This is a genomic window from Burkholderia reimsis (assembly GCF_003294055.1).
GTDB classification, from domain to species: Bacteria; Pseudomonadota; Gammaproteobacteria; order Burkholderiales; family Burkholderiaceae; genus Burkholderia; species Burkholderia cepacia.
Genome location: NZ_QMFZ01000015.1, coordinates 1 through 55,894, shown reverse-complemented (window position 1 = coordinate 55,894; position 55,894 = coordinate 1). Strand labels below are relative to the sequence as shown.

Sequence of the window (55,894 nt, the reverse complement as noted above, 5' to 3'; positions counted from 1 at the left end):
CGCGTCGTCCTTCATCCGCAGCGACGATGCCGCATCGATCCAGTAGCCGTTCCAGCCCGCCGCGCGCAGCTTCGGGAACACGTCGTTCGTGTAGTCGCCGCCCTGGCACGTGATGATCACGTCGCACTTCTTCAGCTCGTCGACGTTGGTCGCGTCCTTGAGCGTAGTCTCGTTTTTCGCGAACGACGGCGCTTTGCCGCCCGTGTTGCTGGTGCTGAAAAACACCGGTTCGATCAGGTCGAAATCGCCCTCTTCCTGCATGCGCTGCATCAGGACGCTGCCGACCATGCCGCGCCAACCTACGAGACCTACGTTCATGACTAACCCTTTGATGGAGCTTCCCCGCCATTTCCGTCCCCGGTGTGACCGCGCGGGGAAATAGGCGGGCACGACGGACGATCAGCGTTTAATGATCGTTTTCGTGGTAATGGTTTTCGTGATGACGATGGCGCGCGCACCCGCACGGGCAATGTTGCCGTGGAGTTTCAAGACCGGGGAGATCAGGGAAATTTGCGCCATCGTTCGAGTCTACACAAAGCCGGTTGCCCGCACAACGGCCAACCGCGCGCGAACCGGCCGATTTCGCGGCCCGTTCGCGCCCTTTCTACTTGCTTGCGTTACAGCGCCGCGACCACCGCGTCGCCCATCGCCGTCGTGCCGACCTGCTTGCCACCCGGCGTCGCGATATCGCCCGTGCGGTAGCCCTGTTCGAGCACCGTTTTCACCGCGCGCTCGATGCGATCGGCCTGCTCCGCACGATTCAGCGAGTAACGCAGCATCATCGCGGCCGACAGGATCGTCGCGAGCGGGTTCGCGATGCCCTTGCCCGCGATGTCCGGCGCCGAACCGTGCGACGGTTCGTACAGGCCCTTGTTGTTCTTGTCGAGCGACGCCGACGGCAGCATGCCGATCGAGCCCGTCAGCATCGACGCTTCATCCGACAGGATGTCGCCGAACATGTTGCCGGTGACGATCACGTCGAACTGCTTCGGCGCCTTCGCGAGCTGCATCGCCGCGTTGTCGACGTACATGTGCGACAGCTCGACGTCCGCGTACTCCTTCGACACGTCGATCATGATGTCGCGCCAGAACTGCGACGTTTCGAGCACGTTCGCCTTGTCGACCGACAGCAGCTTCTTCGCGCGCTTGCGGGCCGCCTGGAACGCGACGTGCGCGATACGGCGCACTTCCGGTTCCGAATAACGCATCGTGTCGAAGCCTTCGCGTTCGCCCGCGAACAGGCCGTCCGGTGCGGCACGCACGCCGCGCGGCTGGCCGAAGTAGATGTCGCCGTTCAGTTCGCGCACGATCAGGATGTCGAGGCCCGCGACCAGCTCCGGCTTCAGCGGCGACGCATCGACGAGCTGCGGGTAGCAGATCGCCGGGCGGAAGTTCGCGAACAGCTCGAGATGCTTGCGCAGCCCGAGGATCGCCTGCTCGGGGCGCAGCGCGCGCTCGAGCGAGTCGTACTTCCAGTCGCCCACGGCGCCGAACAGGATCGCGTCGGCCTCCTTCGCGAGCGCCAGCGTCGCGTCCGGCAGCGGATGACCGCTTGCCTCGTAGCCCGCGCCGCCGACCGGCGCCTGTTCGAGTTCGAACTTCTCGTCGAGTGCGTTCAGCACCTTCACCGCTTCATTGACGATTTCCGGACCGATGCCGTCGCCGGGCAGCACTGCAATCTTCATGCGAAATTCCTGACTGGATAGGTTTTATGAGGCAGGCCGGCGAGCGCGCCGCCGGCGCGCCCGCCCGAAAGGCACGTCAGCCGACCAGCTTGGTATTGAGCCACGGCTGCTTCACGAGGCGCTCGGCCTCGAACTGGCGAATCTTGTCCGCGTGGCGCAGCGTGAGGCCGATGTCGTCGAAGCCGTTCAGCAGGCAATACTTGCGGAACGCGGCGATCTCGAACGGATATTCGCGGCCGTCGCCCGCACGCACGACCTGTGCGTCGAGGTCGATCGTCAGTTGAAAACCGTTGAACGCCGCCGTCTCGTTGAACAGGTGATCGACCTGCTGCTCGGTCAGCACGATCGGCAGCAGCCCGTTCTTGTAGCAGTTGTTGAAGAAGATGTCCGCGAAGCTCGGCGCGATGATCGCGCGGAAGCCGTACTGCTGCAGCGCCCACGGCGCGTGCTCGCGCGAGCTGCCGCAGCCGAAGTTCTTGCGCGCGAGCAGCACGGATGCACCCTGGTAGCGCGGCTGGTTCAGCACGAAGTCGGGATTCAGCGGGCGCTTCGAGTTGTCCTGGCCCGGCTCGCCGTGATCGAGGTAACGCCATTCGTCGAACGCGTTCGGACCGAAGCCCGTGCGCTTGATCGACTTCAGGAACTGCTTCGGGATGATCGCGTCGGTGTCGACGTTCTCGCGATCGAGCGGCGCCACGACGCCGGTATGCACAATGAATTTTTCCATGATCCGTCTATCCGGTTGAAGGGCCAGCGTTCAGCCGGCGCACATCGACAAATTCTCGGCGGGACTCGTCACTCCGCGGCGCGCTTCAGCGCATTGCCGGCGGCGTTGACGTCCTGCCCGAAGCCCTGGACGGTATTGCAGCCCGCAAGGCCGAAACCCAGCCCCGCCAGCGCCAGCGCGGCAACCAGCCGCGCGATGACCTTCGATGCCGTCACGCGTCACCCCAGCTTGCGAATGTCGACGAAGTGACCTTCGATGGCCGCGGCCGCCGCCATCGCGGGGCTCACGAGGTGCGTGCGACCGCCCGCGCCCTGCCGGCCTTCGAAGTTGCGGTTCGACGTCGACGCGCAGCGCTCGCCCGGATCCAGCCGGTCGGCGTTCATCGCGAGGCACATCGAGCAGCCCGGCTCGCGCCATTCGAAACCGGCATCCGTGAACACCTTGTCGAGCCCTTCGCGCTCGGCCTGCGCCTTCACGAGGCCCGAGCCCGGCACGACCATCGCGAGCCGCACGTTCGACGCGACGCGACGGTTCAGCTTCTTCACGACGTACGCCGCTGCGCGGATGTCCTCGATGCGCGCGTTCGTGCACGAACCGATGAAGATCTTGTCGACCTTGATCGACTCGATCGGCGTGTTCGGCTCGAGCGCCATGTAGGCCAGCGCACGCTCCATCGCGTCGCGCTTGACCGGATCCTTCTCGCGTTCGGGATCGGGCACGCGACCGTCGATCGACGTGACCATTTCCGGCGACGTGCCCCACGTGACCTGCGGCACGATCTCGGCCGCGTTCAGCTCGACCACGCGATCGAACTGCGCGCCTTCGTCCGACTTGAACTGACGCCAGTATTCGACGGCCTGATCCCATTCCGCGCCGGTCGGCACGAACGGACGGCCCTTCAGGTAATCGATGGTCGTGTCGTCCACCGCGACCATGCCCGCGCGCGCGCCGGCTTCGATCGCCATGTTGCAGACGGTCATGCGGCCTTCCATCGTCAGCGCGCGGATCGTCGAGCCGCCGAATTCGATCGCGTAGCCCGTGCCGCCGGCCGTGCCGATCTTGCCGATGATCGCGAGCACGATGTCCTTCGCGGTACATCCGCGCGGCAGCGCACCCTCGACCTTCACGAGCATGTTCTTGCTCTTCTTCTGCAGCAGGGTCTGCGTGGCGAGCACGTGCTCGACTTCCGACGTGCCGATGCCGTGTGCGAGCGCGCCGAACGCGCCGTGCGTCGACGTATGCGAATCGCCGCACACGATCGTCATGCCCGGCAGCGTCGCGCCCTGCTCCGGCCCGATGATGTGGACGATGCCCTGGCGCACGTCGTTCATCTTGAACTGCGTGATGCCGAACGCATCGCAGTTCGCGTCGAGCGTGTCGACCTGCAGCTTCGAGACGGGATCGGCGATGCCGTGGCTGCGATCGGTGGTCGGCACGTTGTGGTCCGACACGGCCAGGTTCGCGCTGATGCGCCACACCGGACGCTGCGCGATCTTCAGCCCTTCGAATGCCTGCGGGCTCGTGACTTCATGCAGCAGCTGACGGTCGATATAGAGCAAAGTCGTGCCGTCTTCCTCGGTGTGGACCACGTGGGTGTTCCACAGTTTGTCGTAGAGAGTCTGTGCCATGGGTATGCGGGGTCGTTGTGACTACAAGCCTTGCGGATGCGGTCGATTATGCCACGCAGAACGCGTCACGGCGCGGGCCGCACGCGAAAAAACCCATTAAAAACAGTGGTTTGGCTGGTAGTGCCAATACCTGTATCGGCATTACCCGGCAAATGCGGGCGCGAATGGCGCGACGGCGGTTGCAGCCGTCGCACGGGATGCGTGCCACGGCGACACGCACCGGCTGGCCGCCTTCGCGGGGTCGGTATCGCGCTGCACGCAGAAGCGCTGCGCGTCCTCCGGCGAGTGGAAGCGGCCGTTGCAGAACAACGCCCTTCGCTGCGACGTGTCGTGCGGCGAAGGCGTCTTGAACGGCCCGTAGCTCGCGATTGCGCCGCACACCGGGCGCCCGGGACGTGAAGTCGTTCGGCAGCGGATACCGCGAGTGCCCCGCAGCGTCAGCCGTTCGGGTATTCGCGGTTGATCAGCTCGAGCCGCAGCATCCCGAGTTGCACCCCGACGTTGCTCAGCAGGTAAAGATCGCGGCGCCGCAAGGCCGGCATCTGCGCGGACGCGTCGTAGAGCGACGGCAGCGTCAGGCCCGCCGGCACCGCGGCCTGCATCCCCGCGGCATTCGACACGCGCACGGCAATCGACGCCTGATCCGAATGCGTGACGACACCGACGTTGCCGAGTGCCGACGCCGAGCCGGCCTGCCTGACGATCGCGGTTACGACGCCGTCGGGCGTCGGTATCGGGCTGCCGGCGGCCGGCGCCGGTGTCGCGATCGACGTCACGCCGGCCGTCAGCCCGTATTTCGACGCGAGCACGCTCGCGACTTCCTGCTGCGCAAAGATCCGCGCGGCAACCTTCTGGCGCAGCACGAACACGGCGTCGGCAATCGCCTCGTTCACGGGGCCCGGCACGGGCGCGGCGCCGGACGACGGCGCGGCGCGACTGCCGAAAGCGAATGCGGCAATCGTGTTGATGGCCGTGGCCGGGACGGTCGGCGGCGTCCACGAGAAAAACGTCTCGAACAGGTAACCGGCCTCGTCGGCGGCGGCTGCGCGGTCGTTCAGTTCGTTCGTCAGCTTGCCGAGCATCTGGCGTTGCAGTTCGGCGTCTGAAACGGGAGCGTCGCCGGCGAAGCCCGGCGTGCTGGCGGTACCGGTCGCGGCAAGCGCGGCAGCGGAAGCGAGGAAATGGCGGCGGGTCTGCATGGTCATCGGAATCGGGAGAAAGAAAGTGCGTCAGCCCTTCGGGAACGCCTGCATCGTCGCGCCGACCGCGCGGGCGAGCATCTGCGCATACATGTCGTGCACGAGGTACAGGCTGCGGTTGCGCGTCCACGGCTGGCCCGACTGCGGGTCGTAGCGCGTCGGCAACGGCACCTCGGCAACCGCGGCCGCCTTCATGCCCGCCTGCTGCGAGGTCTGGATGCAGCGCTTCGCATGATCCCGATGGCCGACCACCGCGACGCTGCCCATCGCGGCCGCGCCGCCCGCACGCGACACGGCCTCGGCGGCCACGCCGGCCGTGCTGAGGTACACGATCGTGCCGTCGCTCGAGATCACGGGCTCGATCGACGACAGCACGTCGGCGCCCATCCCGTATTTCGACACGAGAAAACGGGCGATCTCCCACTGCGCGTAGACCTTGACCGGCTTCAGTTGCCGAATGCGATAGACGGCATCCGCGAGCGCTTCGTTGACGGGCCCCGGATCGGGCAGCGCGGACTGGTTGCCGCCCGTGCTCGACGTATTGCCGCTTGCCGCGTTCGGGCGATTGCCGAAGCTGTACGCGACGATCGCGCCGGCCTGGGCCGCCGGCATCGTCGGCAGGTCCCACGCAAACCCGACGTCGGTCAGCGCCGGCTGGATCGCGCCGACCGTCGCGGCATCGCCGAGCTGCGCATTCAGCTTCGCGGACATCTGCGCGGCCAGCGCGGCGTCGGTAACGGGCATCGACGTGACGTCGTCGCCGCCGCATGCGCTCAGCAGCGGCACCGCCGCGACGGCCGGCGCGGCGGCCAGGAATTTTCTGCGTGAAGAAGCCAGCGGATTCAGTTTCATGAGAAATACGAAATGATGCGAATGACGTCGACGCGATACCCCGGCGTCGCATTCACGGTCACGGGAAATCGCAGTCGGGCGAGTCGCACAGGTGGCGACGGACGGCAGTACCGCAGCGCGGGCCTAATCGCCGCGCTTCCGTCGATTGACGAGCCCGGATCGTAGTCGGCGTTTGTTAAATTGCGGTGAAGCTTGCGAGCCAATACGCGCAATCGCGTCTTCGTTTCACGGATGGATGCCCGCGTTTCACATAGGGTGAGCGCCTGCGCGATTCGTTCCACGGATGGCGATCATGCGCCCCGCACGCCGCGCGACTTCCCCGCATGACGCGCTACGATGGCGCAACGCACATGGGCAATCCCCACGCCCCGGACCCGGAGTACACGACGATGAAACTCGGCCTGAACGAATCGCTCGCCCGTCTCGACGAAGCAGGCACGCTGTTCACGACGCTGTTTCGCCACGGCACGCTCGACGTCGAGCTGTACCGGCCGCGCGTCGAGGACAAGCAGAAGCCGCATACGCGCGACGAGGTCTACGTGATCGCCACCGGCACGTCGCACTTCGTCGTCGACGGACGCGAATGCGCGGTCGCGGCCGGTGACGTGCTGTTCGTCCCGGCACACGCCGACCACCGCTTCACCGGCTTCTCCGGCGACTTCTCGACCTGGGTGTTCTTCTACGGCCCCGAAGGCGGCGAACGCGGCGCGTAGCGCGCGATGGCGACGCGCGGCACTTTTCCCGCGATCGCCTAGACTGTCTATTCGCAGCGCGCGACGCGCGGCCGCCCGATCGTCACGATGCCGGTGGCGGCCGCTTCAACGAACGGGAAAACAGCATGCGATACGAACTGTATTACTGGCCCGAGATCCAGGGCCGAGGCGAATATGTGCGGCTCGCGCTCGAAGCGGCGAAAGCCGACTACGTCGACGTCGCGCGCGAATCGGGGCGCGGCATGGGAGTGCCGGCGATGATGCGCATGATGGACAGCGCGAAGGCGGAATGCGTGCCGTTTGCACCGCCGTTCCTGAAAGCCGGCGATCTGGTGATCGGGCAGACCGCGAACATCCTGCTGTTTCTCGGCGCGCGGCTCGGGCTCGCGCCGGACGACGAAGCCGGCCGGCTGTGGGTGCACCAGCTTCAGTTGACCGTGGCCGATTTCGTCACCGAGATCCACGACACGCACCATCCGATCGCAAGCGGCCTCTACTACGAGGACCAGCAGGCGGAAGCCGCCGAGCGCGCAGCCGATTTCCTCGAGAACCGGCTGCCGAAATTCCTCGGTTATTTCGAGCGCGTACTCGACCAGAACCCGCACAAGAGCGGCTACATCGCCGGCCACGCACTCAGCTATGCGGACCTGTCGATGTTCCAGTTGATCGAGGGGCTGCGTTACGCGTTTCCGAAGGCGATGAAGCGCGCGGAGCGGAAAATCGCGGCGCTGGTCGCGCTGCACGACCGCGTCGCGGAGCATCCGCCGGTGGCGCGTTATCTCGCGTCGGAACGCCGCATCCCGTTCAACGACATGGGCATCTTCCGGCACTATCCGGAGCTGGACAAGTAACGCCGGCACCGCATCCGCGCCGCTTCAGGCGGGGCGCGGATGCCCCGCTCACGCGACGACCGGCGTCTCGTGCAAATGGCGCCACACGATCAGCCCGTCCGCCTCGCGCCGGAACACGACCGTCGAGCGCCGCACCGTGCGCTGCCCTTGCGCGTCGGTCTGCGTCTCGCGATAGCCGATCGTCGCGCCATCGGACCACACGGCAAGCCCGCGCAACTCGTCGATGTCGATCACCAGCCCGGGGCGCGCGCCGTGCCCGTGTGAAAACAGCGCATCGATGCCCGCGTAATCGAGCACCGTGCCCGACATCGTGATCATCGAAAATCCCGGCGAAAAACGCGCCATCAGCGTCGCGAGCCGCTCGGGGCCGGCACGGCCGGACAACCAGCACGCGATGTCGGCAACGGTGTCGACGACTTCCTTGAAATACGGGTTCGGCAAATTCATAAGGCTCTCAGGTTCTCACGAGTGGGATGAAACGGGTTGCGCGACCGGCGCACGGTATGCGGGAAGCCGTGCAATCAGGCCCAGAGGCAGCAACGTCAGCAGGACCGCCAGCCCGAAGCACCAGCGGTACGGCGCGAGCGACGGCCCGTTCGCGTCGAACGCCAGCAACGCATTGAGTGCGCTGCCGAGCACGGCCACGCCGACGCAGAAGCTCAACTGGCGGTTGATGTTCCACAGCGCGCTCGCGTCGCCCATCCGGTCGGCAGGCACATCGACGAACGCCGCGCTTTGCGACGTGCTCGTGCACAGGCTCGCGCCGAACCCCATCGCCGCGAATGCCGCGATGCGCACGGCTTCGACGTCGGCCCAGGGCGTCGCGAGCAGTGCGATGCCGACGCAATCGATCGCGATGCCGCTCGCGAACAAGGGTTTCGCGCCGTGGCGCGCGAAGCAGCGGCGCGTGGTCGCGATCGCGAAGCACGCCGCGATCGCCCACGGCAGCATCAGCGCGCCGGCATGCGCGGCGCTCAACCCGAGCGCGTTCTGCAGATAGAGCGACGCGACGAGGTTGACGCCCGTGAAGATGCCCGGCACGCACAGATAGACCACCACGCCGGTTCGCAGCAGCGGCTGGGCGAGCAGGCGCATGTCGACGACCGGCGACAGGGCGCGACGCGCATGCGCCGCATAGCCCGCGCCCGCCGCGCTCGCGACGGCCAGCATCGCGAGCGGGAATGCCGCGCCGCCGGGCTGCCCCGCGGCGGTCAGCCCGAGCAGCAGCGCGACGAGCGTGACCGCACTCAGGCCGAGCCCCGGCCAGTCGAGCCGCGGCGGCCGGTCGCGCGCGCCGTCGCGCGGCAGCCATGCGAACGCGAGCGCGCAGGTCGCGGCCGCGATCGGCAACATCGCGAAGAAGATCGCGCGCCACGAACCGCGATCGACGATCGCCCCGCCGATCGCCGGCGACAACGCCGGCACGAGCAGTGCGACCATCATCACGACCGACGTGAGCCGTGCCCGTGCCTGCGGCGGATACGCGCGATAGGCCATCGTCTGCCCGACCGGTATCAGCAGCCCGCCGCCGAGCCCCTGGACCAGCCGCCACGCGAGTAGCGTCTCGATCGACGGCGATGCGCCGACGCCGGCACTGCCGAGCCCGAACAGCAGCAGCGATGCCGCGAACACGCGCCGCTCGCCGCAACGGCGCGCGAGCCACGTGCCGAACGGAATCACGACGGTCAGGCCGAGCACGTACATGTTGCCGACCCACGCAAGCTGCGCAACCGACGCGTGCAGTTCGCGCTGCAGCGCCGGATACGCGGCGTTCAGCATGAACATGTTCGCGAGGTCGATCGCGAAGCCGAGCAGGTAGACAGCGGCGATTCTGGAACGGTCTGACATGGCGGCGGGAACATCACGAAACGCCGCAGTGTAGAAGCCGGCACGCGTATCGGTAAGCGGCAGGATGCGACGAGTCCCGTCGCAATTTTTTGACAATCGGATCGCGCCGCCACGATGCCACGACGACGCAACGCCGCACGGCCGCACATTCGGGTACCCTTCGAGCGATCCAACACCCAGACAGGACCCACGCCCCAACCATGGTGAGCCTCGATCGTTTCGCCGTTTTCCGTGCCGTGGTCGAAGCCGGTTCGTTCACGGCCGCCGCCACCGCACTGAACCAGGCGCGGGCGGCCGTCAGTTTCAACGTGAAGCAGCTCGAAGCCGAGCTCGGCGTCACGCTGCTCACGCGCACGACCCGGCGTGTCGAGCTGACCGACGCCGGCGAGCGCTTCTACCAGCGCTGCCTGCGCGTGCTCGACGAAGCCGAAGGGGCGATCGACGAAGTGCGCGGCGAGCATGGCGGGATGCAGGGCATGCTGCGCGTGACGTCGACGGTCGAGTATGCGGCGCGCGTCCTCGCACCGATGCTGCATGCGTTCACCGCGCAGCATCCCGCGTTACGCGTGCGGCTCGAAACGCATACGTCGCAGGCCGATCTCGTGCGCGACCGCTTCGACGTCGCGATCCGGCTCGGACGCCACGAGCACTTCCGCGACCTGCCCTATCGCGGCGTCTGCCTCGCCACCTACGACGTCCTCGCCGTGATGGCGCCCGACCTGCCGGCGAAGGCCGGGCGCCCGAAACCGGCGTCGCCCGACGACCTCGCCCGCCTGCCGCAGCTCGGCCACAGCCGGCTCGAGCGGATCGCCGAATGGACGCTCACCGATCGCGCGGGCAACGAGCATGCGTTTCGACCGGCCGCGAAGCCTCGCGTCGTCGTCGACAACGCATCGGTGTTGAGTGAACTCGCGCGCCGGGGCAGCGGCGTCGCGCTGCTGCCCGAATGGCTCGTGCGCGACGATCTCGAGAGCGGCACGCTGGTCGATGCGCTGCCCGCGTACCGGTTTCCGCAGCAGAACGTCTACGCGCTGTACGTCGCGACGCGGCACGTGCCGCAGAAAGTGCGCGCGTGGGTGGACTTCATGAAGGCGCGGTTGCAGCACGCGCACTGAGCGCGGTTTGCGTGCGCCGCCGCGCGCGGGCCGTCGTTGCGGAGCCGGCCGTCCGATACGACCGGCTTCCGTTGCCGCGCTTTCGGTGCCGCGCCTTCAATACCGACAAGTCAGTGCGGGTGCCCGTGCTGCGTGGCCGCCGCATCGACGGCCTCGACCGAGCGCGTCAGCCACGGCCCGATGTCCATCTCCTCGTAGCGCACGAGCCGGCTCTTGCGCGCCCGGCGATATGCCCACCAGATCGCGACGAACAGCGGAATCCACACGTAGATCGACAGCACTTCCATCCAGTCGATGCGGGCCGCGAAGAACGCCTGGTAATCCTGCCCGAGCGAGATCACGATGCAGATCGCGATCGCGAACAGCGGCCCGAACGGGAACCATTTCGCGCGGTACGGCAGCTGATCGAGCCGGTAGCCCTGCTTCAGGAACCCCTTGCGGAACCGGTAATGGCAGACCGCGATGCCGAGCCACGCGATGAAGCCCGTGATGCCGACCGTGTTCAGCAGCCACAGATAGATGCTCTGGTTGTTGGTCAACGACGTGAGGAAGCACAGCCCGCCGACGGCCATCGTCGCGTACAGCGCGTTGCGCGGCACGCCGCCCGGCGACAGCGTCGCGAACATCGCCGGCGCGCGCCCTTCCGAAGCGAGGTTGTACAGCATCCGCGTCGCCGCGTAGGTGCCGGAGTTGCCGGCCGACAGCACGGCCGTCAGGATCACGAGATTCATGGCGCCGGCGGCGAGCCGGAAACCCGCATGGCTGAACACCAGCGTGAACGGGCTCACGCCGATGTCGGTCACGTCGCTCTTCAGCAGGTTCGGGTCCGTGTACGGCACCAGCAGGCCGATCACGAAGATCGCGAGCACGTAGAACAGCATGATCCGCCAGAAAATCTGCTTCACCGCACGCGGGATCGTCTTGCGCGGATTCTCCGATTCGCCGGCGGTGATCCCGACCAGCTCGGTGCCGAGAAACGAGAATCCCGCGATCAACGCGACGCTCATCATCGCGTGCACGCCGCCGACAAACGGCGCGTCGCCGGTCGTGAAGTTGCGCAAGCCGACCGGATGCCCGTTCCCGATCAGGCCGGCGGCGATCAGCAGCCCGGCCGCGATGAACGCGACCACGGTCACGACCTTGATCAGCGAAAACCAGTATTCCGATTCCCCGAAGCCGCGCACCGACAGCGTATTCAGCAGGAAGATCAGCACGAGGAAGCCCGCGCCCCACCAGATGCCGGGTATGGTCGGAAACCAGTAGCGCATCACGATCTGCGCGGCGACCAGCTCGATCGCGATCGTCACGGCCCAGCTGTACCAGTAGGTCCAGCCGAGCGCGACGCCGAAGCCTTCGTCGACGTACTTCTCGCCGTAGATCGCAAACGACCCCGATACCGGCATCAGTGCGGCCATCTCGCCGAGGCCCGTGACGACGAAGTACACCATCAGCCCGATCGCGATATACGCGGCGATCGCACCGCCCGGCCCCGCCTGCGCGACCGACGCACCCGACGCGACGAACAGCCCCGTGCCGATCGAGCCGCCGATCGCGATCATCGCGATGTGGCGGCCCTGCAGACGGCGCTTCAGCGTCGTTCCCGACGGCGCAGCCGTCTCCACTGCCGCTTGCATAGCATCCATAGTGTTCACCCTGATTGGATTCGGGCCCGACAATTTGATTCGGAATACAAATCGTCAGGCCCGGTCATTCGCGTCGAAACCGGCCGTTCCCGGCCGGACGCATCACACGACGCTGCGCTTGATCGCCTGCAGTTCGGCCGTCGTCACGATCTTCTCGATCCGGAATCGCGGGCTTTCCAGCCACACGTTCGCGATCCGCCGGTACTCGTCGAGATCCTCGCACGCGAGCCGCACGAGAAAATCGAACGTGCCGCTCACGAGCCAGCAATCGAGCACGGCCGGATTCGCACGCATCTCGTCCTCGAACGGCGCCTGCGAACGCCCGTGGTCGGCCAGCACGATCTGCGCGATCACGACGATCGGCTTGGTCGCGCGCGGCGCCTTGATCACCGCACGGTAGCCCTCGATCACGCCGAGGGCCTCCAGCCGCTCCACGCGCGCCTGGCAGGGCCGCGGCGTGAGGTTCACGAGCTCCGACAGCTTCCGGTAGGAAATGCGCCCGTCGGTACGCAGGATGTCGAGGATCCGGAGATCGATCTTGTCGAGCTGCATTTTCTTGTCGGTCATCCGCGTTCGCTCCGGTCGGGTCGTGGCTGGTGCGCGGAACGTCTCCTGTTCCGCGCGGGGGCCACATTATCCGGCCGAAGCGGCCGCGCGCCAATCGGCTAGAACCGCAGCGACAGGCAGGTCAGGCCGCCGTCCATCTTGCGGAACTCGCTCGTGTCGATCACGTGCAGCGGCAGCCCGAGCGACGCGATCGCGTCGTGCACGCGCGGGTAGCCGGCCGGCGTGATCAGCGTGCCGTTCACGCGCAGCGTGTTGCCCGAGTATTCGTCGGCGGCCGAGATCGCGATCCGGCGATAGTCGGCGAATGCCGGATGCGCGGCCAGCGCTTCGGTCACGAGCAGCGTGTCGTCGCCGAGTGCGTTGACGACCGACTTCAGATGCAGGCCGGCACCCACCGGCACTGCGACGACCGAATAGCCGTAGCGCGACACGAGCGATTCGAACGCGGCGATGCCTTCGGCGTCGGTACGGCCTGTCAGGCCGATGTAGAAGCGCTTGCCGACCAGCATCACGTCGCCGCCGTCGAGACGGCCGTCCTGCATCGGCAGCAGGTCGCGATGCGCGGCGAGCGCCGCTTCGATGTGCGCCGTCTCGCCGCGCCGGGCGGGTGCACCGGGTCGCGTGATCACCGCGAATTCCGGCGTCACGACCGCGACGTCCTCGACGAAGTGCGAATCGGGAAACGCGTCCAGCGGCGGCAGTTCGGTCAGCTCGACGCCCAGCGTACGCAGCGCGTCGCAGTATGCGTGGAACTGCGTGAGCGTCTTGTCGTAGTCGGGCGCGCCGAGCGCGGCAGTGGTAAGGCCCGCGCCACAGGACGGCGCGGGACGGCGAACGATCGCTTGCGTGAATTGCATCGACTCCTCCATGGTCAGCGCCACACCCGTGCGGCACACGGGGCGGCTGCGTTGTGTCCGGACCATTATCGGAAGCCAAATTGCGCAATTCGCGTCGATTTCGGCTGCGCCGACAGCCGATTGCGTCGAATTGCACGCTGCCCGCAGCGGATTCGGCAGACGGCCGTTCACTCATGTTGCGCAACGCGCAACCGCGTGGCGAACGGCCGCTTTCCCGTGCGACGCGGGCTAAGCGCCCGGCCCGAACCCCATCTGCGAACGGCCGAGCGCCGAGAGATCGCCCTCCCCGCCGCGTCCGTCGAATTCGACCTCGAAATGGTCGGCCGGGAAATCGGGCGGGCTCTCGCCGCGCAGGAACGCGGCCCGCTGGCGCAGCAGGTACGCGTCGTTCTTCGCGCAACCGGGCGCGGCCGCGATGTACATCACGTTGCTGTCGCCGCTGCCGCGGTGCGCATCCTCGACCGCGTGCACGACGTCGCCATGCCAGAACACCGCGTCGCCCGGCTCCATGTGCGGGATCGGCACCAGCGCATCGAGCAACAGTGCGTGCCATTCAGGCCGGATCGACAGCGCGCGACCCGGACGCGCGCCGCACAGGTCGTCGTCGGCGACATCGTCCTGCAGCGCGCGCAGCACGACATAGGCCATCGCGTTCGCAACCGGGATCAACTGCAGCGTGCCGTCGCCCGGCCCCTGCGGCGTGAGCGCGGTCCAGCCCTGGAACGTGCGGAACATCGAGCACACGGCCGGCGACGGAATCTCCTCGACGTCCGGACGGAACGCCGCATCGAACGGGTCGTAATCACGCCAGCGGCCGGCCAGCACGTGACGGTAGACCTGGCGGAAGTTCGCGCCGAGCCAGCGTTCGACGGAACCGCCGTCGACATGCGGCGACAGCCCGAGCGACGTCGAACCGGGCGGGCGGCGGCGAATCCGGTCCGCATAGGCCGGCACCTGGTCGGGATCGAAGTGCGTACGCCCGCCGTCGGCGTGCCGCCACAGGCGGTTCAGGAACACGCGCGCCTGCGTCAGCGCCGGCGACTGGCGCGCAGCCACCTGCGGCTTCGACCAATAAACACCGTAGATCTGCGGCTTGCCCGACGCAAGGTTGCCGAAATAGCGGTCCTCGGCGCGCGCATCGAGCCGCTCGGTGAAGCGGTTCGCGCCAAGGTACGCGCCGATCTCGTCGTTCCAGTCGCGCGCCTGCCGCGCATCGAATACGCGACGGATCACGACCGCGCCATGCGTGCGGATCGCTGCGACCACGCGCGGATCGACGGTCCCGCCCGCGATGTCCGCGAAAGGCACCACCGGAATCACGTCGTGGCCATGCGCATGCGCGCGGCGGATCGCGTCGACCTGCCGCGCGATGTCGCCCTCCAGCTCGCGGAACGTGGCCGCATAACCGGGCAGGTCGGCGCGCAGCCGCTTTTTCGCGTCGCGAATCGCGGCAGGCAAATCGTCAATCGTCAGTTGCATCGTGGTCTCCTCGCTGACAGGTGTCGTGATGTGCCGTCAGCGTACGGCCGGTGTGCAGCCGAGATCACCGTTATCCGGCCAACTATCGATACAATCCTGACAACCCTGGATCACTCGGGACGATGACAGACCACGCACAGCTTGTTGCCGTCCGGATCGCGGAAATAGGCGCCGTAGTAATCGCGGTGATAGTCCGGCCGCAGGCCCGGCGGCCCTTCGCAGGTGCCGCCGTGGCGCAGCGCGAGCGCGTGGCAGCGATCGACATGCGCGCGCGTCGGCGCAACGAACGCGATCGTGTGGCCGTTGCCCGGTTCGGGCGCGCGGCCGTCGAGCGGCTGGCCGAAGAAGAACAGCGGCCGGTCGGCGTCGGCCGGCATCCAGCCCGACCAGCCGTCCGGCTCGCGGAATTTCAGGCGCAGCCCGAGTTCCGCGAACAGCGGCGCGTAGAAATCGTAGGCGCGCGCTGTGTCGCTGACGCCCACGCAAACATGTGAAAACATGGCATTGCTCCGTCGTGACGATCGCCCTCGATCATGCCATGGCGCGATGCCCGCCCTCTCCCGGAGGCCGCGATGAAACCGCAGTACGAGCACGTGACGTTCGCCCCCGGCTGTTCGATCCGTGTCTATCACCGCCAGCTCGCGCGCATTCCGTTCGAATGGCATCGCCATCCCGAGTACGAACTGACGCTGACGCTCAACAGCCGCGGCCGGCGCTTCATCGGCGATCACGTCGCGCACTATGCGGACGACGACCTGGTGCTCGTGCCGCCCAACCTGCCGCATACCTGGTCGTCGAACGCACGCATCGATCGCGATGCGCCCGAGGTCGCGGTCGTCATCTGGTTCGACGGCGACTGGGCGCGGCGGCTGGCCGACTGTTGCCCCGAATACGCGCCGCTGCGTTCGCTGCTGCGGCGTGCCGCACCGGGCCTGCGCTTCGACACGGACACAGCCCGCGCGATGCGGGCGCGGCTGCCGCACCTGCTCGATCCGTCGCCGCGCACCAGGCTCGCGGCCGCGCTCGACACGCTCGCCGATCTCGCGGAAGCCGGCGGCGAGCCGCTCGCCACAGCGCACGCATACGAACGGACCAAACGCACGACACCGCACGCCGATACGGCCGCCCCCGAAGCCGAGCGCCTCGACCGCGTGCTCGACGCGATCGACCGGCACTTCCACGAACCGCTGCGCATCGACGCGCTCGCCGCCGCTGCGCACATGTCCGAACGCACGCTGCAGCGCCTGTTCGTCCGGCATCTCGGCGAAAGCGTCGGGCGCTACGTGCAGCGGCTGCGGCTCGCGCACGCATGCCGCCATCTCGTCGGCACCGACTGGCCGATCGCGACCGTGGCCGCGCGCTGCGGCATTCCGAATGCCGCGAACTTCAACCGCCAGTTCCTTGCCGCACGCGGGATGACGCCCGGCGCCTACCGGCAGTTCTTCGTGCGGCACGGCCACGCGCCCGATGACGACGCGCCCGCACTCGACACCCGCCCGCCGTCGCTGGAGCATCGCGCCGATCCGGCGCGCAAATGAAAACACCCCGACGGGATGACCCGTCGGGGTGTCGTGGCGTTGCGATTGCCCGACGCGAGCGGCCTGCCGGCCGTTCGCGCCACACACGGCTTAACGTGCGTTGAGCGGCTTCGCTTCGCGCGGCGTGTCGCCGATGAACAGCTGACGCGGACGGCCGATCTTCTGCTCCGGATCGCCGATCATTTCGTTCCACTGTGCGATCCAGCCGACCGTACGTGCCATCGCGAAGATACACGTGAACATCGACGTCGGGATGCCCAGCGCGCGCTGAACGATGCCCGAGTAGAAGTCGACGTTCGGGTACAGCTTGCGCGACACGAAGTATTCGTCTTCCAGCGCGATCTTCTCGAGCTGCATCGCGAGCTTGAACAGCGGGTCGTCGTGCAGGCCCAGTTCGTTCAGCACTTCGTAGCACGTTTCGCGCATCAGCTTCGCACGCGGGTCGTAGTTCTTGTACACGCGGTGACCGAAGCCCATCAGCTTCACGCCCGAATTCTTGTCCTTCACCTGCTTGATGAATTCGGGGATGTTGTCCGGCGAACCGATCTGCTCGAGCATGTTCAGCGCGGCTTCGTTCGCACCACCGTGCGCCGGGCCCCACAGACACGCGATACCGGCCGCGATACATGCGAACGGGTTCGCGCCCGACGAGCCGGCCAGGCGGACCGTCGACGTCGATGCGTTCTGCTCGTGGTCGGCGTGCAGGATCAGGATGCGGTCGAGTGCGCGGACGAGCACGTCGTTGACCTTGTACTCTTCGCACGGGTTCGAGAACATCATGTGCATGAAGTTCGCGCTGTACGACAGCGAGTTCTTCGGATACACGAACGGCTGGCCGATGCTGTACTTGTAAGCCATCGCGACGAGCGTCGGCAGCTTCGCGATCATGCGGATCGCCGACACTTCACGGTGACGCGGATCGTTGATGTCGAGCGAGTCGTGGTAGAACGCCGACAGCGCGCCGACTGCGGCGACCAGGATCGCCATCGGGTGCGCGTCGCGGCGGAAGCCACGGAAGAAGAAGTGCATCTGCTCGTGCACCATCGTGTGCTTCGTGACGGTGTCGACGAATTCCTTCTTCTGCGCTGCGTTCGGCAGTTCACCCTTCAGCAGCAGGTAGCAGCTTTCGAGGAAGTCCGCGTTTTGCGCGAGGTTGTCGATCGGGTAGCCGCGGTACAGCAGCTCGCCCTTGTCGCCGTCGATGTACGTGATCGCCGAATTACAAGCTGCCGTCGACATGAAGCCCGGGTCGTACGTGAACTTGCCGGTCTGGCCGTACAGCTTGCGGATGTCGATCACGTCCGGGCCCATCGTGCCCTTGTAGATCGGCAGTTCGACGCTCGGCGAGTTGTCGCTGAACGATAGCGTGGCTTTAACATCAGACGGAGTCATGGCACATCCTCAATCGAAATAAAGAAACGGGATTCGATAACGGGCACAACGTGTCACACCTTGGCGTTACACGTTGCGCAGCATCTCCAACAGCCGGTGAATGTCCGGGCTGTCTAGGTCGCCTTCTGGTTCCTTGCGCGCGAGGAGCAAGTCCATCAGGTCGTTGTCGCTCAGATCGAGCAGGCGCGACAACGCGCCTACGTCTGCATCGGTGAGGTCATGCTCGTATCTGCCGAAGAAACGCTCGAATACGATGTCGTTTTCCAGCAGACCCCGCCGCGCGCGCCAGCGAAGGCGCGCGCGACGGTGCGGGTCGGATTGATGCGAATCGTCGCTCATTGCAGCCCGGCCTTAAACCGCGCGGCGAACCATCAGTTCCTTGATCTTGCCGATCGCCTTCGTCGGGTTCAGGCCCTTCGGGCAAACGTCGACGCAGTTCATGATCGTGTGGCAACGGAACAGACGGTACGGGTCTTCCAGGTTGTCGAGACGCTCGCCGGTAGCGGTGTCGCGGCTGTCCGCGATGAAGCGGTAAGCCTGCAGCAGGCCGGCCGGGCCGACGAACTTGTCCGGGTTCCACCAGAAGCTCGGGCACGACGTCGAGCAGCTCGCGCACAGAATGCACTCGTACACGCCGTCGAGCTCGTCGCGTTCTTCCGGCGACTGGAGGCGTTCCTTCTCCGGCGGCGGCGCGTCGTTGATCAGGTACGGCTTGATCGAGTGGTACTGGTTGAAGAAGTGCGTCATGTCGACGATCAGGTCGCGCACGACGGGCAGGCCCGGCAGCGGGCGCAGCACGATCTTCTGCGGCAGGTCGTTCAGGTTCGTCAGGCACGCGAGACCGTTCTTGCCGTTGATGTTCATCGCGTCCGAACCGCACACGCCTTCACGGCACGAACGGCGGAACGACAGCGTCTCGTCCAGTGCCTTCAGCTTCACCAGTGCGTCGAGCAGCATGCGCTCATGCTGGATCTCGAGCTCGTACGTCTGCATGCGCGGCGCTGCGTCCTTGTCCGGATCGTAGCGGTAGACTTCAAAAATGCGTTTTGCCATTTCGGATTCCTTTGACTCGGCTTAGAACGTGCGCGGCTTCGGCGGCACGGAGTCGACCGTCAGCGGCTTCATTTGAACCGGCTTGTAGTCGAGGCGATCGCCTTCGCTGTACCACAGCGTGTGGCGCAGCCAGTTCTCGTCGTCGCGGTGTTCGTAGTCGCTGTGTGCGTGCGCGCCACGGCTTTCCTTGCGCGCTTCCGCCGACACCATCGTGGCGCGGGCCACTTCGATCAGGTTCTCCAGCTCGAGCGCTTCGACGCGCGCGGTGTTGAACACCTTCGACTTGTCCTTCAGGTGGATGTTTTCCACGCGCGCCTTCAGGCCGGCCATCTGGTCGACGCCTTCCTTCAGCAGCTCCGACGTGCGGAACACACCTGCGTGCTTCTGCATCGTCGAACGGATGTCGTTCGCGACGTCCTGCGTGTATTCGCCCGAGGTCGACTTGTCCAGCTTCGCCAGGCGCGCCAGCGAGAATTCGCCTGCATCGGCCGGCAGCGGCTTGTGTTCCTTCTGGTTCTTCACGTGCTCGACGATGTGGTTGCCGGCCGCACGGCCGAACACCACGAGGTCCAGCAGCGAGTTCGTGCCGAGGCGGTTCGCGCCGTGCACGGACACGCACGAGCATTCGCCCACTGCGTAGAAGCCGTTGACCGGATCCTTGTGACCGCGCGACGTGCCGACGACCTGGCCGTGGATGTTGGTCGGGATGCCGCCCATCTGGTAGTGGATCGTCGGGACGACCGGGATCGGTTCCTTGATCGCGTCGACGTTCGCGAACTTCAGCGCGATTTCGCGGATCGACGGCAGACGCTTCATGATCGTCTCGGCGCCGATGTGCGACAGGTCGAGCAGCACGTGATCCTTGTTCGGACCCACGCCGCGGCCTTCCTTGATTTCCTGGTCCATCGAACGCGACACGAAGTCACGCGGCGCCAGGTCCTTCAGCGTCGGTGCATAGCGTTCCATGAAGCGCTCGCCGTTCGCGTTGCGCAGGATACCGCCTTCGCCGCGCACGCCTTCGGTGATCAGCACGCCCGCGCCGGCCACGCCGGTCGGGTGGAACTGCCAGAACTCCATGTCCTGCAGCGCGATGCCCGAGCGCGCAGCCATGCCGAGGCCGTCGCCGGTGTTGATGAACGCGTTGGTCGATGCCGCGAAGATCCGGCCTGCGCCGCCCGTCGCGAACAGCGTCGTCTTGCCTTCCATGATGTAGACGTCGCCCGTCTCCATCTCGAGGGCCGTCACGCCGAGCACGTCGCCGTCCGCGTCGCGGATCAGGTCGAGCGCCATCCATTCGACGAAGAACTGCGTCTTCGCTTCGACGTTCTGCTGGTACAGCGTGTGCAGCAGCGCGTGACCGGTACGGTCGGCGGCCGCGCATGCGCGCTGGACCGGCTTCTCGCCGTAGTTCGCGGTATGGCCGCCGAACGGGCGCTGGTAGATCGTGCCGTCCGCGTTGCGGTCGAACGGCATGCCGAAGTGTTCGAGTTCGTACACGACGTTCGGCGCTTCACGGCACATGAACTCGATCGCGTCCTGGTCGCCGAGCCAGTCGGAGCCCTTGATCGTGTCGTAGAAGTGGAAGTGCCAGTTGTCTTCGCTCATGTTGCCGAGCGACGCACCGATACCGCCCTGCGCGGCCACCGTGTGCGAACGCGTCGGGAACACCTTCGACAGCACGCCGACCGACAGGCCCGCGCGCGACAGTTGCAGCGCTGCGCGCAAGCCGGAGCCGCCCGCGCCGACGATCACGACGTCAAACTTGCGGCGCGGGAGATTAGTTTTGATTGCAGCCATTCTTTACACTCTCCAGAGAATCTGCGCGGCGTAGCCCGCACATGCGAGCAGCCAGACGATGGTCAGCGATTGCAGCAGCAGGCGCACACCGACGGGCTTCACGTAGTCCATCCAGATGTCGCGCACGCCGACCCATGCGTGGTAGAAGAGGGAAAGCAGCATCACGAAGGTCGCGAGCTTCATCCATTGCGCGGCGAAGATCGATGCCCAGCCTTCGTACGAGAAATCGTGCGCGCCGAAGAACAGGACGAGCAGAATGACCGTGTAGACCGCCATGATCGTGGCGGTGATGCGCTGCGCAAGCCAGTCGCGCAGGCCGTAATGTGCGCCGACGACGAGGCGCTTCGAGCCGATTCGGTTATTGGCTGCCATTTTCTTAGAATGCTCCGAACAGTTTGAGTGCCATGGCGATCGTCAGGGCGATCGAGACGACAAAGACGACGACTGCCGTCCGCTTGCCGCCTTCCTTCGTGACGGCGTCGTGGTTGACGTCCATCAGCAGGTGGCGAATGCCGGCGCAGAAATGGTGGAAGAAGGCCCACGACAGAGCGAGGACGATCAGCTTGACGATGATGTTGGAGAGGAAAGCCTTGAAGACTTCGAAGCTGAGCTCGGACGTGAGGCTCTGGTCGAAGAGGAACAGCAGGAACGGCAGGAACAAGAACAGCAGCGCGCCGCTGACTCGATGGAGAATCGACAATATCGCTGCCAGCGGCATGCGATATTTCATCGTGATATCGGCGAATCCGATGTTCCGGTATTCCGGCCTCGGCTTTCTTACTGCATCAGTCATGCTAGACCCCTACTATGTTGTCACACTAATCCGCGATTTTAGCGCCTTTTTATATCGCGCTGCAGCGAAAGTCTGCTCTGGATAGTTGCGCGAACTAGAACAAAAGGCGGCCCGAAACGTGCTTCGCGAGCGTGGGAAACGCGAACGCACTCGGCTTGAGCCGAAACTCCGTCAACTCAAGTCATTCTGATAGTAGTACCCGGTTGTGACATACCAGCCGCGACGCACCTCCACCGGCCGGTCACCATATGTATAGGACACGCGCTCGACCGACAGCAACGGAAAACCCGCCGGCACGTGCAGCAGGTCGGCCACCGCCGGCTCCGCCGCCACCGCGCGGATCTTCTCCGTCGCGCGAATCATCCGCGTGCCGAACTCCGTCTCGAACATCGCGTAGAGCGGCCCCTTGTACTCGCTCAGCCGCTCGAACGTGAGCCCGCGGAACATCGCGCCCGGCAGCCAGATCTCGTCGAGCACCGTCACTTCGTTCTCGAACTCCAGCAGGCGGCGCACCTGCACGACCGGATCGGCCGGCTTCAGGTCGAGCTGCCGCGCGATCTCGGCCGGCGCGCGCAGGCGCCGGCATTCGAGCAGGCGGCTCACGTGCGGATGCTCGGCACCGTCGTCGGCCAGCAGGCGCAGGAAGCGGAACTGCGCGCGATCTTCATTGTGCGTCGCAACAAAAGTGCCCTTGCCCTGCCGCCGGACCACGAGGTTTTCCGCGGCCAGTTCGTCGATCGCCTTGCGGACGGTGCCCTGGCTGACCTTGTAGCGGGCCGCGAGCTCCACCTCGCTCGGGATGATCTCGCCCGGCTTCCATTCACCGGATTCGAGACTTTGCGTGATCAATGACTTAATCTGCTGGTATAACGGGCTAAACGTCGGCGACGGCGGCGCCGCAGGCGAAGGCGCGGGATCGCTCGCGCCCGGCTGCCCTGGGCCGCCTGCGCCGGTCTGATTCGCGGTATTCGCCTGGTTCGATGTCATGGCGCGCATTTCATCACAAACCGCACTTTTTCGTCCACTCAATTTCCGCAAAACATCTGTCTTATATAAGACATATGATACCGTTTGACTTTGCGCGTGACGGCTCCTACACTCCCGGTCGAGCAAGGGTTCGCGGGTGCAAAAGCGCGTCCCCGGCTACGTGCCACGGCCGTCTCCAGGTTCACCGCGTCTGCCATCGCGAGTCCTCCGCCCTGCTTCAATGCAACGCTTCGCACAACGCGCATAGAATGGCGTTTTCGCTAGCGTCCAACGCTTCACCCGTCCTGGAGATTTTCAATGGCTAAGCCCGCAAAGCGCGTTGCCGTCACCGGCGCCGCAGGTCAAATCGCTTACTCCCTGCTGTTCCGCATCGCGAACGGCGACTTGCTCGGCAAGGACCAGCCGGTCATCCTGCAACTGCTCGACCTCCCGCAAGCCCAAGCCGCCGTCAAAGGCGTCGTGATGGAACTCGACGATTGCGCGTTCCCGCTGCTGGCGGGCGTCGTGATCACCGACGATCCGAAGGTCGCATTCAAGGATGCCGACGTCGCACTGCTGGTCGGCGCACGTCCGCGCTCGAAGGGCATGGAGCGCAAGGACCTGCTGTCGGCGAACGCCGAAATCTTCACGGTTCAGGGCGCTGCGCTGAACGAAGTCGCCAGCCGTGACGTGAAGGTGCTGGTCGTCGGCAACCCGGCGAACACGAACGCCTACATCGCGATGAAGTCGGCGCCGGATCTGCCGAAGAAGAACTTCACGGCGATGCTGCGCCTCGACCACAACCGCGCGCTGTCGCAGCTCGCAGCGAAGTCGGGCAAGCCGGTCGCCTCGATCGAGAAGCTCGCCGTGTGGGGCAACCACTCGCCGACGATGTACCCCGACTTCCGCTTCGCGACCGCCGAAGGCGAATCGCTGCTGAAGCTGATCAACGACGACGTGTGGAACCGCGACACGTTCATCCCGACCGTCGGCAAGCGCGGCGCGGCGATCATCGAAGCGCGCGGCCTGTCGTCGGCAGCATCGGCAGCGAACGCAGCGATCGACCACGTGCGTGACTGGGTCCTCGGCACGAACGGCAAGTGGGTCACGATGGGCATCCCGTCGGACGGCTCGTACGGCATCCCCGAAGACATCATCTACGGCGTGCCGGTCACCTGCGAAAACGGCGAATACAAGCGCGTCGAAGGCCTGGAAATCGACGCGTTCTCGCGCGAGAAGATGGACGGCACGCTGGCCGAGCTGCTCGAAGAGCGCGATGGCGTCGCCCACCTGCTGAAGAACTAAGCATTTCGCACCTCGCCGGGCGGCCCTCGGGCAGCCCGGTTTCGGCCCGGGCCGGCATGCTGACGGCCCGGCCGACCGATCCGATCCGCGCTCGTTTTGCCGCCCCCGCGCCTGCCGCGCACCGGCCCAGAACGCGCCCGAATCCGATTTTCTCCACGTGACCCGCTTCCCTGACGTAGACGAGATGGCCGCGCTCACTCCCGCACAAGTGCTGTACGACGGGGCGTCCCCGCCCGCGATCCTGCCCTGCTGTGATCACTACGCGGGCAGCGAAAAGCTGATGCGCAAGTCACTCGCGCTGCAGGCCGAGCTGGGCCCCGTGTTCGACCTCACGCTCGACTGCGAAGACGGCGCCGCCGTCGGCCAGGAAGCCGCGCACGCGGCACTCGTCACCGAACTGCTCGGCAGCGACGAGAACCGCTTCGGCCGCGTCGGCGTCCGCATCCACGATTTTTCCCATCCGCACTGGCGCGACGACGTGCGCATCGTGCTGCGCGCATCGCGTGCCCCCGCCTACATCACGCTCCCGAAGATCGCGAGCGCCGCCGATGCCGCCGAAATGACCGCGTTCATCGAAGGCACGCGCCGCGAGCTCGGCATCGCGCAGCCGATCCCGGTCGACGTACTGGTCGAGACGCACGGCGCGCTCGCGCAGGCGGCCGCCCTCGCCGCGCTGCCGACGGTCGGCACGTTGAGCTTCGGGCTGATGGATTTCGTCTCCGCGCACCATGGCGCGATTCCCGATGCCGCGATGCGCTCGCCCGGCCAGTTCGAGCACCCGCTCGTGCGCCGCGCGAAGCTGGAAATCGCCGCGGCCTGCCACGCGCACGGCAAGACGCCATCGCACAACGTGACGACCGAGGTGCGCGACATGAGCATCGTCGCCGCCGATGCACGCCGCGCGCGCGACGAATTCGCCTTCACGCGGATGTGGAGCATCCACCCCGCGCAGATCCGCCCGATCGTCGACGCATTCGCGCCGCGTACCGACGAGGTCGCGCTGGCCGCCGAGATCCTGCTGGCCGCGCAGGCCGCCGACTGGGGGCCGACGCGCCACGGTGATACGCTGCACGATCGCGCGAGCTACCGGTATTACTGGTCGGTGCTGCGCCGCGCGCGGGCCACCGGCCAGCCCGTACCGACCGAGGCCGCGCCGCTGTTCGGCCCGGCCGCCGCGGGCGGCGCGCCGTAAGCGCGCGGCGCCGGCCGATACACGAGTTTCATGCATTCGACGACACGCGAACCGGATAGAGGTTTGCGAAACGACAAAAAACGTAACGGAGCCCGAAAACCTGATATGTACGCGGCCAAATAGGTGAAAATAGCGGCCGCTGCGCGCTTTCGGGGCGCGTGCAGTTTCAAACCGGCCGGCAATTCGATTGCCGGCCCTTGTCAACTGATTATCGAAAGGTTCTGACTCCATGAAGAAACTCCTGATCGCTACCGCCATCGGCGCCTTGTCCGCCACGATGCTGGTGTCGGCTCCGAGCGCGTTTGCCCAGGGTACGACCACGACGACCGCGAAGAAGGCAACGGCCAAGCGCCCGGCGCCGGCCAAGCGCATCATCCCGCGCAGCAAGAAGGCACAGGCACGCGCCGCAGCCAAGGTCGATCCGGTACCGGACGGCGCGGTCAAGTGGTCCTGCAAGGAAGGTCTGTCGTTCGACCTCGCCGGTGACATGAAGCGCGACCAGGTGGTCACGGTTCACTGGGCGAAGAAGAACTACAAGCTGCCGCGTCAGGCCACGACGACGGGCGCGGACACGTTCTACGATCCGGCAGCAGGCTTCAAGCTGATCGTGATCCCGACCAAGGCGATGCTGTTCTCCGACGCAAACGGTGGCGAGCGCCTCGCGGACGAATGCGTGACGCCGGAAATGGCACAAGGCACGCCGGCACCGACGCAGTCGAACGAGCTGAAGCCGGCAACGAACTAAGCGCGTTCCCATCGGCCCCTCGATGTCCGCCCCGGTCTCCAACGTCCGCCCTGCTCCGGATACGGTACTCGTCGATATCGTCGACTACGTGCTGAATGCCGGCATCGACAGCGCGCTCGCGCTGGAGACGGCGCGTCATTGCCTGATCGACACGCTCGGATGCGGACTCGAGGCGCTGTCCTACCCTGCCTGCACCAAGCTGCTCGGCCCCGTCGTGCCCGGCACGATCGTGCCGAACGGCGCGAAGGTGCCCGGCACGTCCTTCCAGCTCGACCCCGTCCAGGCCGCGTTCGGCATCGGCGCGATGATCCGCTGGCTGGACTTCAACGACACCTGGCTCGCCGCCGAATGGGGCCATCCGTCCGACAATCTCGGCGGCATCCTGGCGACGGCCGACTGGCTCTCCCGCACGGCCGTCGCGGCCGGCAGGAAGCCGCTCACGATGCGCGACGTGCTGGTCGCGATGATCCAGGCCCACGAGATCCAGGGCTGCCTCGCACTCGAGAATTCGTTCAATGCGGTCGGGCTCGACCACGTGCTGCTCGTGAAGGTCGCATCGACGGCCGTCGTCGGCCGGCTGCTCGGGCTCACGCGCGACGAGCTGATCAACGCGGTGTCCAACGCGTTCGTCGACGGCCAGGCGCTGCGCACCTACCGCCACGCGCCGAACACGGGCTCGCGCAAATCATGGGCGGCCGGCGACGCGACCTCCCGCGCGGTGCGCCTCGCGCTGATCGCGAAAACGGGTGAAATGGGCTACCCGTCGGCACTCACCGCAAAGACCTGGGGCTTCTACGACGTGCTGTTCGACGGCAAGCCGTTCCGCTTCCAGCGCCCGTACGGCACGTACGTGATGGAAAACGTGCTGTTCAAGATCGCCTTCCCTGCCGAGTTCCACGCGCAAACGGCCGCCGAGGCCGCGCTGCAGCTGCATGCGCAGCTCGCCGCCGCGGGCCGCACGACCGACGACATCAGCCGGATCACGATCCGCACGCATGCGGCCGCGATCCGCATCATCGACAAGCAGGGTCCGCTCGCCAATCCGGCCGACCGCGACCACTGCATCCAGTACATGGTCGCCGTGCCGCTGCTGTTCGGCCGGCTGACCGCGGCCGATTACGAAGACTCGGCCGCCGCCGATCCCCGCATCGACGCGCTGCGCGCGAAAACCGTGTGCGTCGAGGATCCGCAGTTCACGAAGGATTACCACGACCCGGACAAGCGCTCGATCGCGAATGCACTGACGATCGAGTTCACGGACGGGTCGAAGCTTGCCGAGGTGGCGGTCGAGTACCCGCTCGGCCATCGGCGGCGGCGTGCGGAAGGCATCCCGCTCCTGGTCGAGAAGTTCAGGACCAACCTTGCCCGCCGCTTCCCGGCAAAGCAGCAACAAGCGATTCTCGACGTGTCGCTGGACCAGGCAAAGCTCGAAGCGATGCCGGTCGATGAGTACGTCGACTTGTATGTGATATAGCCGTCATTTACAGGACACGTAGTTTCCTAGCCTTAAACCCAGGAAAATCACCATGGCCCACAATCTCCACAAGACCCTCAAGGAATTCGACAGCGGTTCCGGCAAAGGCAAGTTCTACTCGCTGCCGCAGCTCGGCAAGGAACTGAAGACGAAGATCGAACGCCTGCCGGTGTCGATCCGTATCGTGCTCGAGTCCGTGCTGCGCAACTACGACGGCAAGAAGATCACCGAAGAGCACATCGAGCAGCTCGCGAACTGGAAGCCGACCGCGAAGCGCGTCGACGAGATTCCGTTCGTGGTGTCGCGCGTCGTGCTGCAGGACTTCACGGGCGTGCCGCTGCTCGCCGACATCGCGGCCATGCGCGGCGTCGCGGAGCGTACGGGCAAGAACCCGAAGAAGATCGAGCCGCTGGTCCCGGTCGATCTCGTCGTCGACCACTCGGTCCAGATCGACTACTTCCGCCAGAAGGACGCGCTCGACCTGAACATGAAACTGGAATTCCAGCGCAACAACGAGCGCTACCAGTTCATGAAGTGGGGCATGCAGGCATTCGACACGTTCAAGGTCGTGCCGCCGGGCGTCGGCATCGTCCACCAGGTGAACCTCGAATACCTCGCACGCGGCGTGCACAAGAAGGCCGACGGCGCGGACACCGTGTACTACCCGGACACCCTCGTCGGCACGGACAGCCACACGACGATGATCAACGGCATCGGCGTGGTCGGCTGGGGCGTGGGCGGCATCGAGGCGGAAGCCGGCATGCTCGGCCAGCCGGTGTACTTCCTGACGCCGGACGTCGTCGGCGTCGAGCTGAAGGGCAAGCTGCGCGAAGGCGTGACGGCCACCGACCTGGTGCTGACGATCACCGAAATGCTGCGCAAGGAGAAGGTCGTCGGCAAGTTCGTCGAGTTCTTTGGCGAAGGCACGAAGTCGCTGTCGCTGCCGGATCGCGCAACGATCGGCAACATGGCGCCGGAATACGGCGCGACGATGGGCTTCTTCCCGGTCGACGAAAAGACGATCGAATACTTCGAAGGCACGGGCCGCACGAAGGCGGAAATCGCCGCGTTCGAAAACTACTTCAAGGCGCAGAAGCTGTTCGGCATCCCGAAGGCCGGCGACATCGACTACACGAAGGTCGTGACGCTGGACCTGACGACGGTCGCCCCGTCGCTGGCCGGCCCGAAGCGCCCGCAGGACCGCATCGAGATCGGCAACGTCAAGTCGACGTTCACCGACCTGTTCTCGAAGCCGGTCGCGGAAAACGGCTTCGCGAAGAAGGCGGACGACCTCGGCACGCAGTACACGACGAGCAACGGCGTCGACGTGAAGAACGGCGACATCCTGATCGCCGCGATCACGTCGTGCACGAACACGTCGAACCCGAGCGTGCTGCTGGCCGCCGGCCTGCTCGCGAAGAAGGCGGTCGAGGCCGGCCTCACGGTCGATCCGAAGATCAAGACCTCGCTCGCGCCGGGATCGCGCATCGTCACCGAGTACCTGACGAAGACGGGCCTGCTGCCCTACCTGTCGAAGCTCGGTTTCGAAGTCGCGGCGTATGGCTGCACGACCTGTATCGGCAACGCGGGCGACCTGACGCCGGAGCTGAACGAAGCGATCACGAAGAACGACATCGTCGCGGCAGCCGTGCTGTCGGGCAACCGTAACTTCGAAGCGCGTATCCACCCGAACATCCGCGCGAACTTCCTCGCGTCGCCGCCGCTCGTCGTCGCGTACGCGATCGCCGGCAACATCACGCGCGACCTGATGACCGAGCCGGTCGGCAAGGGCAAGGGCGGCCGTGACATCTACCTCGGCGACATCTGGCCGACGAGCGACGAAATCCACGCGCTGCTCAAGTTCGCACTCGATCCGAAGAAGTTCGAGGACAACTACTCGAAGCTGACCAAGAAGGGCGACCTCTGGAGCAAGATCGAGGGCGAATCGGGCCAGGTCTACGACTGGCCGAAGTCGACCTACATCGCCGAGCCGCCGTTCTTCGGCAGCGACTTCTCGATGGAGCCGGCTGCATCGATCCCGACGGTCAAGGGCGCACGCGCACTGGGCATCTTCGGCGACTCGGTCACGACCGACCATATCAGCCCGGCAGGCTCGATCAAGGAAGACTCGCCGGCGGGCAAGTGGCTGAAGGAAAACGGCGTGCAGAAGGCCGACTTCAACAGCTACGGCTCGCGCCGCGGCAACCACGACGTGATGATGCGCGGTACGTTCGCGAACGTCCGGATCAAGAACCTGATGATCCCGGCGAAGGCGGACGGCACGCGCGTCGAAGGCGGCCTGACGATCCACCAGCCGAGCGGCGAACAGCAGTCGATCTACGACGCGGCAATGCAGTACGTCGCAGCCGATACGCCGACCGTCGTGTTCGCGGGCGAAGAATACGGCACGGGCTCGTCGCGCGACTGGGCCGCGAAGGGCACGCAGCTGCTCGGCGTGAAGGCCGTGATCGCACGCAGCTTCGAGCGTATCCACCGCTCGAACCTGGTCGGCATGGGCGTGCTGCCGCTGCAGTTCAAGGGCTCGGACAGCGTCCAGTCGCTCGGCATCACCGGCGACGAGACGTTCGACATCGAAGGCCTCGGCGACGACTTCAAGCCGCAGCAGGACGTCACGCTCGTGATCAACCGCAAGAACGGCGAAACGCAGCGCGTGCAGGTCCTGCTGCGCATCGATACGCCGATCGAAGTCGACTACTACAAGCACGGCGGTATCCTGCCGTTCGTGCTGCGTTCGCTGCTCGCAGCGTAAGCGCCCTGCTTTTGCAGGTGCCGCAGCCGCCTCGCGGGCGGTTGCGGCCGATTTGAATGCCCGACCTCGTGTCGGGCTTTTTTTTGCCTGTTCGCGTCACGCAATGTTGCCGATTGTCAGGCTCGTCACGCCGCCTTGTCGCCGCGCGCCTTCGCGCCCGCTCCCCGTGCGTTCTTCTTCAAGTGGGTGCGGTTGTATTCGATCGCCGCGCGCACGAGGGTCTTCAGCGCTCGCTTGTCGAGCCGGTCGCCTTCGAAGAAGTCGATCGCGCGCCGCGCGTTGCCGTCCAGGCCGTCATTGAACAGCCCGCCGGGATCGGGCAGATGCGCGCCATGCATGAAGGTCAGCTTCACCTTGCCCTTGTGCGCGTTCGCCACCGCGATCATCCCGTCGCACGACCACACGGGGCTGCCCATCCACTTCCATTCCTCGACGATGCTGTCGTCGGCGGCGAGGATCGTCTGACGGAGGTCGGCAAAGAGCGGGCCGCGCCAGTCGGCAATGCCGGCGATCAGCGCGTCGATGCGCTCCGACGGCGTGAGGTCCGTTGCGTTCATGCGCGGGCCTCCGTGCCTTCGTCGGGACGCGCCAGCACCTGTTCGAGCGACTCGAGGAACCGCACCCAGCCGTGCTGCGCGCCGCGGTACGCCTGCTCCTGGTCCGTGCGGAAGCCGACCTGCTCCATCCGCAGGTGCGTGCCGGCCGGCGTCGGCGTGAGCGTCCACGTGACGACGCTTTCGAGGCCGTACGCGGCCCACGTGTAGGACAGCACGCGCGGCGGCTCGATCGTCAGCACCGTGCAGTCGACCGAACCCCAGTCGGCGCGGAAGCTGAAGGCGCGGCCCGCGACGGGTTCGAAATCGCTCTTCATCAGCCACGCCTCGATCAGGTGCGGTTGCGTGAGCGCGCGCCAGATCTTCTCCGGCGGATGCGGCAGCTCGCGGTCGACGACGACGGAACGCGTTTCGGTGGTTGTCTGGTTCATTACTGGTCGATCCTTTTCAGAAGATCTTCGAGGGCGTCGAACCGGTTCTGCCAGAAACCTGCCATCTGGCTCGTCCAGTCGATCAGCGGGGCCAGCGCTTGCGGCTGTGCGCTGTAGTGCGTCTGCCGGCCTTCGTGACGGTCGTTCACGAGCCCGGCCTGCTTCAGGACACCGAGATGCTTCGACACGGCCGGCTGCGAGACACCCGCATGGGCCGTCAGCGCGGCAACCGTCAGCTCGCCGTCCGCGCACAGCCGCTCGAACAGCGCGCGGCGGGTGGGATCGGCAAGGGTTCTGAAAAGCATGTCGTGTGTGTTCTGCATGTCGTCCAAAATTCATAACTCGCTGGTTATGGATTGAAGGATAGCCGCCGATCGATGCGCGTCAAGGCGGAATTTCACGAGCCGCGTCGTGCAATCCGGTGCGGGTCTGCTGCTCACCCATCGGCGCGCACCCGCGCCCGGATTCGAGCGTTTCCTCTAATCCGCATGGGCGACACGCGATCCGAAAGCCGCCTGCAAGACTGCCCGACGCGCTGTTCCACAGTTCGGGAAACGTTTGCGTTCGACCGGCCCCTTTCTTGTGCACGCGCGAATCCGTTCCTGCCGCATCGCTTGGTTTGACCACATAGTGCGACGCGACATGCGGCAACGACCGGTCGCGTGCCACGCGTTCACGCGTCGATCCACTCCGCGATCGCGCACGTTCCGGCGCGGCGACGAGCGACTCGTGCGTGCGAACGTCGCGCATTGCCGCGCCGTCGTGCCGCGAACCGGTTCCGTTCGCCACGCCCACGATCGCCTGCGCATACGACGCTGCGCGTGCACGCCCACACCCCGATGTCAGAACTGACAGCTATGGAAACTGGCAGCTACCTGAACGGTAGCGACGCCCTACGCTCGTCACCGCTCGCGACCCCACAAGGGTCGAGGGCTCCAGCAACGTCGTCTCTCCTAAAAAGGACTCCCGATGAAAAGGAACGCCTGGTTTGCCCTGCCCCTGCCGTCGCCCCGCCGCCTTGCATGCGTGGCACCCCTCGTGTTCGCTGCCGCTGCGGCGCATGCGGCGACGGACTGGGTCGATACCCATACGAAGGCCTTTCTGACCGGCCCGCAGTTGATGGCGCGCAGTGCGGCGCCGTCGCTCGAACTCGCGGCCGGCGAAACGACCGACGTCGTCGTCAGCCTGAAGCTGCGCAATGCCGCGCAGCTCAAGCAACTGGCGCGCGACGTGAACCGGCCCGGCAGCGCGCATTACCGCCAGTACCTCACGCACGAGCAGTTCCTCGCCAGCTACGCGCCGACCGATGCGCAGGTGAAGTCGGTCGTCGACTATCTGCACAAGAGCGGCTTCGTGAACGTCGAGGTCGCACCGAACCGGTTGCTGGTGTCCGCACGCGGCACGGCCGGCACCGTGAAGACCGCATTCAACACGTCGCTCGTGCACTTCGAATACGCGGGCCGCTCGGGCTTCGCCAACACGTCGACCGCGCAGGTGCCGCGCGCGCTCGGCGACGTCGTCGGCTCGGTGCTCGGGCTGCAGAGCGTCGCACACGCGCGGCCGCTGCTGCGCATCGGCAACGTGTCGAAGCCCCAGGCGCTCGCGGCCGGCACGGCGACCGGCCATTATCCGAAGGAATTCCCGGGCCTCTACAACGCGACCGGCGTACCGACCGCAGCCGGTGTCACCGTCGGCATCATCACGATCGGCGGCGTGTCGCAGACGCTGCAGGACCTGAAGCAGTTCACGTCGAGCAACGGTTACGGCACCGTCTCGACGCAGACCGTCAAGACCAACGGCTCCGGCGGCAGCTACACCGACGACCAGGACGGCCAGGGCGAATGGGATCTCGACAGCCAGTCGATCGTCGGCTCGGCCGGCGGCCAGGTCGGCAAGCTCGTGTTCTACATGGCGGACCTCAACGCCAGCGGCAACACGGGGCTCACGCAGGCGTTCAACCGCGCGGTGTCGGACAACACCGCGAAGGTGATCAACGTGTCGCTCGGCTGGTGCGAAACCGACGCAAACGCGGACGGCACGCTCGACGCCGAGGAACAGATCTTCACGACGGCAGCGGCGCAAGGCCAGACCTTCTCGGTGTCGTCGGGCGACGAAGGCGTGTACGAGTGCAACAACCGCGGCTATCCGGACGGCTCGAACTACACGGTGTCGTGGCCGGCTTCGTCGCCGCACGTGCTCGCGATCGGCGGCACGACGCTCTATACGACGTCGTCGGGTGCGTTCTCGAACGAGACGGTGTGGAACGAAGGGCTCGACGGCAACGGCAAGCTGTGGGCGACGGGCGGCGGCGTCAGCACGATCCTGCCCGCACCGTCGTGGCAGTCGGGCAGCAACCGCCAGTTGCCGGACGTGTCGTTCGACGCCGCGCAAAGCACCGGCGCGTACATCTACAACTACGGCCAGTTGCAGCAGATCGGCGGCACGAGCCTCGCCGCGCCGATCTTCACGGGCCTCTGGGCACGCCTGCTGGCAGCGAACGGCACGGGCCTCGGCTTCCCGGCCGGCAATTTCTATGCGGACATTCCGTCGCGTCCGTCGCTCGTGCGCTACGACGTCGTGTCGGGGAACAACGGCTATCAGGGGTATGGCTACAACGCAGGCACCGGCTGGGATTACACGACCGGTTTCGGCAGCCTGAACATCGCGAACCTCAACCAGCTGATCAAGTCGGGCGGGTTCTGAGCGAAGCCTGAAGGCCGGTGCGCGGCGGCAGGTTGCCGCGCACCGGCTCGTGACTTGCCCTTGCCTATTCCGCCGCGCGCTCGCTCACGCGCTCGGTGGTCGCCGCCGCCACGCCGGCCCGATGCGACGGCGCAAAGAGCCGCAACCCGCTCGCGACACTCGCCGCCCCGGCGAACCCCGCACCGAGCATCAAAGCAAGCGTCGGCCCGTGGCGCCCCGCGATCCCGAACGACAACGCGACGAGCGCCGCGCCCGTCGCCTGCCCGATCAGCCGCGCGGTCGCGATGATCCCGCTCGCGCCGCCGCTGCGCTCGGGCGGCGCGCTCGACATCAGCGCCTTCAGGTTCGGCGACTGGAAAAAACCGAAGCCCGCGCCGCACAGCATCATCCGCCAGCCGATGTCGATCACGCCCGGCGCCGCCGGCAACGCGGCGAGCGACACCATGCCCGCGCTCAGCAACGCAAGACCGATCGCGCCGAGCAGCCCCGGCGGATAACGGTCCGACAAGCGCCCCGCGATCGGCGCGGCGAGCGCGACGATCGCCGACCACGGTGTCATCAGGAACCCCGTCTCGACCGCGTTGCGATGCAGGACGGTTTCGAAATAGAACGGCAGCGACACGAACGCGAGCCCCTGCGCGGCGAACGCGCACACGGCGGTCAGCGCGGACAGCGTGAACACCGGCCGGCGAAACAGGTCGACCGGCAGCATCGGCGCCGGGTGCCCGGCCTGACGGCGAATCAGCAGCCAGCCGAATGCGAGCGCGACCGCGGCCGACGCGAACACGATCGAAAGCGGCCCGCGCTGCGCGAATTCGCCGAGCGCGAAGATCAGCGACGCGAACGTGATCACGTTGAACAATGCGGCGACCGGATCGAATACGTGCTTGCCGCGCGCCGTCTGCGGCAGCGACGGAATCGCCACGGCCAGCGCGAACACGCCGAGCGGCACGTTCACCGCGAACAGCCACGGCCACGCGGCCACCGACAGGATCAGCGACGCGATGGTCGGCCCCACCGCGAACGACACGCCAACGACGAGCGCGTTGAAGCCGACGCCGCGCCCGAGCCGGTGCGCGGGGAACAGGCCGCGGATCAGCGCGACGTTGACGCTCATGATCGCGCTCGCGCCGAAGCCCTGCACGATCCGCGCGGCCGTCAGCATCGGCAGCGTCGACGCGAGCGAGCAGCCGAGCGACGCGAGCGTGAACACCGCGAGCCCGGCGATATACACGCGCTTGTGGCCGACGATGTCGCCGAGCGACGCGAACGGCAGCAGCGTCGCGACCATCGCGAGCTGGTATGCGTTGATGATCCATACGGATGCGGCCGGCGATGCATGCAGGTCGGCGGCGATCGCGGGCAGCGCGGTGTTCGCGATCGCGGTGTCGAGCGTCGCGAGCGCGACGGCCAGCAGCACGGCGGACATCGCGCGCCAGTTGACGGCCGGCTCATGCGCGCCGGCGGGGGTAGCGAATTCGGACAAGATGACGGCTCGGCTGACGAGCGACGCGTTGCGCCGCGTCGCGGATTGGACTCGCGGCGGCGTTCCGGTCGCACCGCACGGAACGCGCGCCGCCGCGCCCCGTATTGTTGCAGAGCCGCATCGAACGTGCAGGCGGCCGCCTCGTCAGTCAGCGAAATGAAAGCAATGCGCGACCACGCATGACGCGTGGCGACTCGGGTGCCGGGGGCAAGCCCGCCCGCTCAGCTCACCGCGCGCCGCGCATTGCGTCCGCGCAGCCATTCGAGCGCAATCAGCAGGCTCGTCGAGAAGATGATCAGGATCGTGGCAAGCGCGGCGATCGTCGGGCTGATGTTCTCACGGATGCCCGTGAACATCTGGCGCGGCAGCGTGGTCTGGTCCGCACCGGCGAGGAACAGCGTGACGACGACTTCGTCGAACGACGTCGCGAACGCGAACAGCGCGCCCGACATCACGCCCGGTGCGATCACCGGCAGCGTCACGCGGAAGAAGGTCGACACGGGATTCGCGCCGAGCGACAGGCTCGCGCGCACGAGGTTCTGGTTGAAGCCCTGCAGCGTCGCCGCGACCGTCGTCACGACGAACGGCACGCCAAGCGCCGCGTGCGCGGCGATCAGCCCCGTGTAGGTGTTCGCGAGCCCGAGCGGCGCGAAGAACAGGTACATGCCGACGCCGACCACGACAACCGGCACGATCATCGGCGACAGCAGCACGGCCATCAGCAGCCCCTTGCCGCGGAAGTCGGCCTTCGTGAGACCGATCGCGGCGAGCGTGCCGAGCACCGTCGCGACTACGGTGGCCGACGGCGCGACGATGAAGCTGTTCTTCGCGGCCATCCGCCACTCGTCCGACGCGATCAGGTTCTCGTACCAGCGCATCGAGAAGCCCGGAATCGGATAGACGAGGAACGTGCTCGACGAAAACGACAGCGGCACGATCGCGAGCACCGGCAGGATCAGGTACAGCAGCGTCAGCACGACGAGCACGCGCAGCGCGACGTACCACGCGCGCTCGACGAACGACATGTGCGGCGCGAACAGCGGCCTGGCGAGTTTCATGGTCGGATTCCCCTTCCCGTTTCGTTGTGCGCGGCGCTCAGCCGAGGCTCACGTTCGTGCGCGTGAAGCGCCCGTACACCGCGTACAGCACGAGCGTCGCCGCGAGCAGCAGCCCGCCGAGCGCGCACGCCATGCCCCAGTTGATCGTCACGTTCGTGAAGTACGCGACGTAGTAGCTGACCATCTGGTCGTTCGGCCCGCCGAGCAGCGCGGGCGTGATGTAGTAGCCGATCGCGAGGATGAACACCAGCAGCGCGCCCGCGCCGACGCCCGGGTAGGTCTGCGGCACGTACACGCGCCAGAACGCGGCGAACGGATGGCTGCCGAGCGACACGGCTGCGCGCTGGTAGGTCGGCGGAATCGACTTCATCACGCTGTAGAGCGGCAGGATCATGAACGGCAGCAGGATGTGCGTCATCGAGATGTACACGCCGACGCGGTTGAACAGCAGCGTCAGCGGATGCGAGATCAGCCCGCTGCCGATCAGCGCCTTGTTGACGAGCCCTTCGCTCTGCAGCAGCACGATCCACGCGGCGACGCGCACCAGCACCGACGTCCAGAACGGAATCAGCACGAGGATCATCACGAGGTTCGCGCGGCGCTCCGACAGCGTCGAGATCCAGTACGCGAGCGGATAGCCGAGCAGCAGCGCGAACAGCGTGACGGCAACGCCGATCACGAACGTGCGGCCGAAGATCGCCAGATAGATCGACTGGTCCGGATCGGCCTGCACGATGTGGCCGAAGCCGTCCTGCTTGTGGTCGAGCGCGGCGAGCAGGTAGAACGGCGACACGGTGCCGCCGTTCTTCGCGATCGACTGCCAGTACGCGACGTCGCCCCAGCGCGCATCGAGGTCGATCAGTTTCGCGCGCGTCTGCGCGGGCGTCAGTGCCGCATCGTTGTCGCCTTTCAGCGGCATCGCGCGCGCCGTCTTCGCGACGAGCGAGCGATAGCCGGGAATCTCGGTGTTCAGGCGCCGCGCGAGCGCACCCATCGCCTCGCTGTCGGCCACCTTCGTCATGTCGGCCGCGAGCGCGACATACGCGGCGTCGGCCGGCGGTGCCTTGCGGTCCCAGCCCGACAGCGCGGCGACCGTATTCGGCAACGCGGTCGCGATCTCCGGGTTCTGCACCGCGCGCGTGAGCAGCGTGCCGATCGGCACGACGAAGATCAGCAGCAGGAAAATCGCGAGCGGCGCGACCAGCAGCAACGCCATCGTGCGCTTGCGGGCTTCGGCGGCCTTCAGCTCGCGCTTGAGCGCGGCGGTCGACGGCGAGGAAGACGCGATCGTCATCGTATTCAACGTTTCTCTCCGGCCGGGCACGTTCCGGCGGAAGGCCGCGCGACGCGATCGACGCGCCGCGCGGCAGGTTGCATCAGGGCACCTTCAGGATGCCTGACCGGTTACTTCGTCGCCCATGCGGCGAAACGCTGCTCGAGCTCGTCGCTGTGGTCGGTCCAGAAGCCGATGTCTTCCAGCACGGCGTTCTTGCCGTTGGCCGGCGAGTTCGGCAGGTTCGCGAGCGTCTTCGCGTCGAGCGACTTGATCGCCGCGATGTTCGCGGGGCCGTACGCGATGTGCTGCGCATACCCTTGCTGCGGCTTCGGCGTCAGCGTGTACGCGATGTACTGCTCGGCCAGCGCCTTGTTCGGCGAGCCCTTCGGAATCGCCCAGTAGTCGAGGTCGTAGATGCTGCCGTTCCACACGACCTTCAGGTTCTTGCCTTCCTTCTGCGCGGCGTCGATGCGGCCGTTGTACGCGGTCGACATCACGACGTCGCCGGCGACGAGGAACTGCGGCGGCTGCGCGCCCGCTTCCCACCACTGGATATACGGCTTCAGCTCGTCGAGCTTCTTGAACGCGCGATCCTGGCCGGCCTTCGTGCCGAGCACCTTGTAGACGTCCTTCGGCGCGACGCCGTCGGCCATCAGCGCGAATTCGAGGTTGTAGCGCGCGCCCTTGCGCATGCCGCGCTTGCCGGGGAATTTCTTCACGTTCCAGAAATCGGCCCAGCCGGTCGGGGCCGACTTCAGCTTGTCCGCGTTGTACGACAGCGCCGTCGACCACACGAAGAAGCCGACACCGCACACCTGCGGCGATTCCGGAATCAGGTCGGACTTCTTCGCGATCTTCGACCAGTCGAGCTTCTCGTACAGCCCTTCGTCGCAACCGCGATTCAGGTCGCCCGACTCGACTTCGACCACGTCCCAGTTGACGTGCTTCGCCTCGACCATCGCCTTCACTTTCGCCTGCTCGCCGTTGTATTCGACGGCGGTGACCTTGTTGCCGGTCGCCTTCTCGAACGGCTGGTTGAACGCGGCCTTCTGCGCGTCGCCGTTCGCGCCGCCGAAGTTGACGACCGTGAGTTCGGCAGCCGATGCCGATACGCCGACGACGGCGAGCGCGAGTGCCAGCGCGGTGCGACGCGCGGTAATGCTTGCTCGGTTCATGGTGGTTCCTCTCCTCTCGTGGTGGAAGTGGGCAGTTGTTGTTGACGACGTACAGCGGAAAATCGGGAAAACCCTGCTCAAGCGAACACGCGCAGGTGTTCGGGTGCGAACGCGAGCGCGACCGGTGCGCCGGGCGAGAACGCGTCGAGCGCGCCGGTGCCGAGCGGCACCTTCACGAAGCACTCGTCCTGGCCCGGCAGCGCGCAGCGCATGCGCACGTGATCGCCGAAATAGATGAGGCTGCGCGCCTCGCCGCTCAACCGGTTGGCGGCCGCGCCGTTCGCGTGCCCGTTCGCGCCGTGCGGGGCGAGGCTCATGCGTTCGGGGCGGATGCACGCGACGGCCGGCGCGCCCTCGGCCGCATCGCCGATGCGACGGCCGACGAGCTGCGTGCCGTCGTCGAGCCGGAATTCGCAGAATTCGCCGTCGACGCGCGCGATGGTGCCGCGCAGCCGGTTGCTGTCGCCGATGAAGTTCGCGACGAATTCGTTGCACGGCGACTCGTACAGGCGGTCGACGGTGTCGAGCTGCTGCACGATGCCCTTGTCGAACACGGCGACGCGATCGGACATCGTCAGCGCCTCGCCCTGGTCGTGCGTCACGTACACGAAGGTCACGCCGAGCTTTTCGTGCAGCGCCTTCAGTTCGTACTGCATGTGCTCGCGCAGCTGCTTGTCGAGCGCGCCGAGCGGCTCGTCCATCAGCACCAGCTTCGGCTCGAACACGAGCGCGCGCGCCAGCGCGATGCGCTGCTGCTGGCCACCCGACAGTTGCGCCGGGTAACGTTTCGCGAAGCGCTCCATCTGCACCATCTTCAGCGCATGCGCGACGCGTTCCGCACGCTCGGCGGCCGGCAGCTTGCGCACGGTCAGCGGATACGCGACGTTCTGCTCGACCGTCAGGTGCGGAAACAGCGCGTAGTTCTGGAACACCATGCCGATGTTGCGCTTGTGCGGCGGCACGTTGTTCAGCAGTTCACCGTCGAGGCGGATCTCGCCGCCGGTCGGGAATTCGAAGCCGGCCAGCATCATCAGGCAGGTCGTCTTGCCGGAGCCCGACGGCCCGAGCAGCGTCAGGAATTCCCCGCGGTGGATATCGAGGTCGAGCGATTTGACGACCAGCGTTTCGCCGTCGTAGGTCTTCCGCACGCCGCGAAAGCTGACGATCACATCATCGGACTTCATCGTGGCTGTCCCCTTGCTTCGCGACAATTGATTTTGAGATGCGAGCCACTATACGGCGCCCACGGTTCTACAATAGGGAACCATTTCAATATTACTAGTAGGACCACTTTGGATACCGTGATCCTCGCCGACTGGCTCTCCGCCCGTCTCGACCGTAGCTCACCCGAGCCGATGTACCGGCAGTTGCTGCAGTGGATGCAGCAGGCCATCCTGACCGGAGAATTGGGGCCAGGAACGAAGCTGCCGAGTTCCCGCACGCTCGCGGCCGACCTGTCGATCGCGCGCAATACCGTGCTGCACGTGTACGACCAGCTGACCGCCGAAGGCTACGTGCTGACGACCACCGGCAGCGGCACCTATGTGGCCGACACGCGGCCGGATGCCGCCGCGATCCACGCGCCGGGCGCCGCGCCGCCGCCGTCGAGCGCCGATGCGGCGCCGCAGCCGGACGCGCAGGGCGGCCTGTCGATGCGCGGCCGGCAACTGATCGAGCATGCGGGGGTATCGCGACGCCAATGGGGTGCGTTCATGCCGGGCGTGCCGGACGTGTCGGAGTTCCCGAGCCGGACGTGGAGCCGCCTGCAGGCGCGGCTGTGGAAGGAAGCGAACCCCGAGCTGCTGACCTATGCGCCGGGCGGCGGCTACCGGCCGTTGCGGCGCGCGCTCGCCGATTACCTGCGCGTCGCGCGCTCGGTCAAGTGCTCGCCGGACCAGGTGATCATCACGACGGGCATCCATCAGTCGATCGATCTCGCAGTGCGGCTGCTGTCCGACATCGGCGATCGCGCGTGGGTCGAGGAACCGTGCTACTGGGGTGTGCGAAGCGTATTGCAGGCGGCGGGCCTCACGCTGACGCCGGTGCCGGTCGACCAGGAAGGGCTCGACCCGCGCGCCAGCGACATGCAGCATCCACCCCGGCTCGTGCTCGTCACGCCGTCGCACCAGTACCCGCTCGGGATGGTGATGAGCCTCGCACGGCGTCGGATGCTGCTCGAATACGCGCGACAGCACCGCTGCTGGATCATCGAGGACGACTACGACAGCGAGTTCCGCTACGGCAGCCGCCCGCTCGCGTCGCTGCAGGGGCTCGACGACGGCGGCCGCGTGATCTACGTCGGCAGCCTCGGCAAGATGCTGTTCCCGGGGCTGCGGATGGGCTACATGGTCGTGCCCGAGCATCTGGTCGACACGTTCCGCACCGGGTTGTCGGAGCTGTATCGCGAGGGCCAGCTGATGCAGCAGGCCGTGCTCGCCGAATTCATCATGGACGGCCACCTGACTTCGCACGTCAGACGGATGCGCACGCTGTACGGCGAGCGCCGGCAGCTGATGATCGACGCGATCCGGTCGCGCTTCGGCGACGCGCTGCCCGTGATGGGCGACGAGGCCGGCCTGCATCTCGTGCTCGGCCTGCCCGACGCCTGCGACGACCGCGCGGTCACGCAGAGCGCGTTCGATGCGGGCGTGATCGTGCGCCCGCTCACCAGCTACTACAGCAGCGTCGACACCGCGCGGCGCGGCCTGTTGCTCGGTTATGCGTGCGTCGCGCACGAAGGCATCCGGCCGGCATTCGACACGCTCGCGAATACCATCGAGCAACACCTGCCTCGCGATCTCACGCGCGCGGCATAGCGGCCCTCATGCGCCGGGCCGCCCGCGCCGCCGGTGTTACCGCGCGCTGCCCGCCCCGCGATCGAGCGACGCCGCGCGCACGGCTTCGCCGGGCTTCGTGAACACGCGCTGCCGCAGCGCGGCGATCTGCGCGTCGCGATCCTGCGGCGACAGGCCGGCCGACTCGATCTGCGCACGCTGCGCCGCATAGTCCGCGTAGCGGCTCTGCCACGATGCGTCGTCCTGCTGCATCTGCGCGACACGCGCGGCCGCTTCGGGGCCCAGCGTCTGCGTCAGTTTTGCGCGCATCGCGTCGGGCGTCGCCCCGCTCTTCTGCAATTGCGCGATCTGGTCGATCGCCGCCCGCTGCTGGTCGACGCGCTGCTGCGCCGCGCGTTCGTCGGCCGGCATCTGCTGTTCGAGCGCCGCGAGTCGTTCGGCCTTCTGCGCATCCGTCAGCGCGGGGTCTCGCGCGATCTTCAGCCGCGCGAGGTCGTAGCGCTGCCGCCATTGCTCCGCACCGAAGAACGGCTGGCTCCAGTCGCCGAGCGTGCGGTACGCGATCGACGCGCGCTGGTCGAGCGCGAGCTGCAATGCCCCCAGGTCCGACTTGTCGACCGCGCCGGCATCGCGCAATTTCGCGAGTGCGTCGAGATACGCGCGATACCGGTGCCACACGTCGAGCGCCTCGGCCTGCGCAACGGTACCGTCGAGCTGTGCGGCAATCTCGCGCACGACGAACGCATCGAGCCCGGCCGCACTCAGGTCGCTCTGCGCGGTCAGGCAGTAGTCGAAGAAATCCCGCACCGCGCGCGCCTTCGCGAGATGGCCGCCCGCATCGAGCGGCAAGCGGGGCGCGCTGGAGCCGGCGAGCGACGGCGGCAGGCCCGTGCTTGCCGGCACGGCGGCCTGCGGCGGTGCGGCAGCCGGTCCGCGTGCCGCCGGCGCATCCGGCCGCTCGCCGGATGCGCCCGTGCCGCCATGCCGGCCCGCGCCGCTCCACATCGCCACGCCGGCAATCGCCGCCAGCCCCACGACGCCATAAACCACGGCGCGGCGCGCCAGCGGCGTGCTTCCTCCTCGTGCCGTCATCGATTACACGCCCGCCAGCTTCAGCCGGTTCGCATGCGTGCGGATCACCGCGACCGGATCTTCAGCATACGCGCCGCGCACGCCGAGCAGCTGGTTGATCTCGTCGAGGTGGTTCCACTTGTAGCTCGTGCTCAGCACCTTGCCGTACAGCGCACTGCACTTCGACACGAGCCCGTCGTTCTGTCCGGAGCCGCGGTTGATCATCACCGTTCCGGTGCCGAACAGCGCGAGCGTCGACAGGTCGAGCACGTTCGCCGGATCGACGAGCGGAAGGGTGCTCGTGTCCGTCGCACCCGTGACGCCGAACACGGAGAGCGTCGGCTGGATCGCCGTGCCGGCCCACGAATACAGCAGGTGCGTGTTGCCGCCGACGGTTTCGGTCGGCGCGCCGGTCTGGCAACTGCCCGGCGCACCCAGGCCCGCGCTCGGATAGTTCTGGTTGTAGGTGGCGGCCCGTGCGGTGGTCAGCGTCTGCAGTGCGGCGAGCGCGTCCTGGTTGGTGTTGTGGCTGCTGCTCGTCAGGATTCCGAACACATTGACGAACGCGGCGATCACCGATGACGAAAGCCCGGTCGGATCGTACGCCAGCACGTTCTGCACGAAGTCGGCGAATTCGGAGCCGCGATGCGGCGTGCCGATCGTCGTCACCGACGCAACGAGATCGGGCGCGACGGCAGCAACATAGCGCGACGAGAGGCCGCCCTGGCTGTGGCCGACGAGATTGACCTTGGTCGCCCCCGTCGCCGCGAGCACCGTCTTCACGTAAGCGAGCAACTGTTCGCCGCGCCCGTTCGGGCCGTCGTCGCTCTGGAAACCCGACAGGTTCGCGACGTAGACGGTCGCACCGTTCTGCTGCAGGTCCTCCTGGATGCCGTACCAATACTCGAGCACGCCCGCGTACTTGTCGGTGCCCGAGAGCCCGTGCACGAGGATGATCGGGTAACGCGTCGCCGCGTAGCCATCGGCGGGCGTGGTCGCCGCCATTGCCGCGTGCGTCGTCGCGAGCGTCATCACCGCGGTCGTCCCCGCGAACGGCGCGATGCTCATCGCGCATGCCACTGCCCCTGCCACCACCCTGGAACGCATCGTCCTCGCCATGCATGTTCTCCTGATTATTGTGCTGCCGGTGCGAATGAAGCCGGATCGACACACACGATGCATCGCGAACGTCGCGTGCACCGTGTGCGTCGAATGCGGGAGTGAATCACGACTCGTGAACGTTTGCGCCCTGACTAGACACGGTTCTCTAATCGGTTGACGCGCCCCGCCCGTTCAGGCGGGGCCGCGTTCATGCGTGCGCATGCTGCAACGCACACGCGCGACGCGTTACAGCTTCGCGCTCACGCGCACCCAGGCGGTCCGGCCCGGCTCCATCACCGGCGAGTTCGCCGGATAGCCGAAGCCCGCGTTGCCGGCGAGGTTCAGGTGCTCGGTATAGGCCTTGTTCAGCACGTTGTCGACGCCCACCGATACCTGCACGGTCTTGCTCACGTTGTACTGCGTATGCAGCGAGAGCACGCCGAATCCGGCACTCGGGCCGAAGTCCTTGCCGACCACGTTGCCCTCGTTCAGTGCATAACGATGCTGCGGCGCAACGATGCGCCACAGGCCCCCTGCCGACCACGCACCACGCGTGTATTCGAGCCCGATGCGTGCCTCGAGCGGCGGCATCTGCGGCAGCGGATCGCCGCTTGCGACGTTGCGCCCCCACGCATACGCGAGCGACGTCTCGACGCGCAGCGGCGCAACCGGCCGCCACGACACGCCCGCCTCGCCGCCCATGATCTGCGCATTGACGTTGGTCGCCTGCGTGGTCGGGCCCATCATGCCGGCCGAATAGTTGAACAGGATGAAGTCCTGCACGTAGCCCGCGTAGGCCGACACCCATGCATCGAGCCGGTCGCTCCTGTATTGCGCGCCGATGTCGAGCTGCGTGGTCTTCTCCGGCTGCACCGCCGAAAACGCGTTGACCGAACCGGCCGGCCCGCGCTTCGCGGAGAACAGCTCCCAGTAATCGGGATAACGCTCCGTATGGCCGATCCCCGCGTACCACGTGACGGGCAGCGAGGCGAGATCGCGTTCGTAGCGGATGAAGCCGCTCGGCAGCACGCGCGTGCGATCGTCGTCGAAAGTCGGATTCGGCTTGCTCTTCATCATGCCGCTCGTCGTCGGGCGCTTGTCGCGTGCGCTCGCATAGTCGGCGCGCACGCCGCCGATCACGCGCGACACTTCGCTCGCGTACCACGTCAGCTCGCCGAACACGCCCGCGTTCCACATCGTCGCCTGCGCATCCCACGGCTGGTCGCCGTAGTTCTGCCGCCCCATCGCCGAGCGCGAGTCGAGCCGGTTCGATTGCGCATCCACGCCCGTCACGAGCTTGAAGTCGCCGGCGAAACGGAACGTCGCGGCTGCGCGCGCGCCGACCGTGCGACGGCGCACTTCCGACGCCATCCGCATCGGCATGCTGCTGGTCGGGTCGGGTTGCCGCAACGTGTAGTTGTCCATCACGTGATCGGCTTCGTTGTAGTACACGCGCGCCTCGATCCGGTCGAGCACGTCGCCGATATGCTTCTTGTCGAACGACAGGCCGAACGTCTCGCGGCGGAAATGCGCGCCGTCCATTCCGCGCCCCGCGTAGCGCGCATAACCGTCGCCGGTGCCGGCGGTCAGCTCGACGCGCGTGTGGTCGTCCGGCGTCCAGCCGAGCGCCGCATCGGCGTTCCATTTGTCCCACTGCGACGGCACGGTGTCGCCGTTGCCGTCCTTGTAGTCCTGCGAATGCGCGTGGTTCGCGGTCACGCGGCCATAGACATCCGGCGTGCCGGCCGTCACGTCGACATTCTGGTCGTTGCGGCCGAACGACCCGCCGACCAGGCTGCCCTCGAAGCGCATGCCGGGCTTGTCGAATCGCGGTGTCACGCGCTCGAACAGCACGGTGCCGGCCGATGCGCCGGGGCCGTACAGCACGGTCTGCGGCCCCTTCAGGACGGTGACCTTGTCATAGCTTTCCGGTGCGATATACGACGTCGGCGCATCCATCCGGCCCGGGCATGCGCCGAGCGTCGACATCCCGTTCGCCAGGATGTTCAGCCGCGAGCCGAACATCCCGCGCAGCACGAGGTCGCCGTTGGTGCCGCCGCTGCGGATCGACGTGAAGCCGGGGATCGTCTTCAGGTAATCCGCGCCGTCGCTGGCGGGCAGCGGCTGGCGCGGGGTCTTCGGATCCGTGACGACGACGAGCGGCGTCGTCAGCGGCGATGCGACGACTTCGATGGCCGGCAGCGGCGCGGCCGTATCGTCGGCCGGCGCGCCGGCCGCGCGCGCCGTTTCGGCTGCCGCGGCGCTCGCGGCCAGTGCGCCGGCTGCGAGCGCGGGAACGGTGAGTTTCAGCACGCGCGGCATGCGCCGCGCACAGGCATTGCGCGACGCCCGCGGCGCACGCAACTGGAAAATGGTCATGATCGAAAGCCCGAGTGACGCCCTCCGCACGGCCTCGACGGGCCGCACGGATATCGGCGGTGAAAAGAACGGAAAACAGCGCGTCAGGCGCGCTCGGGCGGTGCGCGCGGGTACGCGCGCGGATAGCGGTCGGTGCGCGCCGCGACGGCGGGCGGCGCGACGGCGGAGACGGAAACGACGGGAACGGAAGCGAGTGCCGCGGCGGCAGGCCCGCCGATCGCGGGACTGTGCGCGAAGAAACCGCAGTAGCCGCACGCATCGAGATGCAGCGCGTGATCGTGCATGCGGCCTGCATCGGGTGAACGATGCGCGCCATGCTCTGCACTACAGACAATTGCGTCGGGCGTGGCCGCCTGCGCGACGCGCCACTGCGACACCAGCGGCGCCGCGATCGCGAACCAGATCGCGAGCACGCCAAGCCAGGCGGTCAGGTGACGATGTCGGTGCAGCATGCGCGGCGCAGAGTAAGCGGAATGTAAAAACAGCCGAGATGTTACAGAATGTTTAACGCGCTGACCAGCGCAGATGGCGGTAAACGGACCGGGGGCGCATGGTTGTCAACACAACCATGCGCCCCCGCCTGCTGCATGCTTCCGGAACGAACGTGCCGTTCAGGGCGCCATGCGCCGCAGTACGTCGTCGCGCCGGATGAAATGATGGTAGAGCGCGGCCAGCGCGTGCAATCCGATCACGAAATAGAACGCGTTGCCGATCAGCTCGTGCGCTTCCTTGATCGTCGGCCGCAGCGCCTTGTCGGGGCCGAACAGCGTGAACGACACGCCGAGCCAGTCGAGCGACACCGGCTTTCCGCCCAGGTTGATCATCATGATGCCGAGCAGCGGCTGCGCGATGATGAATACGTAGAGCGCGAGATGCGCGAGCTTCGAGAGCCAGCGCAGCAGCGCCGTTTGCGGAATGGCCTCGGGCACGCGGCTGACGACTCGCCACAGCACGCGCAGCACCGACAGCACGAGCACGAGCGTGCCCGCGGTAAGGTGCACGTTCATCCAGAACACCCGGCTGTCGCTGCCTTTCGGCCCGCGGATCTCGATGGCCAGGTAGGCCAGCGCCACCAGCGCGAACACGGCCCAGTGGAAGAAGATCGCGGGCGAGCTGTAGCGCGTCTGTTTCGCGAGGATGTTTCTCATGCTTCGTCTCGTGTTGTATGCGGGGATGGGCGCATGCCGCAATCGGCTCGGCAGCCCGGCAAAGCTGCCACGATTGTAGCCGCACGCGCGTCCGGTTTTGTGCGGCGAGGTCAAATATCGGACGAATCGTCAACGCACGCGCCGCGCGGGCCGTCATATGGAAAATCCGCATCGCGTCCGTAAACGGCTGTGGCACGATGAAGCTTTGGTGTCGACGTTGCGCGCGCATCATGAGCAAGGCGTTCTTCGTTGCGGCCTATCGGCTGACCGCCGCGTTGCTCGCGGTGTCGACGACGTTGCACAGCATCGCCGGCTACTGGGGCATGCCTGCATTCGAGCTCGGCAACTTTCTCAGCTACTTCACGCAACTGAGCAGCCTCTACGCGGCCGCGATGCTCGCCGCCGGGCTCTGGCGCATCGCCCGCCCCGGCTCGGCTCGCTACGAATCGATGCGCGGCGCCGCGGTGCTGTACGTCCTGATCACCGCGATCGTCTACGAGCTCCTGCTCGCGCGGCTCGATGCGCTGCGCCACGTCACGCCGGCGTTCAACAACTGGGTACTGCACCGGATCGTGCCGCTCGTCGTGCTGTGCGACTGGCTGTACGTGGAGCCGCGCCTGCCGATCCCGCGGCGCAGCGCGTTCGCGTGGCTCGCCTTTCCGGTCGTCTATCTCGGCTATACGCTCGTGCGCGGCGCGCTGGAGAACTGGTATCCCTACCCGTTCGTCGATCCGCGGCCGCATGGCTACCTGCCGGTCGCGATCCAGTGTTCGCTGATTGCAATCGGCGCGGCGGCGCTCGCACTGGGCATTCGCTGGCTCGGCAATCACGCGAGACAGTCGGGCGCGGTGACGCTCGGGAAAGGATGAAGGCGGGAAACGCCTGAACGTGTGCGCCGCCCGGCGCACACGGGGCGAGGCGGGCCGTCAGCCGCCGTTGCGCGGCAGGAAGTTGATCGGATCGACGACCTTGCCGTTCTGGCGCACTTCGAACTCGAACGTCGAACGGCCGCTCGCGTCGGTGCCCATTTCGGCGACCGGCTGGCCCTGGCGCACCGCGTCGCCTTCGTTGACCAGCAGTTTGCCGTTGTGCCCGTAGGCCGTGATGAGCCCGTTCTCATGCTTCAGGATCACGAGCGGGCCGTAGGCCTTGACGCCGGACCCCGCATAAACCACGCGTCCGGCCGCCGCGGCCCGCACCGAATGGTCGGGGCCGGACGCGGCGATCACGATGCCGCGCGTCCTGCCGGCCGTGAACGGCGTCGCCACGACACCGGTGGCCGGCCAGGCGAGCGAGCCCGGCTGCGCGGCCGCCGAGGGCGGCTGCCCGAGCGACGTCGCCGCAGGCGGCGGCGCGACGCGCAGCACCTGCCCGGGATACACGGCATCGGTCGGCGCCATGTGGTTCCAGCTGGCCACGTCCTGCACGCGCTGCCCGTACGCGTTCGCGACGCCCGCGAGCGTATCGCCCGGATTCACGCGGTAATAGCCGGCGATCACGCCCGGCGTCGCGGCCGACGTGGGTGCCGACTGGCGCGCCGGCTGCCAGCTGTCGGTCCACGGCGTCATCGTGCAACCCGTCAGCGCGATGGCCGCGGCAACGAGTGCCGCCTGCGGCAGCCAGCGCGTCGGCGCATCGTGGATGGGAATAGTTTCTCTCAAGGGTCCTCCCGGATTTGCGTCGTTGCGCCGCCCACCGCCCCCCGGCGCGCGACGCACGATGTCCGGCCGAAGGGCCGGACCAATCAGTATCCGACCGCTCTAGCGGCCGTCAGTTTCCACAGCGGAACATCGGCGCGATGGGCTCACCGGCCCCTTTTTCGCGCCGTTCCGATCGGCAAAGATACCATTTGTGGCGGTCAAGGCCGCGACCGATGCCTGATCCGGCAACAATCTTGCGGTGCCGCAGCAGCGAGCCGGCCGCCTGCGAGCCCCGCCGGGCGGGCCTGCCGCGGATCTTCCGCACGCCTCGCCACCCGCGCCTGCCGTATTGATCCCGTCACATTCTCCCCTTCGATCGCCACCTATACTCGGTGATGCACTGCGCGATCCAACGACAACGAGGAGCATGACAATGAACAACGCGACGTTTCTTTCCGTGCAGCTCAACGCCGACGATTTCTCCGGCTCCAGCGGCCTGGTCGAATTGCTCAACCGGCACCTGCTGTTCGCGACCGACGTCGCCGAGGCGGCCGATGCGCTCGTCCAGCTGGCGAGCGTCGCGCACATGACCGGCGCCACGCGCCACAGCGTCGAGCTGCCGGTCCTCGCGATCGAGCGGCTGCGCGACGCGCTCGACACGCTGAGCGGCTACGACGAAACGTGGCTGCAGGTGCTGGAACCGGCGGAAGCGCTGTTCCGGGATATCGGGCGCGGCAGGCGCCCGCTGCACTGAACCGACGGTCGGCGCGATACGCGCGCCACCAATGAAAACAGCCCGTCGTTCCGCTATCCGGAACGACGGGCTGTTCGTACTTCAGGGGACCGATCGGGCCGCCAACGCGGCCGCACCGACCGAACCCGTATTAACGACCCTTGTAGATCGGCGCGTCGTCAGCGATGCGCTTGACTTGCCAGCCGGTCTTGGCCTTGGCCGGTGCGCCGGATTCTTGCGCGGCAGCCGGTTGTGCGCCATAGCCGGTCGTGTCGGCAGCCGCAACGTTCTGTTGCGGGTTCAGGCGGGCTTCAGCGGCCTGAATGCTTTCCGGGTAGTTCGTACGGTCGCTGCCCAGCTTGTAGCCGGCCTGCTGGACGGCGACCAGATCGGCCTTTACCTGTGCACGGGTGACGGGCGCATTCTGTTGGGCGAACGAGACGGCGGGAACGGCGAGAACGGCAGCTGCGGCGAACGTTGCGATCAGCGATTTCATGATTACCTCCGGGATTTTTTTGCTCCGCCGCACACACCATGTCTGCAGCGATGGCACAGAGTTTAGTCCCGGGAACACCTAGGGAAAACCATGAAAGAACGAAAACACTGTTTCCCCGGAGCCAACAATGCCGGCATCCGGGATAGAAAAACCCTATTCAAAGAATAGATTTTCGCAACAATGCCGCCCCCGCCGGCCGGTCAGGACCAGTTCGCGTGGAAGCTGCCCGGCTTGTCGGTGCGCTCGAACGTGTGCGCGCCGAAGAAGTCTCGCTGCGCCTGCACGAGGTTCGCCGGCAGCCGCTCCGAACGATAGCTGTCGAAGTACGCGACGGCCGACGCGAACGCCGGTACCGGCACGCCTGCCTTCACCGCGGCCACCACGACGTCGCGCAGCGACGCCTGGTAATTCGCGGCGATGTCCTTGAAGTACGGATCGAGCAGCAGGTTCGCGAGCGCCGGATCCTTCGCGTAAGCGTCCGTGATCTTCTGCAGGAAGCGCGCGCGGATGATGCAGCCGGCGCGGAAGATCTTCGCGATCGTCCCGAGATCGAGGTTCCAGCCGTATTCTTCGGATGCCGTGCGCAGTTGCGCGAAGCCCTGCGCGTACGAGATCACCTTGCTCAGGTAAAGCGCGCGGCGCACCGCTTCGACGAACGCGGCGCGATCGCCGTCGAACGGCGCGGCGGCCGGGCCCGACAGGATCTTGCTGGCCGCGACACGCTCCGTCTTCAGCGACGACAGCACGCGCGCGAACACCGACTCGGTGATGAGCGGCAGCGGCACGCCGAGATCCAGCGCGTTCTGGCTCGTCCACTTGCCGGTGCCCTTCTGCGCGGCGCGATCGAGGATCACGTCGACGAGGTGCTTGCCGGTCTCTTCGTCCTTCTTGCCGAAGATCTTCGACGTGATCTCGATCAGGTAGCTGTCGAGTTCGCCCTGGTTCCATTCGGTGTACACCGCGCCGAGTTCGTCGTTGGTCAGGCCCGCGACGTCCTTCAGCACCGAGTAGCTTTCGGCGATCAGCTGCATGTCGCCGTATTCGATGCCGTTGTGGACCATCTTCACGTAGTGGCCCGCACCGTCCGGGCCCATGTACGCGACGCACGGCTCGCCGTCCGACGGCGCCTTCGCGGCGATCTGCTTGAGGATCGGCTCGACGAGGTCGTACGCGTCACGCTGGCCGCCAGGCATGATCGACGGACCGCGCAGCGCACCCTCTTCGCCGCCCGACACGCCGGTGCCGATGAAGTGCAGGCCCGATTGCGCGAGTTCCTGGTTGCGGCGGATCGTGTCGGTGAAATGCGTGTTGCCGCCGTCGATCAGCACATCGCCCTTCTCGAGCAGCGGCTTGAGCGATGCGATCGTCGCATCGGTCGCTTCGCCGGCCTTCACCATCATCAGGATCCGGCGCGGCGTTTCGAGCGACGCGACGAATTCCTCGAGCGTATAGGTCGGCACCAGGTTGCGGCCGGGGAATTCGGCGATCAGTTCGTCGGTTTTCTCGCGGCTGCGGTTGTACACAGACACCGCGTAACCGCGGCTCTCGATATTGAGTGCGAGATTGCGGCCCATCACCGCGAGCCCGATCACACCGATTGCTTGTTTGCCCATTAGTCAATTCTCCGGAAAAAACGGGGCGCGACCCGAACCGGGTCGCGCGCACAGGCGAAAGGATAGTGGAAACCCGGCGGCGATGCGCGCTTGCGTGTCACTGCTCCGCGTGCGGCAGCCGCCGGAACACGACACTCAGGTTGTTCGCCGGCATCTCGACCACCTCGATGCAGTCGAGCCCGCGATCGAGGCCGAGCGCGACGACGGTTTCGAGATCGCGCACGCCCCACGACGGGTCGCGGCTGCGCAGTTGCAGGTCGAATGCCTCGTTCGACGGCGCCGTGTGCCGGCCCTCGCGGCGATACGGCCCGTACAGGAACAGCACGCCGCCCGGCCGCAGCAGGCGCGACGCGCCCGCGAACAGCGCGTCGGTGCAGGCCCAGGGCGAGATGTGGATCATGTTGATGCAGACGATCGCGTCGAGCGCGTCGACCGGCCACGACGCGTCGCGCACGTCGAACGCCAGCGGCCCGGCAACGTTCGCGAGGCCCGCATGGGCAACCCACGCGGCGATCGAGCGGCGCGCCTGTGCATCGGGATCGCTCGGCTGCCAGTGCAGGCCCGGCAGCGCCTGTGCGAAGTGGACGACGTGCTGGCCCGTGCCGCTCGCGATTTCGAGCACGCGGCCGCTCGCCGGCAACACGCGGCGCAAGACGTCGAGGATCGGCCCGCGATTGCGTTCGGCTGCCGGCGCCGACAGCCGCGCGGACGGATCGGGCGAAGCGGTCGGATCGGTCACGATGCGTGCTCCGGTGCGTGGCCCGCGAGGCCCAGCCGCGCGGTGAGCGCGTCGAGCGCGGGTGCGCAGCGCGCCTCGACCTTCAGCGTCAGGATCGGATCGGCGCGCGTATGGCCGAGATTGAGCGCGGCGACCGGCTTGTGCTGCGCCTGCGCCCACACGCAGAAACGGTAGCCGGAATACACCATCAGCGACGAGCCGACGACGAGCAGCGCATCGGCCGCATCGAGTGCCTGCGACGCGAGCGCCACGCGCTCGCGCGGCACGTTTTCGCCGAAGAACACGACCGCCGGCTTCAGCAGCCCGCCGCACGCGGGGCACGCCGGGATGCGGAACGTGTCGAGCGCCGCCCATTCGAGATGCGCGTCGCCGTCTGCGGCAGGCTCGGCCTGCGCGCCCAGCAGCTCGGGATTGTCGGCCTCGAGCATGACCTGGATCGTCGCGCGCGCATGATGCGCGCCGCAGTCGAGACACGTGACGCCGTCGATGCCGCCGTGCAGCTCGATCACGTCGCCGCTGCCCGCGCGCTGGTGCAGGCCGTCGACGTTCTGCGTGACGAGACGCTCGATCCGCCCCGCGCCGCCGAGCCGCGCGAGCGCGACGTGCGATCCGTTCGGCTGCGCGCGGCCGACGATGGGCCAGCCGATCATGCTGCGCGCCCAGTAACGCCGCCGCGCGGCATCGGAGCCGAGGAATTCATGGAGCTGAATCGGCGGCGAGCGCATCCACTGGCCGTTGCGGTCGCGATAGCCGGGAATGCCGGAGTCGGTGCTGATGCCCGCGCCGGTCAGTACCAGCAGGCGCGGATGACGTTCGACGAACGTCTGCAGCGCATCGAGTGCGGCCGGATCGATGCCGGCGGTCGAGGGGTCGTGCAGGGCTGTGTCGTTCATGTTGGCAACGCGTGATCGGGTGCGCCGGCAAGCCGTGCGCCCGCACGGGCAGCCAGGCACGCCAGCACATGATACAGAACGCCGCGCGATCGGGCCGATGGCCCGTGTCGCAAACCGGCGCACAAAAAAAGACGCCCATCAGCCACTCGGCGATGGGCGCTTCAACAATTGATCCATCGGGGTAGTGGATCAACTGACAGCACAATTTCGCGGCGCCCGCCATGCCGCGGCCGGCGAACGCTTCCCCTGGACTGCATGTATTCCGCGGTGCCGGACACATCGATGCGCGGCCGGCTTTCCGGTGCGATCCGGTTCGGGCCCGTCGCGCCGACGCGATACACGGCGCGCGAACGCCCGCGCCGCGCGACGACTCGCGTTGCGCGCGCCAGCATGACGATCCGGGTTCCGGGCCGGGCCATCCACGGCTGGTCGAAGTTCGTCCCCGACGGCCGACCGGCACCAGTCGGCCTCGTGCGTCACACCTGCACGTCGTCGTTCAGAACAAACCCGATTGCTCGGATGGAACGGAAAGCCGCGCGCTCAGGTCGCCTCGATCAACGGCGAAGCGAGTACCCAGGCAGGTCGGCGATTCATGTTTGCAACACGACATGTTGCGATTCGGTCTGTTTTCATTCTCTTGTCCCCGTCTCCGATACGTCCGACCCACTGAAGCGATCGCCGGACCGACTGCGTCCGCGACCGCGCTCACGGCCCGTACAGATATGCAAGGAGCGCACCATGCTTCACGCCGCAAGGCCGCGCGGGCCACAGCGGGGCCATCGCGGCGAATCGCGCACCGGCAAGCAGCGCGAACGTTTCGAAACTGAAACGCGTGCCGGATCGGCGACCCTCGGCCGGGCATGCCGCGATGTCGTCATGCCGTCATGCCGCGCCGGCACGGCCCGCACCGATGCCGCGTCGTTGCATCCGCGCGCGATTGCCGACCGGCTTACAATCGCCCCACAGTGCCGCATACGCATGAACGGACGCGCGGGCCCGCCCCGGCCTGCTTCGCGCAACTCGCCGCCACCTGACGGGAGCCACCTGCCCGACCTATGCCTGACACACACGACTGGCTGGATATCGACTACCGGACGCTGTTCCAGCTGCATCCGGATCGCCGGATCGAACGCGAGAACGATCCCGACTGCTCGCCCGGGCCCCGCTTCTGGCTCGGCAGATGCGCGGAACGCAACCTCGCGGGCGTACGCGCCGACGTGCCCTTTCCTGTCGCAGAAGAACTGGCGCGGCTGGCCGACAGCGAAACGCCATCGGCGGACTTAACCCAGCCCGCGCATCTCGAACGCTATCTGGCGCTGCTCGCCCCCGTTCCGCACTGGAACATCGGCCTCGTCTACGCGCTGCCGCACGCACTCGGTTTCGACACCGACGCACACGTCGGGCTGATCGACGGCGACAGCGACGCGGGCCGGCATCTGCTGCACGCACTGTCGACGCGCGGGATGCCCGAAGGCCTGTTCTCGATGGGGTTTCAAGGCGCCGCCGATCTGTGGGCGCCGTGGTGCGCGGCCGTCGTCGACGGAGAAGTCGCATCGGTCGCATTCGCCGCGCGGCTGTCCGAAGTCGGTGCCGAACTCGGTCTCGCGACGGCCCCTGCATTCCGGGGGCGCGGCCTCGCGGCAGCCGTGACCGCCGCGTGGTCGCGGCTGCCGTCGCTTCGAACCCGCACGCTGTTCTACAGCACCGACAGCGACAACCGCGCGTCACAGCGCGTGGCGTCGCGCCTCGGCCTCACGCTGTGCGGCACGACGCTGCGGGTGGCATAACGCGGGGGCCTGCGCGACACCTCAACGAAAGGCCTCGATGACCTTGACGCGGCGTTCGGTTTCGCCGACGAAGCAACTGTCAACCTCCACGAGCCCGAGCGTACCGCCTGCATCGGGCTGCCGCGATTCGGCACAGGCGGCATCCCGCGTCTTGAGCCAGCGGCGCTCGTCGTCGCGCAACCGCGCCTTGCCCTGTGCATCCAGGCTCGCCATCTTCGTCTTGTAGACGGCATTCAACCGTCGGTCGGCCTCGTCGTATTTCAGCCGCAGGCAATTGCGGATGTCGGCCGTGTAGCCCGTTTCCTCGGCGGTCTTGCAGATAGCGGTGCGCTGCGCATCGTCCGCGCGCGCGTCGGACGCAACCGTGAAAAACATCGCGCTCGCCGCCAGACCGATCACCGCGTGTTGAAGCGTATTCATCCGGATTCGCCGTTCTCAATGATCGAAAGCACCGATTATGCCCGGCGTGCCGCCCGCATGGCTCCCGTTGCCTCGACGTCACCGCTCACGCCCGATCGGGCGCTGCGCATGCCGTGCCGCGCAGCCGGCGCGCAAACACGCTAGCATTCGGACACGCAACGTCGCGCCCGCTTTGCCCCGCCTCCAAGGACCCGACATGACCACGCC

56 protein-coding genes (1 of these 56 cut by a window edge) are annotated in these 55,894 nt (G+C 66.8%); 14 read left to right on the top strand and 42 right to left on the bottom strand.

All coding sequences use genetic code 11. The features are described from left to right. The 8 genes from asd to DPV79_RS18620 form a co-directional block, all read right to left on the bottom strand. Positions 1-318: the 5' end (the start) of an aspartate-semialdehyde dehydrogenase gene (gene asd, locus DPV79_RS18660; protein ID WP_027791140.1), read on the bottom strand. The gene continues 804 nt to the left of window position 1, outside the view; only the first 318 of its 1,122 coding nucleotides appear in the window; it begins with the start codon at positions 316-318; the stop codon falls past the left edge of the window. Between the two features lie 81 nt (positions 319-399). Then, a complete protein-coding gene (locus tag DPV79_RS18655; RefSeq protein WP_021158720.1) occupies positions 400-519 on the bottom strand; it encodes a hypothetical protein in 120 nt (39 codons plus the stop codon). A 98-nt stretch (positions 520-617) separates the two neighbouring features. Then, positions 618-1,685, bottom strand: coding sequence for a 3-isopropylmalate dehydrogenase (gene leuB, locus DPV79_RS18650; RefSeq protein WP_021158719.1), 1,068 nt, complete (start codon positions 1,683-1,685; stop codon positions 618-620). Between the two features lie 76 nt (positions 1,686-1,761). Further along, positions 1,762-2,412 carry a 3-isopropylmalate dehydratase small subunit gene (gene leuD / locus DPV79_RS18645; RefSeq protein ID WP_021158718.1) on the bottom strand — a complete coding sequence of 217 codons (651 nt, stop codon included), beginning with the start codon at positions 2,410-2,412 and terminating at the stop codon, positions 1,762-1,764. 68 nt (positions 2,413-2,480) lie between these two features. Then, positions 2,481-2,627 carry an entericidin A/B family lipoprotein gene (locus DPV79_RS18640; RefSeq protein ID WP_021158717.1) on the bottom strand — a complete coding sequence of 49 codons (147 nt, stop codon included), beginning with the start codon at positions 2,625-2,627 and terminating at the stop codon, positions 2,481-2,483. 3 nt (positions 2,628-2,630) lie between these two features. Beyond that, positions 2,631-4,040, bottom strand: a complete 1,410-nt coding sequence (gene leuC / locus DPV79_RS18635) for a 3-isopropylmalate dehydratase large subunit (protein ID WP_021158716.1) — start codon at positions 4,038-4,040, stop codon at positions 2,631-2,633. Positions 4,041-4,477: 437 nt separating this feature from the next. Further along, positions 4,478-5,239, bottom strand: a complete 762-nt coding sequence (locus tag DPV79_RS18625; protein ID WP_113046200.1) for a Tat pathway signal protein — start codon at positions 5,237-5,239, stop codon at positions 4,478-4,480. 30 nt (positions 5,240-5,269) lie between these two features. After that, the gene (locus tag DPV79_RS18620; RefSeq protein WP_048022085.1) at positions 5,270-6,091 is read right to left on the bottom strand and encodes a hypothetical protein; all 822 of its coding nucleotides are present in this window, start codon (positions 6,089-6,091) and stop codon (positions 5,270-5,272) included. 389 nt (positions 6,092-6,480) lie between these two features. Here DPV79_RS18620 and DPV79_RS18615 point away from each other — a divergent pair, with 389 nt between their 5' ends. Beyond that, a complete protein-coding gene (locus DPV79_RS18615; protein ID WP_042974258.1) occupies positions 6,481-6,804 on the top strand; it encodes a cupin domain-containing protein in 324 nt (107 codons plus the stop codon). Between the two features lie 125 nt (positions 6,805-6,929). Further along, positions 6,930-7,655: a glutathione S-transferase gene (locus DPV79_RS18610; protein ID WP_113046122.1), complete on the top strand. Its 726-nt coding sequence runs from the start codon at positions 6,930-6,932 to the stop codon at positions 7,653-7,655. A gap of 48 nt (positions 7,656-7,703) precedes the next feature. On the opposite strand, the gene DPV79_RS18605 is transcribed toward DPV79_RS18610, so the two are convergent. Beyond that, positions 7,704-8,102: a hypothetical protein gene (locus DPV79_RS18605; RefSeq protein ID WP_027791131.1), complete on the bottom strand. Its 399-nt coding sequence runs from the start codon at positions 8,100-8,102 to the stop codon at positions 7,704-7,706. Positions 8,103-8,117: 15 nt separating this feature from the next. After that, the gene (locus DPV79_RS18600; protein ID WP_113046121.1) at positions 8,118-9,503 is read right to left on the bottom strand and encodes an MFS transporter; all 1,386 of its coding nucleotides are present in this window, start codon (positions 9,501-9,503) and stop codon (positions 8,118-8,120) included. Between the two features lie 200 nt (positions 9,504-9,703). Here DPV79_RS18600 and DPV79_RS18595 point away from each other — a divergent pair, with 200 nt between their 5' ends. Continuing rightward, complete coding sequence (locus DPV79_RS18595; protein ID WP_113046120.1) at positions 9,704-10,618, top strand: LysR family transcriptional regulator; 915 nt, start codon at positions 9,704-9,706, stop codon at positions 10,616-10,618. Between the two features lie 110 nt (positions 10,619-10,728). Here the strand turns inward: DPV79_RS18595 and DPV79_RS18590 are convergent, their stop codons facing one another. The 5 genes from DPV79_RS18590 to DPV79_RS18570 all read right to left on the bottom strand — a co-directional run bounded on the left by DPV79_RS18590 (position 10,729) and on the right by DPV79_RS18570 (position 15,664). Next, on the bottom strand, positions 10,729-12,261 hold the full coding sequence (locus tag DPV79_RS18590) for an amino acid permease (RefSeq protein WP_042974237.1): 1,533 nt from the start codon (positions 12,259-12,261) through the stop codon (positions 10,729-10,731). A gap of 102 nt (positions 12,262-12,363) precedes the next feature. Beyond that, a complete protein-coding gene (locus tag DPV79_RS18585; RefSeq protein WP_021158710.1) occupies positions 12,364-12,828 on the bottom strand; it encodes an Lrp/AsnC family transcriptional regulator in 465 nt (154 codons plus the stop codon). A gap of 98 nt (positions 12,829-12,926) precedes the next feature. Next, complete coding sequence (locus DPV79_RS18580; RefSeq protein WP_113046199.1) at positions 12,927-13,685, bottom strand: dimethylarginine dimethylaminohydrolase family protein; 759 nt, start codon at positions 13,683-13,685, stop codon at positions 12,927-12,929. Positions 13,686-13,913: 228 nt separating this feature from the next. Further along, positions 13,914-15,164 (bottom strand): DUF1479 domain-containing protein, encoded by a 1,251-nt coding sequence (locus DPV79_RS18575; RefSeq protein ID WP_113046119.1) that lies wholly within the window; start codon positions 15,162-15,164, stop codon positions 13,914-13,916. A 110-nt stretch (positions 15,165-15,274) separates the two neighbouring features. After that, positions 15,275-15,664 carry a VOC family protein gene (locus tag DPV79_RS18570; RefSeq protein WP_021158706.1) on the bottom strand — a complete coding sequence of 130 codons (390 nt, stop codon included), beginning with the start codon at positions 15,662-15,664 and terminating at the stop codon, positions 15,275-15,277. Between the two features lie 72 nt (positions 15,665-15,736). Between DPV79_RS18570 and DPV79_RS18565 the strand changes: the two genes are divergently transcribed. Then, positions 15,737-16,702 (top strand): helix-turn-helix domain-containing protein, encoded by a 966-nt coding sequence (locus DPV79_RS18565; protein WP_113046118.1) that lies wholly within the window; start codon positions 15,737-15,739, stop codon positions 16,700-16,702. A 90-nt stretch (positions 16,703-16,792) separates the two neighbouring features. Here the strand turns inward: DPV79_RS18565 and gltA are convergent, their stop codons facing one another. From gltA to DPV79_RS18530, 7 genes are all read right to left on the bottom strand, one after another. Next, on the bottom strand, positions 16,793-18,094 hold the full coding sequence (gltA, locus tag DPV79_RS18560; RefSeq protein ID WP_011355741.1) for a citrate synthase: 1,302 nt from the start codon (positions 18,092-18,094) through the stop codon (positions 16,793-16,795). Positions 18,095-18,160: 66 nt separating this feature from the next. Beyond that, positions 18,161-18,433: an FAD assembly factor SdhE gene (locus DPV79_RS18555; RefSeq protein WP_011548107.1), complete on the bottom strand. Its 273-nt coding sequence runs from the start codon at positions 18,431-18,433 to the stop codon at positions 18,161-18,163. A 12-nt stretch (positions 18,434-18,445) separates the two neighbouring features. Then, complete coding sequence (locus tag DPV79_RS18550) at positions 18,446-19,147, bottom strand: succinate dehydrogenase iron-sulfur subunit (protein ID WP_006479352.1); 702 nt, start codon at positions 19,145-19,147, stop codon at positions 18,446-18,448. A 21-nt stretch (positions 19,148-19,168) separates the two neighbouring features. Further along, entirely contained in the window at positions 19,169-20,944 is a 1,776-nt protein-coding gene (gene sdhA, locus DPV79_RS18545) for a succinate dehydrogenase flavoprotein subunit (protein ID WP_027791121.1), read from the bottom strand. Positions 20,945-20,947: 3 nt separating this feature from the next. After that, positions 20,948-21,316: a succinate dehydrogenase, hydrophobic membrane anchor protein gene (sdhD, locus tag DPV79_RS18540; RefSeq protein ID WP_011355745.1), complete on the bottom strand. Its 369-nt coding sequence runs from the start codon at positions 21,314-21,316 to the stop codon at positions 20,948-20,950. A 4-nt stretch (positions 21,317-21,320) separates the two neighbouring features. Then, positions 21,321-21,737, bottom strand: coding sequence for a succinate dehydrogenase, cytochrome b556 subunit (sdhC, locus tag DPV79_RS18535; RefSeq protein WP_021158703.1), 417 nt, complete (start codon positions 21,735-21,737; stop codon positions 21,321-21,323). A gap of 171 nt (positions 21,738-21,908) precedes the next feature. Next, complete coding sequence (locus tag DPV79_RS18530; RefSeq protein ID WP_034196031.1) at positions 21,909-22,733, bottom strand: GntR family transcriptional regulator; 825 nt, start codon at positions 22,731-22,733, stop codon at positions 21,909-21,911. 288 nt (positions 22,734-23,021) lie between these two features. Here DPV79_RS18530 and DPV79_RS18525 point away from each other — a divergent pair, with 288 nt between their 5' ends. From DPV79_RS18525 to acnA, 5 genes are all read left to right on the top strand, one after another. Next, positions 23,022-24,008, top strand: a complete 987-nt coding sequence (locus DPV79_RS18525) for a malate dehydrogenase (RefSeq protein ID WP_006487742.1) — start codon at positions 23,022-23,024, stop codon at positions 24,006-24,008. A gap of 184 nt (positions 24,009-24,192) precedes the next feature. After that, entirely contained in the window at positions 24,193-25,200 is a 1,008-nt protein-coding gene (locus DPV79_RS18520) for an HpcH/HpaI aldolase/citrate lyase family protein (RefSeq protein WP_113046117.1), read from the top strand. A 229-nt stretch (positions 25,201-25,429) separates the two neighbouring features. Continuing rightward, entirely contained in the window at positions 25,430-25,945 is a 516-nt protein-coding gene (locus tag DPV79_RS18515; RefSeq protein WP_027791117.1) for a hypothetical protein, read from the top strand. A 22-nt stretch (positions 25,946-25,967) separates the two neighbouring features. Further along, positions 25,968-27,419, top strand: a complete 1,452-nt coding sequence (locus DPV79_RS18510) for a bifunctional 2-methylcitrate dehydratase/aconitate hydratase (protein WP_059493498.1) — start codon at positions 25,968-25,970, stop codon at positions 27,417-27,419. A gap of 52 nt (positions 27,420-27,471) precedes the next feature. Next, entirely contained in the window at positions 27,472-30,189 is a 2,718-nt protein-coding gene (gene acnA, locus DPV79_RS18505; RefSeq protein WP_113046116.1) for an aconitate hydratase AcnA, read from the top strand. A gap of 125 nt (positions 30,190-30,314) precedes the next feature. Here acnA and DPV79_RS18500 read toward each other — a convergent pair whose 3' ends face one another. The 4 genes from DPV79_RS18500 to DPV79_RS42140 all read right to left on the bottom strand — a co-directional run bounded on the left by DPV79_RS18500 (position 30,315) and on the right by DPV79_RS42140 (position 31,924). Beyond that, a complete protein-coding gene (locus DPV79_RS18500; RefSeq protein ID WP_021158697.1) occupies positions 30,315-30,746 on the bottom strand; it encodes a DUF1801 domain-containing protein in 432 nt (143 codons plus the stop codon). Then, entirely contained in the window at positions 30,743-31,174 is a 432-nt protein-coding gene (locus tag DPV79_RS18495) for an SRPBCC family protein (protein ID WP_021158696.1), read from the bottom strand. The genes DPV79_RS18500 and DPV79_RS18495 overlap by 4 nt, the downstream gene beginning before the upstream one ends. After that, the gene (locus DPV79_RS18490; RefSeq protein ID WP_042974255.1) at positions 31,174-31,497 is read right to left on the bottom strand and encodes an ArsR/SmtB family transcription factor; all 324 of its coding nucleotides are present in this window, start codon (positions 31,495-31,497) and stop codon (positions 31,174-31,176) included. Before DPV79_RS18490 ends, DPV79_RS18495 begins: the two co-directional genes overlap by 1 nt. Before the next feature lie 61 nt (positions 31,498-31,558). After that, positions 31,559-31,924 carry a hypothetical protein gene (locus tag DPV79_RS42140; RefSeq protein ID WP_133295683.1) on the bottom strand — a complete coding sequence of 122 codons (366 nt, stop codon included), beginning with the start codon at positions 31,922-31,924 and terminating at the stop codon, positions 31,559-31,561. 219 nt (positions 31,925-32,143) lie between these two features. On the opposite strand from DPV79_RS42140, the gene DPV79_RS18480 reads away from it, so the two are divergent. Then, the gene (locus DPV79_RS18480) at positions 32,144-33,877 is read left to right on the top strand and encodes a S53 family peptidase (RefSeq protein WP_113046115.1); all 1,734 of its coding nucleotides are present in this window, start codon (positions 32,144-32,146) and stop codon (positions 33,875-33,877) included. 64 nt (positions 33,878-33,941) lie between these two features. On the opposite strand, the gene DPV79_RS18475 is transcribed toward DPV79_RS18480, so the two are convergent. The 5 genes from DPV79_RS18475 to DPV79_RS18455 all read right to left on the bottom strand — a co-directional run bounded on the left by DPV79_RS18475 (position 33,942) and on the right by DPV79_RS18455 (position 40,056). Then, positions 33,942-35,363 (bottom strand): MFS transporter, encoded by a 1,422-nt coding sequence (locus tag DPV79_RS18475; RefSeq protein ID WP_021158692.1) that lies wholly within the window; start codon positions 35,361-35,363, stop codon positions 33,942-33,944. Positions 35,364-35,584: 221 nt separating this feature from the next. Continuing rightward, the gene (locus tag DPV79_RS18470) at positions 35,585-36,421 is read right to left on the bottom strand and encodes an ABC transporter permease (protein WP_113046114.1); all 837 of its coding nucleotides are present in this window, start codon (positions 36,419-36,421) and stop codon (positions 35,585-35,587) included. A 37-nt stretch (positions 36,422-36,458) separates the two neighbouring features. Next, positions 36,459-37,715, bottom strand: coding sequence for an ABC transporter permease (locus DPV79_RS18465; RefSeq protein ID WP_165843533.1), 1,257 nt, complete (start codon positions 37,713-37,715; stop codon positions 36,459-36,461). Positions 37,716-37,825: 110 nt separating this feature from the next. Next, entirely contained in the window at positions 37,826-38,872 is a 1,047-nt protein-coding gene (locus DPV79_RS18460) for an ABC transporter substrate-binding protein (RefSeq protein ID WP_021158689.1), read from the bottom strand. 77 nt (positions 38,873-38,949) lie between these two features. After that, positions 38,950-40,056 (bottom strand): ABC transporter ATP-binding protein, encoded by a 1,107-nt coding sequence (locus tag DPV79_RS18455; RefSeq protein WP_027791107.1) that lies wholly within the window; start codon positions 40,054-40,056, stop codon positions 38,950-38,952. Positions 40,057-40,164: 108 nt separating this feature from the next. On the opposite strand from DPV79_RS18455, the gene pdxR reads away from it, so the two are divergent. Continuing rightward, positions 40,165-41,688, top strand: a complete 1,524-nt coding sequence (pdxR, locus tag DPV79_RS18450; RefSeq protein ID WP_113046112.1) for a MocR-like pyridoxine biosynthesis transcription factor PdxR — start codon at positions 40,165-40,167, stop codon at positions 41,686-41,688. Positions 41,689-41,724: 36 nt separating this feature from the next. Here pdxR and DPV79_RS18445 read toward each other — a convergent pair whose 3' ends face one another. From DPV79_RS18445 to DPV79_RS18420, 5 genes are all read right to left on the bottom strand, one after another. After that, complete coding sequence (locus DPV79_RS18445; RefSeq protein WP_113046111.1) at positions 41,725-42,759, bottom strand: lipase secretion chaperone; 1,035 nt, start codon at positions 42,757-42,759, stop codon at positions 41,725-41,727. 3 nt (positions 42,760-42,762) lie between these two features. Beyond that, entirely contained in the window at positions 42,763-43,857 is a 1,095-nt protein-coding gene (locus tag DPV79_RS18440) for a triacylglycerol lipase (RefSeq protein WP_059674973.1), read from the bottom strand. Positions 43,858-44,085: 228 nt separating this feature from the next. Further along, positions 44,086-46,218, bottom strand: a complete 2,133-nt coding sequence (locus DPV79_RS18435; protein WP_113046110.1) for a TonB-dependent copper receptor — start codon at positions 46,216-46,218, stop codon at positions 44,086-44,088. Between the two features lie 83 nt (positions 46,219-46,301). Further along, positions 46,302-46,670 (bottom strand): DUF2946 domain-containing protein, encoded by a 369-nt coding sequence (locus DPV79_RS18425; RefSeq protein WP_059684384.1) that lies wholly within the window; start codon positions 46,668-46,670, stop codon positions 46,302-46,304. A 159-nt stretch (positions 46,671-46,829) separates the two neighbouring features. Further along, a complete protein-coding gene (locus DPV79_RS18420) occupies positions 46,830-47,366 on the bottom strand; it encodes a cytochrome b (RefSeq protein WP_048022125.1) in 537 nt (178 codons plus the stop codon). A 230-nt stretch (positions 47,367-47,596) separates the two neighbouring features. Between DPV79_RS18420 and DPV79_RS18415 the strand changes: the two genes are divergently transcribed. Then, positions 47,597-48,235 (top strand): Pr6Pr family membrane protein, encoded by a 639-nt coding sequence (locus DPV79_RS18415; protein WP_027791100.1) that lies wholly within the window; start codon positions 47,597-47,599, stop codon positions 48,233-48,235. Between the two features lie 57 nt (positions 48,236-48,292). Here the strand turns inward: DPV79_RS18415 and DPV79_RS18410 are convergent, their stop codons facing one another. Next, positions 48,293-49,027 carry a peptidoglycan DD-metalloendopeptidase family protein gene (locus DPV79_RS18410; protein ID WP_059484066.1) on the bottom strand — a complete coding sequence of 245 codons (735 nt, stop codon included), beginning with the start codon at positions 49,025-49,027 and terminating at the stop codon, positions 48,293-48,295. Between the two features lie 412 nt (positions 49,028-49,439). On the opposite strand from DPV79_RS18410, the gene DPV79_RS18405 reads away from it, so the two are divergent. Then, positions 49,440-49,760: a hypothetical protein gene (locus DPV79_RS18405; protein WP_021160881.1), complete on the top strand. Its 321-nt coding sequence runs from the start codon at positions 49,440-49,442 to the stop codon at positions 49,758-49,760. Between the two features lie 130 nt (positions 49,761-49,890). On the opposite strand, the gene DPV79_RS18400 is transcribed toward DPV79_RS18405, so the two are convergent. The 4 genes from DPV79_RS18400 to DPV79_RS18385 form a co-directional block, all read right to left on the bottom strand. After that, positions 49,891-50,235: a DUF4148 domain-containing protein gene (locus tag DPV79_RS18400; RefSeq protein WP_021160880.1), complete on the bottom strand. Its 345-nt coding sequence runs from the start codon at positions 50,233-50,235 to the stop codon at positions 49,891-49,893. 200 nt (positions 50,236-50,435) lie between these two features. Continuing rightward, positions 50,436-51,848, bottom strand: coding sequence for an NADP-dependent phosphogluconate dehydrogenase (gndA, locus tag DPV79_RS18395; protein ID WP_021160879.1), 1,413 nt, complete (start codon positions 51,846-51,848; stop codon positions 50,436-50,438). 97 nt (positions 51,849-51,945) lie between these two features. Next, positions 51,946-52,587, bottom strand: coding sequence for a DUF938 domain-containing protein (locus DPV79_RS18390; RefSeq protein ID WP_027791097.1), 642 nt, complete (start codon positions 52,585-52,587; stop codon positions 51,946-51,948). Beyond that, the gene (locus DPV79_RS18385; protein ID WP_113046109.1) at positions 52,584-53,480 is read right to left on the bottom strand and encodes an NAD-dependent protein deacetylase; all 897 of its coding nucleotides are present in this window, start codon (positions 53,478-53,480) and stop codon (positions 52,584-52,586) included. Before DPV79_RS18385 ends, DPV79_RS18390 begins: the two co-directional genes overlap by 4 nt. 1,055 nt (positions 53,481-54,535) lie before the next feature. Here DPV79_RS18385 and DPV79_RS18375 point away from each other — a divergent pair. Then, entirely contained in the window at positions 54,536-55,267 is a 732-nt protein-coding gene (locus DPV79_RS18375) for a GNAT family N-acetyltransferase (RefSeq protein ID WP_113046108.1), read from the top strand. Between the two features lie 21 nt (positions 55,268-55,288). On the opposite strand, the gene DPV79_RS18370 is transcribed toward DPV79_RS18375, so the two are convergent. Continuing rightward, on the bottom strand, positions 55,289-55,687 hold the full coding sequence (locus DPV79_RS18370; RefSeq protein ID WP_021160874.1) for a lysozyme inhibitor LprI family protein: 399 nt from the start codon (positions 55,685-55,687) through the stop codon (positions 55,289-55,291). Between the last annotated feature and the right edge of the window lie 207 nt (positions 55,688-55,894).

What these genes read in the sequence shown, in the direction of transcription:
- leuD (WP_021158718.1), bottom strand. Translation starts at nt 2,412, where the DNA reads ATGGAAAAATTCATTGTGCATACCGGCGTCGTGGCGCCGCTCGATCGC.
- DPV79_RS18590 (WP_042974237.1), bottom strand. Translation starts at nt 12,261, where the DNA reads ATGGATGCTATGCAAGCGGCAGTGGAGACGGCTGCGCCGTCGGGAACG.
- DPV79_RS18400 (WP_021160880.1), bottom strand. Translation starts at nt 50,235, where the DNA reads ATGAAATCGCTGATCGCAACGTTCGCCGCAGCTGCCGTTCTCGCCGTT.
- DPV79_RS18520 (WP_113046117.1), top strand. Translation starts at nt 24,193, where the DNA reads ATGGCCGCGCTCACTCCCGCACAAGTGCTGTACGACGGGGCGTCCCCG.
- DPV79_RS18510 (WP_059493498.1), top strand. Translation starts at nt 25,968, where the DNA reads ATGTCCGCCCCGGTCTCCAACGTCCGCCCTGCTCCGGATACGGTACTC.
- gndA (WP_021160879.1), bottom strand. Translation starts at nt 51,848, where the DNA reads ATGGGCAAACAAGCAATCGGTGTGATCGGGCTCGCGGTGATGGGCCGC.
- DPV79_RS18455 (WP_027791107.1), bottom strand. Translation starts at nt 40,056, where the DNA reads ATGAAGTCCGATGATGTGATCGTCAGCTTTCGCGGCGTGCGGAAGACC.
- DPV79_RS18595 (WP_113046120.1), top strand. Translation starts at nt 9,704, where the DNA reads ATGGTGAGCCTCGATCGTTTCGCCGTTTTCCGTGCCGTGGTCGAAGCC.
- DPV79_RS18490 (WP_042974255.1), bottom strand. Translation starts at nt 31,497, where the DNA reads ATGCAGAACACACACGACATGCTTTTCAGAACCCTTGCCGATCCCACC.
- DPV79_RS18465 (WP_165843533.1), bottom strand. Translation starts at nt 37,715, where the DNA reads ATGACGATCGCGTCTTCCTCGCCGTCGACCGCCGCGCTCAAGCGCGAG.
- DPV79_RS18425 (WP_059684384.1), bottom strand. Translation starts at nt 46,670, where the DNA reads ATGCTGCACCGACATCGTCACCTGACCGCCTGGCTTGGCGTGCTCGCG.
- DPV79_RS18405 (WP_021160881.1), top strand. Translation starts at nt 49,440, where the DNA reads ATGAACAACGCGACGTTTCTTTCCGTGCAGCTCAACGCCGACGATTTC.
- DPV79_RS18655 (WP_021158720.1), bottom strand. Translation starts at nt 519, where the DNA reads ATGGCGCAAATTTCCCTGATCTCCCCGGTCTTGAAACTCCACGGCAAC.
- DPV79_RS18585 (WP_021158710.1), bottom strand. Translation starts at nt 12,828, where the DNA reads ATGACCGACAAGAAAATGCAGCTCGACAAGATCGATCTCCGGATCCTC.
- DPV79_RS18625 (WP_113046200.1), bottom strand. Translation starts at nt 5,239, where the DNA reads ATGCAGACCCGCCGCCATTTCCTCGCTTCCGCTGCCGCGCTTGCCGCG.
- DPV79_RS18495 (WP_021158696.1), bottom strand. Translation starts at nt 31,174, where the DNA reads ATGAACCAGACAACCACCGAAACGCGTTCCGTCGTCGTCGACCGCGAG.
- DPV79_RS18460 (WP_021158689.1), bottom strand. Translation starts at nt 38,872, where the DNA reads ATGAACCGAGCAAGCATTACCGCGCGTCGCACCGCGCTGGCACTCGCG.
- sdhA (WP_027791121.1), bottom strand. Translation starts at nt 20,944, where the DNA reads ATGGCTGCAATCAAAACTAATCTCCCGCGCCGCAAGTTTGACGTCGTG.
- DPV79_RS18500 (WP_021158697.1), bottom strand. Translation starts at nt 30,746, where the DNA reads ATGAACGCAACGGACCTCACGCCGTCGGAGCGCATCGACGCGCTGATC.
- DPV79_RS18550 (WP_006479352.1), bottom strand. Translation starts at nt 19,147, where the DNA reads ATGGCAAAACGCATTTTTGAAGTCTACCGCTACGATCCGGACAAGGAC.
- DPV79_RS18610 (WP_113046122.1), top strand. Translation starts at nt 6,930, where the DNA reads ATGCGATACGAACTGTATTACTGGCCCGAGATCCAGGGCCGAGGCGAA.
- DPV79_RS18570 (WP_021158706.1), bottom strand. Translation starts at nt 15,664, where the DNA reads ATGTTTTCACATGTTTGCGTGGGCGTCAGCGACACAGCGCGCGCCTAC.
- gltA (WP_011355741.1), bottom strand. Translation starts at nt 18,094, where the DNA reads ATGACTCCGTCTGATGTTAAAGCCACGCTATCGTTCAGCGACAACTCG.
- acnA (WP_113046116.1), top strand. Translation starts at nt 27,472, where the DNA reads ATGGCCCACAATCTCCACAAGACCCTCAAGGAATTCGACAGCGGTTCC.
- DPV79_RS18445 (WP_113046111.1), bottom strand. Translation starts at nt 42,759, where the DNA reads ATGACGGCACGAGGAGGAAGCACGCCGCTGGCGCGCCGCGCCGTGGTT.
- DPV79_RS18580 (WP_113046199.1), bottom strand. Translation starts at nt 13,685, where the DNA reads ATGCAATTCACGCAAGCGATCGTTCGCCGTCCCGCGCCGTCCTGTGGC.
- DPV79_RS18385 (WP_113046109.1), bottom strand. Translation starts at nt 53,480, where the DNA reads ATGAACGACACAGCCCTGCACGACCCCTCGACCGCCGGCATCGATCCG.
- DPV79_RS18565 (WP_113046118.1), top strand. Translation starts at nt 15,737, where the DNA reads ATGAAACCGCAGTACGAGCACGTGACGTTCGCCCCCGGCTGTTCGATC.
- DPV79_RS18415 (WP_027791100.1), top strand. Translation starts at nt 47,597, where the DNA reads ATGAGCAAGGCGTTCTTCGTTGCGGCCTATCGGCTGACCGCCGCGTTG.
- DPV79_RS18600 (WP_113046121.1), bottom strand. Translation starts at nt 9,503, where the DNA reads ATGTCAGACCGTTCCAGAATCGCCGCTGTCTACCTGCTCGGCTTCGCG.
- sdhC (WP_021158703.1), bottom strand. Translation starts at nt 21,737, where the DNA reads ATGACTGATGCAGTAAGAAAGCCGAGGCCGGAATACCGGAACATCGGA.
- DPV79_RS18605 (WP_027791131.1), bottom strand. Translation starts at nt 8,102, where the DNA reads ATGAATTTGCCGAACCCGTATTTCAAGGAAGTCGTCGACACCGTTGCC.
- DPV79_RS18515 (WP_027791117.1), top strand. Translation starts at nt 25,430, where the DNA reads ATGAAGAAACTCCTGATCGCTACCGCCATCGGCGCCTTGTCCGCCACG.
- DPV79_RS18370 (WP_021160874.1), bottom strand. Translation starts at nt 55,687, where the DNA reads ATGAATACGCTTCAACACGCGGTGATCGGTCTGGCGGCGAGCGCGATG.
- leuB (WP_021158719.1), bottom strand. Translation starts at nt 1,685, where the DNA reads ATGAAGATTGCAGTGCTGCCCGGCGACGGCATCGGTCCGGAAATCGTC.
- DPV79_RS18555 (WP_011548107.1), bottom strand. Translation starts at nt 18,433, where the DNA reads ATGAGCGACGATTCGCATCAATCCGACCCGCACCGTCGCGCGCGCCTT.
- DPV79_RS18615 (WP_042974258.1), top strand. Translation starts at nt 6,481, where the DNA reads ATGAAACTCGGCCTGAACGAATCGCTCGCCCGTCTCGACGAAGCAGGC.
- DPV79_RS18525 (WP_006487742.1), top strand. Translation starts at nt 23,022, where the DNA reads ATGGCTAAGCCCGCAAAGCGCGTTGCCGTCACCGGCGCCGCAGGTCAA.
- DPV79_RS42140 (WP_133295683.1), bottom strand. Translation starts at nt 31,924, where the DNA reads ATGCGCGACGTTCGCACGCACGAGTCGCTCGTCGCCGCGCCGGAACGT.
- DPV79_RS18480 (WP_113046115.1), top strand. Translation starts at nt 32,144, where the DNA reads ATGAAAAGGAACGCCTGGTTTGCCCTGCCCCTGCCGTCGCCCCGCCGC.
- DPV79_RS18530 (WP_034196031.1), bottom strand. Translation starts at nt 22,733, where the DNA reads ATGCGCGCCATGACATCGAACCAGGCGAATACCGCGAATCAGACCGGC.
- DPV79_RS18375 (WP_113046108.1), top strand. Translation starts at nt 54,536, where the DNA reads ATGCCTGACACACACGACTGGCTGGATATCGACTACCGGACGCTGTTC.
- DPV79_RS18575 (WP_113046119.1), bottom strand. Translation starts at nt 15,164, where the DNA reads ATGCAACTGACGATTGACGATTTGCCTGCCGCGATTCGCGACGCGAAA.
- leuC (WP_021158716.1), bottom strand. Translation starts at nt 4,040, where the DNA reads ATGGCACAGACTCTCTACGACAAACTGTGGAACACCCACGTGGTCCAC.
- sdhD (WP_011355745.1), bottom strand. Translation starts at nt 21,316, where the DNA reads ATGGCAGCCAATAACCGAATCGGCTCGAAGCGCCTCGTCGTCGGCGCA.
- DPV79_RS18435 (WP_113046110.1), bottom strand. Translation starts at nt 46,218, where the DNA reads ATGACCATTTTCCAGTTGCGTGCGCCGCGGGCGTCGCGCAATGCCTGT.
- DPV79_RS18420 (WP_048022125.1), bottom strand. Translation starts at nt 47,366, where the DNA reads ATGAGAAACATCCTCGCGAAACAGACGCGCTACAGCTCGCCCGCGATC.
- DPV79_RS18440 (WP_059674973.1), bottom strand. Translation starts at nt 43,857, where the DNA reads ATGGCGAGGACGATGCGTTCCAGGGTGGTGGCAGGGGCAGTGGCATGC.
- DPV79_RS18470 (WP_113046114.1), bottom strand. Translation starts at nt 36,421, where the DNA reads ATGAAACTCGCCAGGCCGCTGTTCGCGCCGCACATGTCGTTCGTCGAG.
- DPV79_RS18620 (WP_048022085.1), bottom strand. Translation starts at nt 6,091, where the DNA reads ATGAAACTGAATCCGCTGGCTTCTTCACGCAGAAAATTCCTGGCCGCC.